The 57,671-nt window shown below is 38.8% G+C and carries 48 protein-coding genes (1 of these 48 running past the window's edge); 7 read left to right on the forward strand and 41 right to left on the reverse strand.

What is annotated here, in order from left to right; translation table 11 throughout:
* Together HX021_RS16585 and HX021_RS16590 are read left to right on the forward strand one after the other, a co-directional pair.
* The coding region (locus HX021_RS16585) for a DDE-type integrase/transposase/recombinase (RefSeq protein WP_286591612.1) at positions 1 to 414 on the forward strand (414 nt) is incomplete at its 5' end.
* Between the two features lie 319 nt (positions 415 to 733).
* A complete protein-coding gene (locus HX021_RS16590) occupies positions 734 to 2,212 on the forward strand; it encodes a TlpA family protein disulfide reductase (protein ID WP_286591613.1) in 1,479 nt (492 codons plus the stop codon).
* 273 nt (positions 2,213 to 2,485) lie between these two features.
* Here HX021_RS16590 and HX021_RS16595 read toward each other — a convergent pair whose 3' ends face one another.
* Entirely contained in the window at positions 2,486 to 3,274 is a 789-nt protein-coding gene (locus HX021_RS16595) for an HAEPLYID family protein (protein ID WP_286591614.1), read from the reverse strand.
* A gap of 183 nt (positions 3,275 to 3,457) precedes the next feature.
* Between HX021_RS16595 and HX021_RS16600 the strand changes: the two genes are divergently transcribed.
* Together HX021_RS16600 and HX021_RS16605 are read left to right on the forward strand one after the other, a co-directional pair.
* A complete protein-coding gene (locus HX021_RS16600) occupies positions 3,458 to 5,782 on the forward strand; it encodes a TonB-dependent receptor (protein ID WP_286591615.1) in 2,325 nt (774 codons plus the stop codon).
* 5 nt (positions 5,783 to 5,787) lie between these two features.
* On the forward strand, positions 5,788 to 6,573 hold the full coding sequence (locus tag HX021_RS16605; protein WP_286591617.1) for a DUF4249 domain-containing protein: 786 nt from the start codon (positions 5,788 to 5,790) through the stop codon (positions 6,571 to 6,573).
* A gap of 64 nt (positions 6,574 to 6,637) precedes the next feature.
* Here the strand turns inward: HX021_RS16605 and HX021_RS16610 are convergent, their stop codons facing one another.
* From HX021_RS16610 to HX021_RS16630, 5 genes are all read right to left on the reverse strand, one after another.
* Entirely contained in the window at positions 6,638 to 8,161 is a 1,524-nt protein-coding gene (locus HX021_RS16610) for a PKD domain-containing protein (RefSeq protein ID WP_286591619.1), read from the reverse strand.
* Between the two features lie 51 nt (positions 8,162 to 8,212).
* Positions 8,213 to 9,406, reverse strand: coding sequence for a sialidase family protein (locus tag HX021_RS16615; protein WP_286591620.1), 1,194 nt, complete (start codon positions 9,404 to 9,406; stop codon positions 8,213 to 8,215).
* A 10-nt stretch (positions 9,407 to 9,416) separates the two neighbouring features.
* The gene (locus HX021_RS16620) at positions 9,417 to 10,862 is read right to left on the reverse strand and encodes a RagB/SusD family nutrient uptake outer membrane protein (RefSeq protein ID WP_286591621.1); all 1,446 of its coding nucleotides are present in this window, start codon (positions 10,860 to 10,862) and stop codon (positions 9,417 to 9,419) included.
* 25 nt (positions 10,863 to 10,887) lie between these two features.
* The gene (locus tag HX021_RS16625) at positions 10,888 to 14,127 is read right to left on the reverse strand and encodes a SusC/RagA family TonB-linked outer membrane protein (RefSeq protein WP_286591622.1); all 3,240 of its coding nucleotides are present in this window, start codon (positions 14,125 to 14,127) and stop codon (positions 10,888 to 10,890) included.
* A gap of 199 nt (positions 14,128 to 14,326) precedes the next feature.
* Complete coding sequence (locus HX021_RS16630) at positions 14,327 to 15,397, reverse strand: endonuclease/exonuclease/phosphatase family protein (RefSeq protein WP_286591623.1); 1,071 nt, start codon at positions 15,395 to 15,397, stop codon at positions 14,327 to 14,329.
* A 272-nt stretch (positions 15,398 to 15,669) separates the two neighbouring features.
* Here HX021_RS16630 and porL point away from each other — a divergent pair, with 272 nt between their 5' ends.
* From porL to HX021_RS16645, 3 genes are all read left to right on the forward strand, one after another.
* Positions 15,670 to 16,482, forward strand: coding sequence for a type IX secretion system motor protein PorL/GldL (gene porL / locus HX021_RS16635; protein WP_286591624.1), 813 nt, complete (start codon positions 15,670 to 15,672; stop codon positions 16,480 to 16,482).
* A gap of 30 nt (positions 16,483 to 16,512) precedes the next feature.
* Positions 16,513 to 18,048 carry a type IX secretion system motor protein PorM/GldM gene (porM, locus tag HX021_RS16640; protein WP_286591625.1) on the forward strand — a complete coding sequence of 512 codons (1,536 nt, stop codon included), beginning with the start codon at positions 16,513 to 16,515 and terminating at the stop codon, positions 18,046 to 18,048.
* A gap of 147 nt (positions 18,049 to 18,195) precedes the next feature.
* Positions 18,196 to 19,296 (forward strand): nucleotidyltransferase domain-containing protein, encoded by a 1,101-nt coding sequence (locus HX021_RS16645; protein ID WP_286591627.1) that lies wholly within the window; start codon positions 18,196 to 18,198, stop codon positions 19,294 to 19,296.
* Positions 19,297 to 19,366: 70 nt separating this feature from the next.
* Here HX021_RS16645 and HX021_RS16650 read toward each other — a convergent pair whose 3' ends face one another.
* The 35 genes from HX021_RS16650 to HX021_RS16820 all read right to left on the reverse strand — a co-directional run.
* Complete coding sequence (locus HX021_RS16650; protein WP_286591628.1) at positions 19,367 to 20,326, reverse strand: nucleotidyltransferase family protein; 960 nt, start codon at positions 20,324 to 20,326, stop codon at positions 19,367 to 19,369.
* 229 nt (positions 20,327 to 20,555) lie between these two features.
* Positions 20,556 to 21,683, reverse strand: coding sequence for a type IX secretion system ring subunit PorN/GldN (gene porN / locus HX021_RS16655; protein WP_286591629.1), 1,128 nt, complete (start codon positions 21,681 to 21,683; stop codon positions 20,556 to 20,558).
* A gap of 30 nt (positions 21,684 to 21,713) precedes the next feature.
* Positions 21,714 to 23,009 (reverse strand): T9SS ring complex lipoprotein PorK/GldK, encoded by a 1,296-nt coding sequence (gene porK / locus HX021_RS16660; protein ID WP_286591630.1) that lies wholly within the window; start codon positions 23,007 to 23,009, stop codon positions 21,714 to 21,716.
* Between the two features lie 29 nt (positions 23,010 to 23,038).
* Positions 23,039 to 23,734, reverse strand: a complete 696-nt coding sequence (locus HX021_RS16665; RefSeq protein ID WP_286591631.1) for an outer membrane beta-barrel protein — start codon at positions 23,732 to 23,734, stop codon at positions 23,039 to 23,041.
* Between the two features lie 132 nt (positions 23,735 to 23,866).
* On the reverse strand, positions 23,867 to 26,269 hold the full coding sequence (locus HX021_RS16670; protein ID WP_286591632.1) for a GumC family protein: 2,403 nt from the start codon (positions 26,267 to 26,269) through the stop codon (positions 23,867 to 23,869).
* Between the two features lie 8 nt (positions 26,270 to 26,277).
* A complete protein-coding gene (locus tag HX021_RS16675; protein WP_286591633.1) occupies positions 26,278 to 27,063 on the reverse strand; it encodes a polysaccharide biosynthesis/export family protein in 786 nt (261 codons plus the stop codon).
* 183 nt (positions 27,064 to 27,246) lie between these two features.
* Complete coding sequence (locus HX021_RS16680) at positions 27,247 to 27,678, reverse strand: WxcM-like domain-containing protein (protein WP_286591634.1); 432 nt, start codon at positions 27,676 to 27,678, stop codon at positions 27,247 to 27,249.
* A gap of 5 nt (positions 27,679 to 27,683) precedes the next feature.
* Entirely contained in the window at positions 27,684 to 28,664 is a 981-nt protein-coding gene (locus HX021_RS16685; protein WP_286591636.1) for an MraY family glycosyltransferase, read from the reverse strand.
* Positions 28,665 to 28,672: 8 nt separating this feature from the next.
* Positions 28,673 to 29,575: an NAD-dependent epimerase/dehydratase family protein gene (locus tag HX021_RS16690; RefSeq protein ID WP_286591637.1), complete on the reverse strand. Its 903-nt coding sequence runs from the start codon at positions 29,573 to 29,575 to the stop codon at positions 28,673 to 28,675.
* Between the two features lie 289 nt (positions 29,576 to 29,864).
* Positions 29,865 to 30,791 carry a hypothetical protein gene (locus HX021_RS16695; RefSeq protein ID WP_286591638.1) on the reverse strand — a complete coding sequence of 309 codons (927 nt, stop codon included), beginning with the start codon at positions 30,789 to 30,791 and terminating at the stop codon, positions 29,865 to 29,867.
* A gap of 284 nt (positions 30,792 to 31,075) precedes the next feature.
* A complete protein-coding gene (locus tag HX021_RS16700) occupies positions 31,076 to 32,218 on the reverse strand; it encodes a glycosyltransferase family 4 protein (protein WP_286591639.1) in 1,143 nt (380 codons plus the stop codon).
* On the reverse strand, positions 32,215 to 33,585 hold the full coding sequence (locus tag HX021_RS16705) for a phenylacetate--CoA ligase family protein (protein WP_286591640.1): 1,371 nt from the start codon (positions 33,583 to 33,585) through the stop codon (positions 32,215 to 32,217). Before HX021_RS16705 ends, HX021_RS16700 begins: the two co-directional genes overlap by 4 nt.
* A gap of 9 nt (positions 33,586 to 33,594) precedes the next feature.
* Positions 33,595 to 34,776, reverse strand: coding sequence for a glycosyltransferase family 4 protein (locus tag HX021_RS16710; protein WP_286591641.1), 1,182 nt, complete (start codon positions 34,774 to 34,776; stop codon positions 33,595 to 33,597).
* Positions 34,777 to 34,820: 44 nt separating this feature from the next.
* Positions 34,821 to 35,924 (reverse strand): glycosyltransferase, encoded by a 1,104-nt coding sequence (locus tag HX021_RS16715; RefSeq protein ID WP_286591642.1) that lies wholly within the window; start codon positions 35,922 to 35,924, stop codon positions 34,821 to 34,823.
* Positions 35,914 to 37,266, reverse strand: a complete 1,353-nt coding sequence (locus tag HX021_RS16720) for a hypothetical protein (RefSeq protein WP_286591644.1) — start codon at positions 37,264 to 37,266, stop codon at positions 35,914 to 35,916. Before HX021_RS16720 ends, HX021_RS16715 begins: the two co-directional genes overlap by 11 nt.
* Positions 37,263 to 38,465, reverse strand: coding sequence for a hypothetical protein (locus HX021_RS16725; protein WP_286591645.1), 1,203 nt, complete (start codon positions 38,463 to 38,465; stop codon positions 37,263 to 37,265). The genes HX021_RS16720 and HX021_RS16725 overlap by 4 nt, the downstream gene beginning before the upstream one ends.
* A 77-nt stretch (positions 38,466 to 38,542) precedes the next feature.
* A complete protein-coding gene (locus tag HX021_RS16730; RefSeq protein WP_286591646.1) occupies positions 38,543 to 40,003 on the reverse strand; it encodes an asparagine synthase-related protein in 1,461 nt (486 codons plus the stop codon).
* Positions 40,000 to 41,262, reverse strand: a complete 1,263-nt coding sequence (locus HX021_RS16735) for an oligosaccharide flippase family protein (RefSeq protein WP_286591647.1) — start codon at positions 41,260 to 41,262, stop codon at positions 40,000 to 40,002. The genes HX021_RS16730 and HX021_RS16735 overlap by 4 nt, the downstream gene beginning before the upstream one ends.
* Before the next feature lie 8 nt (positions 41,263 to 41,270).
* A complete protein-coding gene (locus HX021_RS16740) occupies positions 41,271 to 42,554 on the reverse strand; it encodes a nucleotide sugar dehydrogenase (RefSeq protein ID WP_286591648.1) in 1,284 nt (427 codons plus the stop codon).
* Between the two features lie 31 nt (positions 42,555 to 42,585).
* Positions 42,586 to 43,554: an SDR family oxidoreductase gene (locus tag HX021_RS16745; protein ID WP_286591649.1), complete on the reverse strand. Its 969-nt coding sequence runs from the start codon at positions 43,552 to 43,554 to the stop codon at positions 42,586 to 42,588.
* Between the two features lie 14 nt (positions 43,555 to 43,568).
* Positions 43,569 to 44,087, reverse strand: a complete 519-nt coding sequence (locus HX021_RS16750) for a helix-turn-helix domain-containing protein (protein ID WP_286591650.1) — start codon at positions 44,085 to 44,087, stop codon at positions 43,569 to 43,571.
* Positions 44,088 to 44,389: 302 nt separating this feature from the next.
* Complete coding sequence (locus HX021_RS16755) at positions 44,390 to 45,388, reverse strand: mannose-1-phosphate guanylyltransferase (RefSeq protein ID WP_286591652.1); 999 nt, start codon at positions 45,386 to 45,388, stop codon at positions 44,390 to 44,392.
* Between the two features lie 6 nt (positions 45,389 to 45,394).
* Positions 45,395 to 45,817 (reverse strand): adenylyltransferase/cytidyltransferase family protein, encoded by a 423-nt coding sequence (locus tag HX021_RS16760; RefSeq protein ID WP_286591653.1) that lies wholly within the window; start codon positions 45,815 to 45,817, stop codon positions 45,395 to 45,397.
* 5 nt (positions 45,818 to 45,822) lie between these two features.
* Positions 45,823 to 46,290, reverse strand: coding sequence for an adenylyltransferase/cytidyltransferase family protein (locus tag HX021_RS16765; RefSeq protein WP_286591655.1), 468 nt, complete (start codon positions 46,288 to 46,290; stop codon positions 45,823 to 45,825).
* A gap of 108 nt (positions 46,291 to 46,398) precedes the next feature.
* Entirely contained in the window at positions 46,399 to 46,920 is a 522-nt protein-coding gene (locus HX021_RS16770) for a 3'-5' exonuclease (protein WP_286591656.1), read from the reverse strand.
* Positions 46,921 to 47,011: 91 nt separating this feature from the next.
* The gene (locus HX021_RS16775; protein WP_286591657.1) at positions 47,012 to 48,133 is read right to left on the reverse strand and encodes an MraY family glycosyltransferase; all 1,122 of its coding nucleotides are present in this window, start codon (positions 48,131 to 48,133) and stop codon (positions 47,012 to 47,014) included.
* 176 nt (positions 48,134 to 48,309) lie between these two features.
* The gene (locus HX021_RS16780) at positions 48,310 to 49,143 is read right to left on the reverse strand and encodes a glycosyltransferase family 2 protein (RefSeq protein WP_286591658.1); all 834 of its coding nucleotides are present in this window, start codon (positions 49,141 to 49,143) and stop codon (positions 48,310 to 48,312) included.
* On the reverse strand, positions 49,127 to 50,314 hold the full coding sequence (locus tag HX021_RS16785; protein ID WP_286591659.1) for a hypothetical protein: 1,188 nt from the start codon (positions 50,312 to 50,314) through the stop codon (positions 49,127 to 49,129). Before HX021_RS16785 ends, HX021_RS16780 begins: the two co-directional genes overlap by 17 nt.
* Positions 50,315 to 50,323: 9 nt before the next feature.
* The gene (locus HX021_RS16790) at positions 50,324 to 51,286 is read right to left on the reverse strand and encodes a WaaS/CpsH family glycosyltransferase (RefSeq protein ID WP_286591661.1); all 963 of its coding nucleotides are present in this window, start codon (positions 51,284 to 51,286) and stop codon (positions 50,324 to 50,326) included.
* Between the two features lie 12 nt (positions 51,287 to 51,298).
* On the reverse strand, positions 51,299 to 52,834 hold the full coding sequence (locus tag HX021_RS16795; RefSeq protein ID WP_286591662.1) for an MATE family efflux transporter: 1,536 nt from the start codon (positions 52,832 to 52,834) through the stop codon (positions 51,299 to 51,301).
* Entirely contained in the window at positions 52,824 to 53,996 is a 1,173-nt protein-coding gene (locus HX021_RS16800) for a hypothetical protein (protein WP_286591663.1), read from the reverse strand. Before HX021_RS16800 ends, HX021_RS16795 begins: the two co-directional genes overlap by 11 nt.
* 33 nt (positions 53,997 to 54,029) lie before the next feature.
* Positions 54,030 to 54,782, reverse strand: coding sequence for an SDR family oxidoreductase (locus HX021_RS16805; RefSeq protein ID WP_286591664.1), 753 nt, complete (start codon positions 54,780 to 54,782; stop codon positions 54,030 to 54,032).
* Positions 54,783 to 54,833: 51 nt separating this feature from the next.
* Positions 54,834 to 56,129, reverse strand: coding sequence for a glutamate-1-semialdehyde 2,1-aminomutase (locus HX021_RS16810; protein WP_286591665.1), 1,296 nt, complete (start codon positions 56,127 to 56,129; stop codon positions 54,834 to 54,836).
* Complete coding sequence (locus tag HX021_RS16815; RefSeq protein ID WP_286591666.1) at positions 56,116 to 56,829, reverse strand: acylneuraminate cytidylyltransferase family protein; 714 nt, start codon at positions 56,827 to 56,829, stop codon at positions 56,116 to 56,118. Before HX021_RS16815 ends, HX021_RS16810 begins: the two co-directional genes overlap by 14 nt.
* Positions 56,830 to 56,831: 2 nt before the next feature.
* On the reverse strand, positions 56,832 to 57,671 hold the 3' portion of the coding sequence (locus HX021_RS16820) for a nucleotidyltransferase family protein (RefSeq protein ID WP_286591668.1). It continues 210 nt past the right edge of the window; only the last 840 of its 1,050 coding nucleotides appear in the window; the start codon falls outside the window, past its right edge; it ends in the stop codon at positions 56,832 to 56,834.

Below are 57,671 nucleotides of genomic sequence, written 5' to 3' on the forward strand. Positions count from 1 at the left end.
TTATTGTGTCCCATTGGACCAAATATTACATGGAGTCTTGATTTTATGCACGATACGTTATCTACGGGGAAGAGCATACGGACATTGAATATTATAGATGATTTTAATCGGGAAGCATTGTCTATTACAGTTGACACCAGCCTTCCGGCAGCCAGGGTGGTCAAAGAATTAGAAAAGGTGGTAGAATGGCGGGGAAAGCCTGAATGCATACGGTCAGATAACGGCCCTGAGTTTTTAGCAGAGGTTTTACAGCAATGGTGTTCGCAAAGCGGCATTGAATGGTGTTATATCCAACCAGGTAAACCTACCCAAAATAGTCTTATCGAAAGGTTCAACAGAACGTTCAGGCAGGATGTGTTGGACAGTTATATGTTTGAAAACCTTACTGCGATCAGAAAATACGCTAATGCCTGAGCGTGGATGTATAATAATGTCAGACCACCTTCTTCGCTAGGGCAACTTACACCTGTGGAATTTTTACTGAAATATGGGAAACAGGAGAATTTCCCAACTTTCCAACGAGATAATAACAATAAATTCGATTGGAATTATTTAGTTTTGGATATAGCTAGTTAGGGTGAGATTACAATGGGATTCTTGTACACAATCTAACGGAAACACTGGGCAATGTCAATACTTACCTTTTAATTCTGGCTTAGTTTGTTTTAAAAGATAAATTAAACAAAAAAGTATAGCCAATAATGTATTATTGGCTATACAAATTAATAATTGAATGAAAAATATAATTCGTTTCCAAATACTTTTATGGGCCTTAATTTGCACCATTATTGTTAACGTGAATGCTCAAAATAAATTATCAAACAATAGTGAGAGTTTTGGCGATTCGTATTTTAAACTTGAAGTACAAGGCAACACAAGCAAAAAAGCGTTATTATTCAAATTAACATTAACAAGTAATTTGACTAGCTATTATGATATAAATTTCTCTATTTTGGGAAATGCAGATACACTTTTAAAAATACCATCATTTAAGCTGACCTCAGCGATTTTAAAAACTGATAATATTGAGCGGTATATATTTCTCCTACCAAATGATACTACTAAAGTAATTTTTAATTTCGATTCTAACATCTCTCCTTATATTCAATATTATGGACCTTACGAAGCGATATTTCGGGAAACCAAAACCTTACAAAGTTTATTCAGTAGTTTATTCAATGAAAATAGTTCTTCAAATAAGTATGTATTTGAACCCAACGCATATCGTGATCGCGCATTATCCTCGATGAGAGAAAAAATAGATAAAATTAACAATACACCATTATCAATGGATTCAAAAATAAGTCTGCATAGAACGTTTGCTGCCGTATACACCAGAATGTTCTTATTAGATCCGAATAATGGAATGTATATTGATAATGTGAATGCGGGTATGGATAAAGAAAAAGCTAAAATAAAAAATAAGATTAATTTAGATTATTATACATTCTTAAGAGAGCTTGACCTCAACAATAAAGATTACCTGCTATCAAACTATTATAATGAATTAACAAAATCTTTACTGGCGGACAGTGTGTTAAACTTACCTGTTACAGATAATATTTCATTAAAAGATTGGATGAAAAAGACTTCTGCTATACTCCATCCTTTATTAGGATATTCCAAAGGCTATTTTTATAATATTATGCTAGCAAATGCGTACTTGGATCAAATTGCTAGGAGCAAACTTCTTTCGGACGAACAATCTAAAGATATTATAGGATATTTTAAAGATAAATCATTTTCTGATTATTTATTATACCAAAATAGTATCAATGGACTTAGGATTGTTAATGATACAGGACGAGTTTATGATTGGTCTAACCTCAAAAAGGGCGATGTACTCTCCGAAATAATAAAAAAATACCCAGACAAAACTATAGTCATAGATTTTTGGGCCACTTGGTGTGCCCCTTGTCTAACCGCTATGGACAAAATTAAGCCAATAAAAGAGAAATATAATAATGTAGTCTTTGTCTATATAACCGATGTGTCATCTCCCAGAACTCTGTGGAACAATCAAGTCAAAGGTATAGCAGGAAATCATTTTTACCTTTCATCATTACAAATGGAAAAACTTCAAAAGAAAATAAACTTTTCATCGATTCCGACCTATTTAATTTACAATAAAAACGGAGAGTTAATAGATAAACTAACGGGCTTTCCTGGCTCGCAAAAATTCGAGGAAATCTTGAGAAATGCAGAAAAATAAATTGTTATAAAAAGTATGATTTTTATTTAGGTAAACATATACAACTACTAAAAATGATTACATAGAAAAATTATTTTTTTTACTAGATTTTCAATAGGATAAGAAAATAATCACATTTTTTGACCTTCTCCCCGTTGTTCAGACAGTCAAAAGTGGAGTTTCGGGGTATTATCGCGGTTCCACCAACGGGACTGTGGTGGGCAACGATTATCGAGCGCACTTATTTTGTTTGCGCTGTAGCATTCCGTGTTTCGTAGAATTTACGTCGGAAACTTACAACTGATAGATCAACCGGAAAAATGAACTGAGGGCCCTGTCCTTTCCACCCACGGGAAACCCAGCCGCCATACCGATGGCCAGCTTATCATTCACGCCCAACTTTACCTGGGGCCGCAAGGTTGTTTCTAGTTTACCATCTGCTACGACCTGATTCACTTCGACACCTATAAAATGGTCTGTCTCCGGTAATGTATAATGAAAGGAGGTATTGATCTGCCAGTTCATCTCTACCTTTGAAGTTTTATAGCGGTAGGCAATTTCCGGCCCGGTATAAATCAGCGTATGCCAATTGTGCTGCCAGCTTTTGGCCGCCACAAAAAAGGGGTTGAAAGCCGTACCTCCTTCCACAAAATTGAAAATCTGGGTATAACCGACGGCCATCGTCGTCGCATGCTGCTTAGACACATAAAAAGAATATTGTGAGGACAAACGCAGTCTTTCGAGCTCATTGCTTGAGCCCACACCGCTTAACTTACTCTTTGTATACGCAAAGTCGGTTTCAACTTCCAGCCCTAAACGGTCAATGGGCGCAAACTCATATTCCATTAAATAACCGTATTCGTCGGCAGCATTCATTTTCTTGATATCTGCCCCTACATTGAACTCCTTCTCTCCTTTTCTTGCGCCCAGGTCGCGTACAAGATCATTATACAAAGGTTCGGCATGATGTACCTTATCCGGCAATGGCCTGTTTTCCTGCGCAGTGATTGAACCGGCAAGGAACAGCAATCCGGCTGTCAGCACAGCTCCCAAAAATCGCAAACAGTATGTGTTGTTTTTCATACCACAAAACTCCCGCTGAACTATGGAAACAATTGGGAATTTTGAAAAGAAAAATTAACAGCAATATTTTGTTAGGACTTAACGTTAGATAATGGCGGGGTTAAACTATAGAAACAATTATTAATAATGGATTAATAGGTCATTCGAACATTATTGTACATCAAAAAATTCCAGCAATTCACAATGGCATTTAAACAGCAGCATTTTCTTTCTATTTCCCTTTTCCTGTGTCCGATTATTGTTTCTGCCCAAGAGGTTACTCTCCGTGGACTGGTCCGTGACTCCATCTCCAAAGAACCTTTGATCGGTACGCTAATCTCCACTGAAAATGGTCGAATAGGTGCCAATACCAATGCACAGGGCTATTATTCATTGACACTTCCATCAGGGCAACATCGGCTGAGCATCAGCCATGTGGGCTATCAACCACAGGTACAGCTTGTTGACCTCAAAGGCAACCAACAATTGAACGTTGACCTCCAGCCGGCGAGCAATCGGATCGACGAGGTTCAGGTGACGCAGAAACCCCTCCGAGATCATGTAAGCGACACCCAGATCGGCGCAGTTCACCTCGATATGCAGGAGATCAAAGATGTCCCCGTGCTCCTGGGTGAAAAAGATGTATTGAAAACCATTCAATTGCTTCCCGGTGTACACAGTGGCGGTGAAGGTTCTTCGCACTTTAACGTACGCGGTGGAGATGGCGGTCAAAATCTTATTTTATTGGATCAGGCCACCGTCTATAATGCCTCACATTTATTAGGCTTTTTCTCAACCTTTAATTCGGATGCGATCAAGGATATCCAACTCTATAAAGGTGGCATTCCGGCCCAATTTGGGGGGCGCATTGCCTCTGTTCTGGATATTTCCATGCTCGAAGGCAATAAAAAACAATTTTCAGGAGAAGGCGGCATCGGTCTGATTGCTTCCCGGCTGAAATTAGAGGGGCCGATTGAACGGGATAAAAGTTCCTTCATGTTCAGTGCACGCCGCTCCTATGCCGATTCATTTCTCAAGCTGGCGAAAGACAAGGATATTTCAAACAATACCCTTTACTTCTATGACCTCAACGCAAAATTCCATTTCCAGCTCAGTGAGAAGACCAATCTTTATGTATCGGGATATCATGGTAAGGATAAGCTGGACTATACCGACCTGTTTCATATTGGCTGGGGAAACAGCACCGGGACGGCGCGGTTGAGCCATCATTTTAATCATGAGATCTCGAGCAATACCGCTGTCGTCTACAGTGGATTTAACTACAATGCCGGCGTGTCCAGTGATCAGACTGATTTTCAGGTCTCTTCCAAGATCCGTAACCTTGATCTGAAACAGGATTTCACGTATCGCCCCAATGTCAACAACAGCTTTCGGATCGGTGCCAATATGCTGTTGCAGGAAATCCGCCCGGCAAATCTTTCCTCTGAAAAAAATCAGTCCGTCAACCCTACGTCCATCCAAAGGCAACGTGGTATCGATTTAGGCGGTTATGTGTCGCATGAGTGGAAACCATTGTCCTACCTATCCCTGAACTACGGTATACATCTACACGACTTTATGGTGCTGGGCCAACGGACATTTTATGGATTTAACAGCAGTGGTGCAGCCGTTTCGGAAAAGCGTGACAACAGCAGGATTGCCAAGCATTACATCAATATAGAACCCCGCTTTTCGGCGAGCTTACTGCTGAATGAACAAAGCAGCCTCAAGGCCTCATTTAACCGCATTGTCCAAAATCTGCATCAGCTGACCAATACCACATCGAGCCTGCCGACGGATCAATATGTCCTGAGCAGCCTCAACATTAAGCCGCAGGTTGTGGACCAGGCCTCCCTGGGGTACTTCCGGGATTTCGATCAGAAAAATTATGCATTTTCGGTGGAAGCTTATTATAAGCGCCTCGGTAATCAGATCGATATGCGCAATGGCGCAACATTGCAAGCCAATGAACACTTTGAGGGGGAATTGCTGTTTGGCCGAGGTCGCGCCTATGGATTGGAATGGTACCTACGCAAGAAAAAAGGCAAGCTCACTGGCTGGGTAAGCTATACGCTGTCAAAGAGCCAGCGTCAATTTGCTGGGATCAACAATGGCAGCTGGTTCAATGCCCGCCAGGATCAGACACATGATCTTTCCATCGTCGCGTTATATAACTTATCCCAAAGTTGGACCTTGGGGGCTACATTTGCATTCAATACAGGCAATGCGGTCACCTTTCCGAGCGGGAAATATATGGTCAATGGAAAATCGATATTTTATTATACGGAACGAAATGGATACCGTATGCCGGATTATCACCGCCTGGACCTCTCGGCAACCTATGACCCCAAGCCGAGCAACAAGCGTTTTCATTCGAGCTGGACTTTTGGTGTGTACAACGCCTATAACCGGAAAAACGCGTATACCATTGATTTTCGGGAAGATAAGTCCAATCCAAACCGAACGGAGGCCTATAAGGTTGTCCTTTTTGGCATAATCCCTTCAGTTACCTGGAATTTTAAATTTTAAACCTTATGATTGCTAGACCACTCCTCATCCTATTTGGCCTGTTCAGTTTACTGACTGCCTGTGAAGAAAAAATTGATCTCGATCTGAATGCGGCGGCTTCACGTGTGGTGATCGATGCCCAGCTATCCGATGCAAGTGCCGTGCAGCGGATCCGTATCTCTAAATCGGTCGCCTTTGATGCGGCGGTCGGCTCTTCCCCAATTACTGGGGCTTCGGTGATCGTCAAGGACAATCAGAACCACAGCTTTACTTTCCAATACGAGAAGGATGGTAATTATATACACCGCAATTTCAAGCCTGTCGTGGGCCGGACCTATTCCTTAAACGTAACGGTACAAAAGCAACAATACAGCGCCAGCAGCGTTATGCCAGCCTATGTGGCGGTGGATTCCACGCGTGTTCTTGAACGGAATATTGCCGGCAAAACTTATTTTTTTGCGGCCTTGTCCTTTAAAGACCCGATCAAAACAGCCAACTATTACCTATATACATTATCCCTCAACGGGAAGCCCTTTCGCTTTGCGAGTGCACAGAGCGACCAGTTTAACAATGGACTGCGCGTCATTCATTACGTTTCCGACCTGGAAACAGAGCTTTCACCTGGAGATGATATTATTGTACGGCGCTATTGTGTGGACGAAAAAACATATAATTACTGGAGCGAATATCAAAACACCAATTTGAGTAATGCCGTCCCCGGCAACCCAACGTCAAATATTTCCAACAATGCACTGGGTTATTTCTCGGTTGCCCCGGTCAAAGCCTATACATTAAAAGTAGCGCAGCAGTAGCATCTTAATTTTTCCAGCATAAAAATGGGGCTGTCCAAGAAAACGGATCAGCCCCATACCGTGATTAAAGCTTAAACAGTGCCGCCACCTCAGCTGCTGTCAGTGCCTTATTATAAATCACCAGATCGTCCATCATGCCATTGAAGTAATTTCCGAAGGTAAAGCTACCGTCAGCGGCATTTGTTCCCCGCTGCATTCCGATCTTAAAGTCACCGGCATTGGAAACCACCTTCACGCCGCTGCCCGAGCTCCCTTCCTTGGCCAGTGCACCATTGATATAAATTGATGTCTTCAGCCCAGTTCGTGTCGTGACCACATGGAACCATTCGCCGGGCTGCCAACGCCCTTTTTGAGCTTCATTTAAATTCACGAAAGCCCCCCCTTTGGCATCCTCTGTGGCGAATGTGACGAGCTGATCAGTGGTATTAGACAATAGGCGCAACCAGGTCTGGTTATCCTTAGATCCCTTATCACCACTCTCCTGCCATACCATCATCTTCGTGAGCTTACTTGCCTTCAGCCAGACAGCCACTGTATAATCCTGATCGCCAAAATTCAGTGCAGGGTGATCAGCGATAACCAGTCCGCTAGCTCCATTGAACACCGCAACATTGTTCTCCACGGCTTTTCGATCCGATCCATCACTTGTCACCGAGCCTCTAATCGTTGGTACAAACTGATAGGGTCCAACATCATTCAAACTGCCGCCAAAAGGGAAATAAGCCGCCAGCTTGTCTCCAGGTACAACAACGATATATCCTTCCCGCACTTTTTCTTTGGTCACCCCTCCCGCATTCGTTCCGCTCAGTTTCACCTTGTATCTGCCAGGCTGGTTATAGGTAACCGTTGGATTTTTCACTGTGCTCGTGGCAGGTGTGCCCCCTTCAAATTCCCAGAGCCAATTGTTCACCGTGCCTACCGATGATGGTGTGAATGCGATGCTGCCCCCTTCATAGGTACCTGTGACACTGGCTGAAAAATCGACACTCAAGTTACTGGCATCCAATACCTCAATAAATTTCTCTTTGACTTCTTCGTCCGAAAACTCCGGATTACTGATCGTCAATTTAGCCCGGTATATCCCCACCTTATCGAATTTTATTTTCGGGTGCTGTTCTTTTGATGTCAGCACCGTACCCCCGGCGGAGCGAAACTCCCAGTCCCAGCTTTCGACCAATCCGGCAGAACTATCTTTGAAGGCCACTTCATCGCCCTGAATCACGATACGCTTATCGGCTCTAAAGTCAGCCTGTACAGCCGTATAGCCTACGGTGACCTTCTTGCTTGCCGTGGCTGTGCCATGCGCATTGGATACCACCAATGTGATGGTATATTCGCCCGGCTGCTCGAACATTACGGTCGGATTCGACAGAATAGATTCCTTGATATCAGCGCCTTCAAATTTCCAATTCCATTTAGACACCGTTCCGGTAGAGGCGTCTGAAAGGACAACAGACTCCCCCGCTTGAATTACCTCCGAATCAAGCGTAAAATCAGCCTGTAGCTTGGTCATCTCTGCATCCTTTTTACAGGAAGAAAACAGTCCCAGCAAAGCGACATAGCAGATTAAAAAAAAGTTAATTTTCATCTGTTCATAATTAGTAATTAATCATCCGATCCACGCGGATGCAAATCCATTTTATTTAAAATCGTTCAATTCCAGCAGCTTAAAAGCAATTCCCTCATAAGGCCTGTTGATTCCACCTTCATAAACCAAGGAGACCTTTCCATCTTCGGTAAACGTCATGTCCGAATAGGCCGACGGCCCACTATATACGGGAACTTTTTTCATCCAAGTACTGCCATTATCGTTGCTGAGCTTCACGGTCATATTCTTCCGTTCGACACTTGCAGCATTCGCGAAGAACATGTGATGCTTGCCCGCTAAAGTACCCGAAAGTAAACTTCCCTGACATATCGCATCCACAAGCGTATAATCCGTTTTCATTTCACCCCAGCTTTCCCCACCATCCGTACTGATGCAATACTTTCTGACATTGCCGGTACTTATCCTGAAATTCATCATCAGCCGGCCATCAGCCAGCTCGGCGACCGTACATTCCCCTACAGCGCCTCCGTTTGCGGCAGCCCCCGCCTTCCAGGTCAGCCCATGATCATCCGAATAAATGGCATGCGAACGATCCTGCCGCTTTCCGTCCACGCGCTCTGTATAGTAGCTCGGTACAACCAGCCTTCCCTGATGCGGTCCATTTACCATCTGGATACCATGTACAGGACCTGTGCCATACCAGTCCCATGTCGCTGCTTTCACACTTGTGGTGATTTCCTTAGGCGTTGCCCAGCTCTTTCCTTCGTCTTCCGAAGCCGTATAATATACCCTTCGGGTATCCTTTCCCGTTCCACTCGTTAAGGCCCCCCAGTCATCGGCGCCATTGTTCCAGGTCAACAGTAAATGGATCTTTCCGGTCTTTCGATCCACAATGGGGACTGGGTTACCGCAGGTATTTGCCCCTTCATCCCAAATTGTAATCATCTCGCTCCATGTCTTACCATTGTCGTCTGAAAATTTGACCACCATGTCGATATCGCCACTATCACCGCCACTTCGCAGTTTTCTGGCCTCCGCGAAAGCCAAAAGCCGACCACTGTTTGCCGTCACGATGGCAGGGATACGGTAGACCTGAAACCCACCGGTATTTTCCTTATAAATGTAATTGAAGGGATCTTGCGGCTCTTCCGTATCGTCGTCATCTTCTCCGGGCTTGGTAACCGGTTTTGTGGGCGTATCCTTTGTACATCCTTCCAACGCAAAAGACGTTGTCAAGCAACACAACAAGACCATGCTTGCTATTATTTTATTTCTTAAAACCATCGCTATTCATTTATTTACTGTATCCTTCTGTTTGTTTTAAATTAGGATTCCGGTCGATTTCCGTCTTCGGAATCGGGGAATATAGCGGGACAGTGGTCCCGATCAGATTGGGCACCTCAGCATACACGTTTATCGTTGAGCCAAAATGAAAGCGCAATAAATCAGGCCAGCGCTTCAGTTCCAAGTAGAATTCCCTAAAACGTTCTTTCAGAATTGCTCTTTCCACCGCGATCTTATCTGTAGCCCCCGTGTAGTTCCCGATGTTGGCCCGCATCCTGACTTTATCCAGTTCAGTGATTGCTTCGGCCGTACGGTTCAGTGCCGCCAAAGCTTCGGCTTTGAACAGGATCATCTCCGCCAAGCGGTAAAGCACGATATCCGAATCATAATACCGATTGCCAGCATTTACACTACCTCTCATTTTATTGTCAAACCAGGCGATGGTCACGTTGCCGGGCGCAATCGCCTCTATAATAGATTTTGCCATACGGCTATCCGAAGCATATTCCTTAAAAGCATCCTGCAGCTTAGGGGAAGGCGCATACTGGCTTCTTGCCCCACTTCTCGCAAATGCAATATCATCTACGTTCAATGCATCTTTGACAAAAACATCCCGGGGTTTTAACTGGCTGCTGTACTGATCCCCTTTTTCATCGCGTTGCATATAAATCGAAAAGATAATTTCCTTCCCTTTTTTACTATCATCGCCAAATATTTTTCCAAAATCATCCTCCAGGCTCGTCCCTATGCTGGCTTTATCTGCGGCGTCGATCACTGCGGCCAGGTCGGCTTCTGTTCCGTTCAAGACCTTCGCCTTCCAGAGGAGCACATCGGCTTTCAGTGCATAGGCGGCAGGTTGGGAAACCCGGCTCTTATCCTTGATTCCCTCTTCGGGGAATAAATCAATCGATCTGGCCAGGTCGCTCAGGATCTGGGCCATGACCTCAGCCTTGGACGATCTCCCCAGTTGCGGTTTATCATCACTTTCGGTAGGTTCAAGCTCCAGAGGCACATCACCCCAGATGCGCAGTAAGCTAAAATACGTATGCGCACGCATAAAATAAGTTTCGGCCAAGATACGGTCCTTGTCGGCCTGCACCCCGAATGCGATGCGGTCGGCATATTTCAGCAATACATTACAATGTTGGATGACCGTGTAAAAGCCGTTCCAATTGGGTGCATTTTGATCCGTCAGGTTCTGGTTCCAGGCATTCGAGGCGCCCCCCTCCATTCCGGGGACGAAGGCATCCCCGCGATCCTCAAAATACATGGTGTTGTTATTCAGGTTTCTAAATTGATCATATATCCCAAAGAGATAACTTTCCATATCCCCCGGGCTCTGCCAATAGTCATCATTGGTAATATCAGAAACCGTATCGACATCCAATAGCTTTTCACAGCTTGTGAACAAGAAGAGGCCGAAAATAAGGCTGTATAGTTTCATATTTTGTCTCATGTTGATTCGATTAAATGATTTGAACTTAAAAAGTAGCGCGCATTCCGAAGTTAATCTGTCTAGGCCGAGGATATGTGCCATAGTCGGCCCCATCAAATATTTCGGGCATCATGCCCTCATAATTTGTCAAATAGCCCAGGTTGTACACTCCGCCAAATACTTCCAGTCCCTGCACTTTGGCCTTTCTCAAAAAATCAGCTTTAAAACGGTAGCTTAAGGATACTTCACGGAAGGCCAAATAATCCCCTTTTCCATAATACAGGCTATTGTTGCTCCCCCCACCGGTATTGCCCAGGCCATTGTCCCAGCGCATATGATTTCTAAAATTATAGTCAAAATCACTTTGCACGGTATATTTAGGATATTTAGCATCATGACCAGTCCCTTGCCAGCTATCGGTCAAGACCTCTTGAAAAGCATTATTATTATTCCGGCTACTTCCCATGATATTCGCTTTAAAGCCGTTGTCGATCACATGCCCCACCGACCAATCGATCACAAAACGCAGGGAAAGCCCTTTATAGGAGAAATTATTGACCAGTCCGCCCGTTTTGTCCGGACGGATGTATCCCATAAATACCATATCATTATTGTCCAGCACGCCATCCCCGTCCAGATCTTCAAAAATGGCATCGCCCGCAGTTTTCACCCGCCCAGAGGCATTGCGGTCCAATGGCGCAGCCTTAGCCTCCTCATCCGTCTGGTAAACCCCTTGGTAATGATAGGCCCATCGTCCACCAAAGCGTTCACCTTCGGCCAATCCACCAACCTTGATATAGTCACCCAATGCCGGATCGTATACGAAATTCCCATTGATGCGGTTTTTATCCTCCCCATTCATGGGAAGCTGAACAACTGTGGCCCGATTGAAGGAGAACGTTGCGCTCAGGTCCCATGTAAAGTTGTCGGTTCTGACCGGAGAAGCCTGCAGTTCAACCTCAAACCCGCGGTTGCGTATAGCACCATAATTACTCTTGATGGAGCCGAAGCCCAATTGCGATGAAAGAGGCTTATCAAACAATCTTTGATCCGTTAATTTGTTGTAATAATCCAGCAGGACTGTCAGTCTGTCGTTAAACAGGCCTAAATCCAATCCCGCATCAAAGGAAGTCGTGCGTTCCCATACCAGCGTATTGTTCATCAACACCGTGTTCAATATCCCCACCTTTCCCATATAGCCATATCCAGTGGCATAACGACCACGGGAATCCAGTGGATCAATGTTGTTGTTGCCCGTCCTGCCCCAGCTACCGCGCAGCTTCAGCTTAGAAAGGCCAGCGTTGGACAAAGGCTGGAAGAAGTCCTCCCGATGAACATTCCAGGCGGCCGACATGCCAGGGAAATAGCCCCATAGCTTGTCTTTTGCGAACTTGGAGGAACCATCCATCCGCATACTCGCCGATAAAATATACTTTTTGTCATAATCGTAATTGACACGCGTATAATAACTCAACATCGCCTCATACCCTTTGGTTGTGGAGGTCCGTTGGGTCAATTCAGAAGTTGCGTTTAATGTGGGAATATGATCTGTCAATGCTTCACGGCCACTTCCGCTCATCCGGTAACTATAGTCATGATAATAACTTCCCCCCAATATCGCGCTGAAATTATGTAAGCCCGCAAATTGTTTATCATAGCTCAACAGTCCATCCGTCTGTATATGCCGGTCCAAGTTATGCTTAGCCGAGGCAGGCCTATTTGTTACCGTTTCATTATAAGCTTCGAAGTAATTCTCTATACCTTCTGTGGTGAAATAATAGACCGAAGGCTTAAATGACAGGCCAGGCAAAATATCCCAATTCGCTCCAATCTGGAAGCTAGTCCGATAGACATCCACATCATTATATTTCGTTTTATAATATATTTCATGCAGGCGGTTTCTAAAAGATGAAATCCCTTCGCCGGGTGCAGGCAGTCCATTTTCATAGTATTTCCTATAAGTCGGCGGCGTCAGGACGCTTCTTGACAGGACCCATTCATAATTTTTGGGTGCATTGGACTTCCTTTGTTGAAAAGTAACTTTCGTATTTAAAGACCATGTATCGCTCAGTTTAAAATCACCATTAAACAAGGCACTATAGTTTTTATAATTGGTTCCCCGCACAATCCCATCTTGATTCAAATACCCCAGGCCGAAGTAATACTTTGCCTTTTCCGTACCGCCACTGATATCAAAGTCGACTTCCTGCTTGCTCCCCAATTGGAACGTCGCATCCTGAAAGTCATTGTTCTGAAAAATCAATTTCTTGCCCGTTACAGGGTCATCCATTGTTTCCCAGCCCTGATTGTCTATCAAATCAGCCACGTAATCCTGACCATAATTTTCCAGGTATACATCCAAGAATTCCAATGTATTTTTCGAATTCCGGGGATTGCCGGTCGACATCCCGTAGCGGCCGCCTGTGAGGTAGAAATCTGGATTTGATTTATTAAAATCCATTGTATTCTTGCGTGTCAGATAGACATAATCGCGGGCATTTAATAAAGGTAAGCGATCCCTTTGTTCCTCGATGCCATGCGTGTAGCGCAAGTTAATGGTCGGCTTACCGAGTTTACCCGACTTGGTGGTCACGATAATGATCCCATTGGCCGCACGGGCACCATAAATAGCTGTTGAGGCCGCGTCCTTTAATACCGTAATCGACTCAATATCGTCGGGATTCAGGTCATTGATACTACGGGTACCCTGGGAGACCATACCATCAATAACATATAAGGGAACATCACCTTCCGGGGATGTCGAGCTACCACCACGAATAAATACCTGGGGACTGGCTCCAGGCTGCCCATCAGAAACCTGCAAGGATAAACCAGCGACTTTACCCTGTAACTGGAGCATAGGGTTTTGTCCAGGAGCTTTATCGAACTCCTCTTTCCCTACCCGGCTAATCGATGCCGCAACAGTTTCCCGACTCTGCTTACCATAACCGACCACCACGACCTCCTCCAATGCTTCAGCATCGCCCTCCATCGATACATTTATGTTGCTATTATTTTCAATACGAACTTCCTGAGACTTAAAGCCTACAAAAGTAAAAACAAGTACTCCCTGCCCAGAGGGTACTGTAAGACTGTATTTCCCATCTTGATCTGTGGACGTCGCGATGGACGAGTTTTTCAATCGAATACTGACCCCAGACAGTGCCTTCCCATCTTGACTTGAGCTGACCCTACCATTAATCTCCCTATTGGGAGATTGGGCAAATACCATTGAAGAAAACACAAAAAACACGAGAAATAGCACGCAGGTAACGTTTCTTTCCATTTCAATTTAGATTTATAATTTATGTTTATATGTACTACATATCAAATGTAGAAAATAAAAATGAAAACAAAAATTATTTTCACGATAACTTTCTCCGCAGTTATTTATTCCCGTTCAAGAAAAGTCCTTAAGAACCAAGCTCATTCACGAGAATACACAGCAGCCGGAGCCTAGAAATTAGCAGGATATTGGCCCTTGATTAATCACGATTATCACTCTCCTCGTTACGGCCTTCGGCGATCAGCTCGTTCACTTCATCCATTTCGCCCCTTTCCAAATGTTCAATATCTTCTGCCTGTTCATCAGAATAACGATCGATAAAAAAAGTACAGCCCATCGGGAAATGGTCTGAGCCTATTGAAGGGTAAATAAACAATTGATCAATAAATACATTGGGACTATGGAACAGCAAATCCAGGGGAACACGGAAAAACCAATACTTGGCATGGAAGGTCGATAAGATCCCCCGCCCTATACGTGCATCAATCAATTTACTGGTTTTCTTAAACAGTACAGAGGATTTGGCCCAGGCCACATTGTTAAAGTCGCCGGTAACCACGACAGGTATTTTATAATCACGGACCCGTTTGGCCACGCTCAGCAAGTCACCGTCCCTTTCTTTGGAGTTTTCCTCTTCGGTAGGACTGGGTGGAGGTGGATGTACGGCAAAAAAGATAAAACGGTGCCCATCAGCTGTCTGCAATTCAATCTCCATACTCGGGATATCATCCGCCACAAAATAATGGACCTGACTTTTGTTGATCTTCAGCTTGGTATAAAAGTGCATGCCATAGGTATTGTCCAGGGTAACTTTCTCGGTATGGGGATAATCGGTCTCCAACACACGCAACGCCTCTTCCCAAGCAGCATCACTTTCCATTGTTAGAAAGATCTGCGGTTGTTCTTTTTGGATCAGGGCAATAAAACGCTGATGTTGTTTATTAAACTGCAGCACATTACAGGATATAATTTTGATACTATCCGAAGCATCCTTCCCTTTGTCATATTTTTCCTTGCGCCAAAATTTAGTATAGCGCACCAAGATAAATATATGATAGCCGATCAGTATGCTCTGGGCAATTTGTAGGGTCCATATCCAGGGCGATTCAGCAACTAAATAAAATCCCCAGGCCAGCACCGGCACCTGAAAAACCAACAACTGTAATTTAACAAACTCCGCCACCCGGAAGATCCAATGCTGACATTGAATAAAAGGCAACAGGCTCAGTGCAATCAGCAGTCCAGCTAAGACAAGAAAAAGAATGTACATATATCGCTCATTTTTTTACAAAGATATCATTTGATACGAACAGTTTAATATTACAAAAGACAGCAATAATTTATTTTAATAGCCATTATTCATTTCAAAAACAGGTTTGGTATATTTTTTGAAACAAGTTGGGCCGAACAGATGCAGCACTAAAATCAGCAGGTGATGAATAACACCGTATACTATTAAACATACAATTTCCGTTTATACCCTATATTCGGTATAAACAATACAACTAATCAAAGGCATAAAACCAAACACAAATACATACTATGAGCAAGAAAAAAGACAATTCAAGATGGCTGAATGTAGCTATATCCTGGGGAGCAAGTATCGTTATCATCGGGGTACTTTTCAAAATCCTCCATATTGGTGGCACCACTGCGAATTATATGATCGGGATAGGCTTGGGTGTAGAGGCGTTTCTCTTCTTCCTGATGGGTTTCAATCCCCCACCGGCAGAACCAGACTGGAGTCGTGTCTATCCTGAATTGGATGATAATTTTACGGGAGAACGACCTGTCAGGGGTCAAACTGTGGTCGCTCAGGCAGCCAGCCCATCGGCTACGGCAGCATTGGACAAAATGTTTGCCGATGCCAACATTGAACCGGCCAGTATCGAAACCTTAGGCCGCGGGCTCCGCGATTTCAATGAAAAGGTATCGGCCATCAATAAGCTGTCGGATGTTTCTTTAGCCACCGACGAATTTACACATAAACTACGGATGGCCACTTCGAAGTTTGACCATATGAGCGCAGCTTTTGAAAAAGCATCCGAAAACCTGGTAGCGATGTCCAATACCTCTGGGGACACGTCAAATTATCACGAGCAGGTGCGAAATTTGACCAACAACCTGGGCCAGCTCAATATGATGTACGAACGAGAGTTGCGCGATTCGGCTTCACATCTACAATCCATGAATAAGTTTTATGAGAACTTAAGCTATACCATGCAAAACTTCAATGAATCTTTGGATGACTCCAAAGCATTTAAAGAAGAAGTGGGTAAACTTGCGAAAAACCTAAATGCCTTAAATGCCATCTATGGCAATATGTTGAGCGCGATGAACCAACCCCGTGTATAATTCATTCTTGTATCACTTAAATCAGAAAAAATGGCATTAGGAAGAGAAACGCCAAGGCAGAGGATGATTGGCATCCTTTATCTGGTCTTGCTTGCTTTATTGGCACTCAATGTACCGGATTCGATCTTGGACGCATTCAAAAATATAAACAACAGTCTCGAGACCTCCAAGTCTAACGTAAACACAGCCGTGCAGCAGCTATTTGCAGCTTTTGAGAGTACCAAATTGAAAGAAGAACCCGCACGTGCCAAACCCATCTATGATAAAGCCAAAAAAGCGCAGGCGATCATTGGTGAGCTCAATCAGTATATCAGCTCATTGAAAGAAGAGTTTGTCAAGCAAGGAGGCGGGTACGATGAAGAGAAGGGAGACCTTGCCCAACGTGAAAATGAGGATATTTCCCCTAATCTGATGATCAATCAGAAAAAGGGAGCCATCTTAAAAGACAAAATCAATGCTACGCGCACAAAATTATTGGCCTTATTGACTCCTGAGGAGCAAAAGCTAGTCTCCTTTTCCTTGGAGGCCAAGAATCCGGAGAAATCCGTTAATGGCAAAAAAACCTGGGAAGAAATCAATTTCGGTAGTGGAACACCTTTGACGGCAGCCATGACGATCCTGACGAAGATTCAAGTCGATGCACAAAATGCTGAGTCAGATATGGTGAAGATCATTTTAGGTAAAATGGACCAGGCGGTGGTCAATCTAGATAAATTTGCTGCCGTGGCCGTTGCGCCCACCTCCTATTTGGTGCAGGGGCAACCCTACAAAGCAGAGGTCTTCCTGACCGCTTCAGATTCCAAATCTGCACCAGCGATTTCAGTCAACGGTTCGGCCCTACAAATTGTAGACGGCAAAGGTGTGTATTCCGTCCCAACCAATCGAGAGGGTATTTTCACCTGGACCGGTGTGATCAAAGTCAAACAGACCGACGGTTCGTACAAAGAATACCGGACACCACAACAAACCTATCAGGTGGCCCGTCCTTCGGCCGTGGTTTCACCAGATAAGATGAATGTCCTTTATATTGGCGTGAATAACCCGATCTCTGTTTCTGCGCCAGGCACCCCGACCGATAAGGTCCGGGTAAGCATGAGCGGGGGAAGCATCTCCAGTGCAGGAGGCGGAAAATACAATGTTAAAGTCAGTTCACCGGGAACAGCGCGTATTTCAGTATCGGCAGAGGTTGCCCCAGGCAAAGTACAGACCTTAAGCTCGACCGAGTTCCGTGTCAAACGTATCCCGGATCCGATCGCAAAATTTGCGGGCAAAACAGGGGGAAGCATGGCAACCGTAGCTTTAAAAGCACAACGGGCTTTATTTGCCAAGCTGGATAACTTTGATTTTGATGCGACGTTTAAAGTCACCAAATTCACGATGATCATCGCGAAACCACGGGCGGATGCGATCGTCTTATCCACATCAGGCGGACAACTCAGCTCCAGCATGTCCTCAGCCTTAAACGGCATTACACCGGGCACACGGGTTATCTTTGACAATATTGTCGCCGTGGGTCCCGATGGGACGCCAAGGCAATTGAATGCAGTGGCATTGACGGCGAACTAACAAGGCCCTCATCTACATACTAGCCCCTGCTCTTTATTGAGCAGGGGCTTTTTTTTCGGGATCAATTTGTTTTTTTAAACGCATAATTTTATTGCATATCAAAAGCAATTTATCTATGTTTGATAAAACATTCTGTGCAAAAGTTCCATGGACAATCAACTCAAGGATATTTTTTTTCAATTATTGCGCATTGGCCTCTGGGGACAAGGTTCCTTGTCATTAGTCCAGCCACTGACTGCAGCAGATTGGGACAAAATCCGAGTATATGCGATCAACCATACCGTTGAAGGGCCTATCTATGATAGTTTTGCCCATCTAGCAGATGAGCAACTTCCGCCACAGTCCATCCGATTCAAATGGGCGGTACGCATCGAGCAGATTGAACGGCATAATGCCAAAATGAATCGTGTGATCGCAGAACAATTCACGGCCTTCACAAACCAAGGTATCCGGCCGATCCTCCAAAAGGGACAAGGAGTCGCCTCTTATTATCGCATCCCCGAGCATCGCATCAGTGGGGACATTGACTGGTGTTTTGAAGCTGATGGTTATGCCAAAGCCCGAAACTTTCTAAAAGAAAAACAAGTAAACTTTCAGGATACAGCAGGTTTCAGTCTTGATTATGACTGGAATAATATCCACATTGAACATCACAAAAGGACCTTTGATTTTCGAAGCCCACTAAGGAAAGGCTATCTCAAAAGACTATTGGCGGATTATCAGCACAAACAACAATCCATTTTGATCGATGAGATTCCCATCCAGCTATTGGCACCCGAATTACAATTACTCCAAGTCAATATCCATATCCTGAAGCATCTGATCACATATGGTATCGGCTTACGTCAATTCTGTGATTCCGCCCGGCTTTATTATAGTGTTTCATCGCAGCTAGACGCTCCCGCTCTTGAGGAGATTTATCGAAAAACAGGTATCTTAAACTGGATCCATCTGCTACATAAACTTTTGGTAGATTATCTTGGGCTTCCCAAAAGCAGTCTCCCATTCCCTTATCCCGAAAATACAGCTATGGAATGGATGGTCGATGAGGTCTGGTATTCCGGTAATTTTGGCTTTAAGGATGAGCGTTTTGAAAACGGGAAGAGCTCGGCACATTTTGCCCGCCCGGATTCTCCGAAACGTTTATGGCAAAATTTCAAACGTTATGTAAAATATGCCCCTGAAGAAGCTATTGCTTTTCCATTAATGCATACCTATTCAAAATTTTGGGGGAAGGATAGTGATTAGGCTACGGTTCATAAAGAAAAAGGATATCTTCCCTACAGGAAAATACCCCTTTAAATGTAATGATATTATTTTAAAAATCTAAATAAATACTCTCATCCACCACTTTCTTCACCGGCCAGAGTCGACTAGGGTAATGACCATTTTTGATCAATTGCTGAATACAATGCTGCACCTGTTCTTTATCTTCTTTATAGGTCACACCAAACCATTTTGCGTCCGTAGGCAATACAGAAAAATTAGCCAGCCCGGCCTTTACCATATAATCCGGTAAATCCGGAATAAAAAACTCCGCTTTGGGGTTGGTATGATTTTTCTCCACAAAATCCGGAAATAAAGCCCTGGCCACTTCAAATATTTTCGGTGTAAATCCCCAAAAGTTCATGGAAACCCGTGTTTGCTTAGGCAAAGTCGTTTCAGTTTCCTGTTCGGCATATACAATACCTTCGTCCTTCCGATAGATATTGGTCCGTTCGGTCACACTTTGCAGGTGATCCTTCTCGTTCACTTCACATACACCACGCGAAACATAACCAAAATCAGAAAGTGTGTTTCCGACTTCAAAACCGACCAAAGCCATCTCTTTATCGTTGGCGCTATGCTTCAGGAAATCAGCCATTTTCTGAAAAGCATCGGCTCCATAAAAATCATCGGCATTGATCACACAGAATGGACGGTCTACTTCATGTTCGGCACTCATGACAGCATGGCCTGTACCCCAAGGTTTTTGGCGATCGACGATCCGATCAACGCCAAATTTCCGGAGGTCGAAATCTTGATAAGCATAAGCCACCTCTATCGAAGCTGGTAGTTTGTCCCCAACATTTGATTTCATGACTTCTAAGAATTCTTCCCGGATAACAAAGACCACTTTGCCAAAACCGGCACGAATAGCGTCATAAATGGAATAATCTATTATTTTCTCGCCAAAAGGGCCAAAGCTTTCAACCTGTTTAGCCGACCCATAGCGGCTTGCCATCCCGGCAGCCAAAATAACCAAAATCGGACGATGGGTTTCCGTTGTGTTATTCATCTGTTTAATTGTTTTTAATGGTGATTGAAGTATCCCTGCCGATCCCTTTCTTTAAGACGAGCCGATGATACTGTTTACTGTTTATGATTAAGATCAAGAGTTGACTGTAAGACGTAAACAAAAGCTATACCAGTCTTTTGTTTACTCTATTAACAAATGATGAAGTTAGTGCAAATAAAAAAGATCTTCGTCTATAAAAAAAGGCGAAGATCTCTTCTTAGATATCCCACTATAACTTTTCCTCAGTCTGTGAGTTATTTTCAGTCTGTTCTTCCGTTTGGGACTGATTCATTTCAGTCTCTTCTCCATTAGACTGATTTTCCTCTTGAATTTCAGTCTTGTTCTCTTTGGTTTGCTCTGTTTTAGGTGGATTTCCTTCCTGCATTTCAGATTTGGATTGATGTCCTTCCAGCTCCTCCGCTTTTACTCCCTTCGGATTGCTCCATAATTTTTTCTTATAAGCATCAAGTTTTTCTTCTACTTTACGGCCGTCCAAGAATTGGCCACCATTTTCAGATTCCTTCACATTCTGCAACATACCTGGTGATGATTCACGCACAATTGAGCTCGCAAATTTGTTTTGCACGAAGAAATCATCCATGGTCATCTCATAAAGCCCTTTATCCGGATCCGAAATATCTACCTGCACTAAGCTATAGCGCAACTGCGGAAAATAAAGCCAGAAAGCCGGTGTGGATCCGACAGACTCCGCCAGTTCAGCTGAGGTTGTAATATTCATCAGCGGTGCCACACCAATGATCCGTGTTTCCAATCTTCCCCGTTGTTTATCGAAGAAAATATCCTCTTTGACCCGAAATTTAGTTACCCGTGCCGGGTCAAACTCATTGAGCGCCATCTTGGAATCGATCTGATTACCCTCATCATCAAAGATAGGAACCAGTACGCTATCCGCAAAACGAGCCATTCCTTCCTGCGCGCTCAATCGGCCTTTGAAAGAATCATCATCCGGGCTATAGAGCGAAAGCTTTCCTTTCTCAATAGCTTTCATAATCACCTCGATCAGCGAATTGCCCGGAATAGCCAAAATGTAATTTTTCTCATCTTTCAGATCAATATCACGCCATACCCGTTTATAAAAGCGGATATTTTTCCTATTAACCTCCGGATAGGCAAAAGGTACAGCATCTTCCATGCTATTTGCCTGGTAGAATCCATCTGTGGTCGGTATGGTATCCGGGTTTACCTCACCTTGCGGAACGATATCCGTAGTCGGTATCCCCGTATTCAGTGTATCCGGCTGTTCAGCGATTAGGGTATCCGGCTTGACCACTTCTTGTGCCATTGCCAGCCCAAAGCCTAAAGCCATTACTATCGTTGTTACTATTTTCATGTTCATCACTCTAGCGTTTAATTTTACAAGCAAAGATTAATACTTCCGTGTTTTACTTTGTACCGTTGGCATTTCAAAGGCCGACATCACACAACGGAAACCGATATACGAATGCGGTTCATAATCCACCGAATAATTACGTGTCTCACTATTGAGCTGCTCACCATTATCCTTCCAGGATCCACCACGTACCACTTTACGTTTAAGCGCATCGCCGTCCTTCTCATCCGCATCATACAAGAGTGCGGGGTTCAAGTCATTGACAAAGACCACCGCTGACGGACTATAAGCATCCAGCGTCCACTCAGACACATTTCCGGCCATGTTATACACACCAAAGGCATTCGGCATATAGGATTTCACGGGCAGTGTAAATGTGGCGCCATCACGTGAATAAGTTCCTTCCCCCTGTTTAAAGTTAACCGCCAATTTCTTTTTCCCTTCAGATCCATCAATCGTCATCCGAGAACCAGCAATGGTATCCTGGGGATCCAATTTGCCCGAAGCAGCATATTGCCATTGGGCTTCTGTAGGTAAGCTCAAACTTAATTGGTAGCCATTCAGATACGAATTTTTTAGGACTGTTGCCGCCATTTCACTCGCACGCCAATCGGTAAAGGCACGCGCTTGACGCCATGTCACCCCTACCACCGGGTAATAATCAAACGATGGATGGGTAAAATAATTGGCATCTAAAGAAGCCATTTGTGCGTTTGGAAAGTCCTTCGTCCAAATATCTTCCACAGGCATCACCGCAACTGAATCTGTTACGTAGCTCTTTTTTAGATTACCTTTCGACTGTAAGTAAGAGAAACGATATTTGATAACTTCCGGATTGAGTGCCCGTCTGTTACCCCGCATCTCCAACATAGGCGCCAAGCGCTCCTGGATGCTGGGGTCATTGCTCTTCCACAGTGGAGATACCTTTTTAACTTTTGCCCAATTGATACGTCTCTGTCCAACTTCTTCACCCGCAATATCTAAAAAATACTGATCATCCTGCAAATAATCCGTCACAGCCACCGAATCTGCCACCCAATTGACAAATTCACGGTATTGCTTATTCGTCACCTCTGCTTCATCGATAAAGAAAGCACTCACACTGACGTTTTTCCCCACATTAGCACTATCTAAAGATCCTTTGAACAGAATCGTACCTGAAGGGATATAGACCATTCCCGGAGGCGCAGGCAGTTTACCACCGCGGAAGGCATTTACTTTAGGGGCCTTATATATTGCTGATTTAGACTTACAGGCAGCAAAGCCGACCAAAATGGCCAAAGCAAGGATTCCAAGCAAGCTTTTATTATAATGTCTTTTTCCTCTATTCATTATCATACTATTTAAGAATACGCATTCGATTATTTCCGGTTAAACAGGGCATATTTCACGCCAAGAGAGACAAAACCGTATTGATCATTATTGTTATTAACAACACCATCCAGATTATCATTGAATGTTAAGGTATGTTGATAATTTACGTTGATTGCCCATTGGGGTCCATAGAGCGTACGTCCAAAAGGGATATCTACCCCCACATTTAATGGAAGAACAAAATGGATTTCGCCCAAATCCTCGGCTAGTTCACCGCCTTTATTTATAATGCCATTCGCATAATCGGGATCAATGCTTCTGGCAATTCGGTTTTTTACCAATCCAGCCCCAGCTCCAACATAAACATTAGAGAGAACACGCGACAACATATTTGTTTGTAAGGTATAATTACTGTAGTTCGCGGCATGATTTAGAAATTGTCCTAAGCGAACCTTTCCATTCACATTTCCGGCAAAATAGCGATTTTTAAAATCACTATTATATCCATGACCACTTAATGTTCCCTTTTCACCATGCAATCCAACTGAGATAAAAGGCGTAATTAGGTAATCCGCTTCGCCATAGAAAGCAAAGTTGGCTTCTACATTTGCCAAATCTGTTAAGTTGTAAGATACCCCAGCACCAGCGCCAACACTAACAGGCCGTGAAAATTGTGCAGAAACAGTCCCTATCGTGAGACAAAATATTCCAAGAAATGTAAATAATAGTTGTTGTTTACTCATAGTGTGTTGATTAGTATTTTATATAAACCCAAAACGATCTATATGGAGAATTATTATAAAAATAAAACCCCAAATCGACTCTTCGACTTGGGGTTTTACAATAATGAGGCCAAACTCCATTTTGGCTATGACCTATTTTATATTTAATCGGTCTTTAATATCTTGCCAGACTTTTGGTAAGCCAGTCTTCTTCTTCCCTTTATCACCGTAACCGTAACCGTAACCATAGCCATAGCCATAGCCACGTGCAAAGTCGACATCATTCACAACAGAGGCCAGATTTTTCAACTTGCCATCGACATAAAGTTCCCGAGGTACCTGAAGTAAGCGTTTATCAAGATAATTAACACGGGAAACATATAAGGTCAGGTCAGCATTATGGGCGATCAATAAGGTATCCGTCACTAAACTTACGGGAGCTGTATCCACCAAGATATAATCGTAATGTTCACGAGCGTATTTAATCACATCATCAAAATGACCATTCATTAATAACTCTGCTGGATTTGGCGCAATGTAACCTGAATAGATGACATCAAAATCATAGCTTCCTGGTTTTTTTATAATGATATTATCCACGTCCATTTCCGGATTGATCAAGAACTGTGTAATCCCTACATTGGTATGCTGTAGATGTGATAGGCCCAGATAATCCAATACTTTTGGACTACGAATATCCGCACCAATTAACACGACCTTTTTACCGGACATCGACAATATTTGGGCAAGATTCGTAGTTACAAAAGATTTACCTTCACCCGAGATCGTTGACGTCACAAACACCACTTTAGAAGCTTCTTTCTGCTCTGCACCAAACATAAAATTCATATTGGTCCGCAAGATCCGAAAAGCCTCTGCCAAGGAAGAACGGTCATTAAGATGAACAATTGTATCTTCAGCCGTTGGAATTTCTCCAAGAACAGGTATCTTAACAAGATCTTCAATATCTTTACGGGAATGGATTTTATTATCCAATAAAAATTTCAAATAAAGAGCCCCAAAAGGCAATAAAAATCCCGTAATCAATGCTCCTAAGAGAACTATTGATTTCTTAGGAGACACAGGTTTACCTGTACCATATGCAGCATCTATAATCTTTAAGTTATCTGGTGTTGCCGCTGCTTTTACTTCACTTTCTTCACGCTTCTGTAGCAACAACAAATAAAGAGATTCTACTATTTGTTGTTGTCGAGATATCTTTTTAAATCCTTGTTCCTGATTAGGAATTGCATTGATTCTACTCCGTATTTCATTCGATTTTTGTTGAAGACTATTTAAAGATAGTTGAGTAACTTTTCTATAGTTTTGGAGTGACTGACGAATATTTTTATCACTTTCTGCAATACTTTCATTAAGCGCTATTATGGCCGGGTTTTGTTCAGAAGCCGATCTCAGTAAATCGTCACGTTCCAGTACCAGTTTATTATATGCTTCAATGGCTGAACCAATGGAAGCATCCTGCAGCCCAATATTTGATGGCAATAGCTTACCTACTGGCTGATTTTTGATATGATTATTCATATAATCGACCAATTGCAGTTGCATCCGATATTCCAATACTTTCTTATCGTTATCAGTCGCTGTATTTAGAAACGCACTTGCTTCGGCAGCCATATCCACCATAGAATTTGAGGATTTAAAGTCCGCGGCTTGTTCATCTGCACCAGAAAGATCTTTAGAAATTAACATTAAACGTTTATTGATAAAATCTGATGTAGCCCTTGTCATCCGCATTTTATCCTCCGTTAAATCCTTATTATAGATATCTATTAGGCTATTTAAAATTAATTCTGCTTTCTTACTTAATGCTGATGCCATAGCAAAATCGACGATATAGGATTGTGCTTCTTTTCCTGCCGAGATATTAATTGAAGCTAAATTTGCATCTATAGCCCAATCTTTTGGAATAACATTGACTACGTAATCGGCATCAGAATCTATTGAGTTTTGGCCATTACGCTTAATTATAATATTGTTATTCCCAATTTTCGCCACCTTATCAAACCCAACATCATACTTTTCATTTGAAGCTAAGTCGATCACATGTAGTAAATTCGCCTTTTTAAATCGTATACGCATACTAATTAAAGTGGTATCTTGATTTCCTTGTGGTAGTACTACAAAAGGCATATCCCTTTCGATCATTTCTGATGAGCGCAACTTTCCTTTAATTGAATAGCTAATATTCAGGCGATTTTGATCCACAACCTTACGCATTAATCTCCTTGAAGAAAGCACTTGAATCTGATCTGTCACAAAGGCTGACCGGGTTCCACCAAACCCCATGCTACTACTCAGTTCTGCAATGCCGGCTAATTCACCTGCCGAAGCACTTTTCTCATCTTTCAATAGGATTTTTGCTCTAGTACTATAGGTTCTTTGTGCATAGCGCAGGTAGACTAGGGCAATGCCTATTGTTAAAACTAAAGAAAGAACAAACCATTTCCAATAATAGGCATATTGCTCAAATAGTTGTCTTAAATTAATCTCTTGTTCTTGATGATTATCTTTAACTTTTATCGATTGTTGTTCCATGTATATTCTTAACGTGTTAGCACTGAAATTACTGTAATCAATAAACTGGCAATTGAAATAATAATATTTGAATTAGCTCCCAGTTTTGAGTTGTTGATTTGTGCCTTATTTGGCTCAACATAAACCACATCATTCTGCGCTAGATAATAATATGGCGAATTTAATGTATTCTGTTGTGTCAGATCCAAACGATGAATAGTTTTCTTCCCATCAATCTCACGGATAACCATTATATTTTCTCGTTTACCACGAATGGTCAAATCACCTGCCATTCCGAGAGCTTCTAATACTGTTGCTCTTTCAGTAGGCAATATGAAAGATCCGGGTTTAGACACTTCACCTAAAACGGAAATACGGAAATTATTAAAATTCATATTTACACCAGGATCCTTAATATATTGGCTCAATTCAGTTCTTATCTTCTCTATGGCCTGCAGACGTGTTAACCCAAGAACATAAACCTTTCCTAACATTGGTAAAGTTATATTACCTTCACCATCTACAGTATATGTTGGGCGAAGAGCCATATCCACAGATTGTGTCATATTGGATGTTGTCATCGAGCTTACCGGATTAAATGGAGCAGTTACTTTAGGATCTGCAGCTGTCACAACAATAGTTAGAATATCATTAACTTGGATCTTTGGGATGTACTGTTCATACAAAGTATTAATCTGAGTAGAATCATTTTGTAAATAGACCATGTCCTTACGTGAACCACAAGAACTGAAGAGCATCAACACTAATATATATAAAAACCCTAGTGCTAAGCCATACTTTGAAAATAATCGCATGTTTTATTTAAATTATAAAAATTGATTTCAGTAATTAAATCACAAAAATATATTATTTTATTCAAAAAGCCCGTAAGATACGATAACTTAATCCAGGGCTTAATGAATGCTCTCTGTGCTTAGCAAGTTTTGTGCCTAAAAATTTCAATAGCCTATATTTATAACACATATCAATACTAAATATCATAATTTTCTATGTTCAAAATAATCAGATTCCCATGTATAGTCATCCATTGGAGTGTGTGTGACGGGATAATCAGCGTATACCAATAACTCACTATTAGCATCTAATGCTCGAAAAGCAGTTCCATAGCCGGGAGGCACATGAAATATTTGCATATCAGCGGCACGCAGTATCACATTTTTAATATACAGTGATGGATCTGGGCTGTCCCAATTATCAATCTTCACTAAATCCACATTAAAACTACCCGACAAAACATAAAACCAACGCTGCTCTATACGATGCGCTCTCCAACCCCTGACAAGTTTCGTATCTGCATTTCTAATGATATAAAATCGCTTGACCAAACTCATATCAAATTCATTAACAAAACGAATCTGCCCACGCTCGTCCTTAGCTATGCCACCTTGTATAATACTTAATTCATTCATAACCTTTATATTTTAACATATTTTTTAATTATATAAGTTTTTAATATCAGATAAACAACACTCAATACGCTTATCAAAGCAACTGAGAAAATCAATTGTATCTGTAAAGTTTGATCTGAGAACAGAAATACTACATAGCCTATTCCAAACTGAATGGCTCCATAAAGAAAAGAGATCAATAACTTATTTACCCCTGCTTCATTTCCCAAATACTGGTACAAATGCGAGCGGTGCGCTTCAAAAATATTTTCTTTCCTTGCTATACGTCTAATAATTGTCCAGACAGCATCTACACCATAAACGGCCAAAAATAAAATATAGATCAGATTACTTGTTTTTAGGATCAGCAAACCTAAGGCAAAAAGAAGGATATAAGCTATAGCAACTGATCCCACATCACCCGCAAAACACTTGGCATTCTTTCGAAAATTAAAAAAACCAAATACTAACACGCCTAAAAGTGAAAATATCAGCAAATCTTGTGATACAAAATTCAATTGACGATTGACTATCATCAATAAAGAACCAACAGCAAGGCTATAACAAGCAGTAATGCCATTAATCCCATCCATAAAATTGTAAGCATTAATAACGCCAACAACTACAATAAAACCTATTAATAGATAATACCAAGGCATATCAAACAAGTCAAGCTGATAAGCCATTAACAAAACTGAAGAGAAATGAATAAATAGTCTAATCTTATTTGAAAGAGTAAAGATATCATCCAAAAAAGAAATTATCGTCATTAAGGTTAAGCCAATAAAAAACCATGGATATTGGAAACCTGAATATATAAAATAAATTAGTACCCCAAAGTAAAAAATAACACCACCGCCTCTCAAAGTGACTGTCGTATGTGAAGAACGTTCATTGGGTTTATCAATAATGTTTAGGCGATCTGCAATACGAAAATAAAGCAGTTCTAAAACAAATAAAATAATGAATATAATAATGTGTATCATTTGTCGATCTGTTATCTGCATATAAAAACTTATTTCCTAAAAGATTTAATCGTTTTTGCCAATCCTTCCTTAGCAGTCATTGGCAATTTATCTATCTTTAACGCTTTTTTTATTTTCTTATTTGACACCACATATGATTCTGTTAATTTTTTTAAACGCTCCGAATTTAAAGGTAGAGGCAAAATATCACCAATTCTCACAACTCTTCTGATCATATTCTCAGGGATGTACCACAATTTTGGTCTTTTATCTAAAGTTTCAGCAATTATTGAAACCAATTCATTTGTAGACAAAGCATTATCATCTGCAAAGTTGTAGACACCTGAAGGTAATTCCTTATTTACCAACATCTCCTTGATCAGAAAGGATAAATTATCAATACTCAAAAAAGATCTTTGATTATGAAAGGAGGCTAAAGGCCATGGGATCCCTTTTTCGATAACTTTATACAATAGGTTTAGGTTCCCTTTATTTCCAGGTCCATGGATCATACAAGGACGGATAATAAATAAACGTTTTCCTTCCGATAAGGACTGACTTAGTAAATACTGTTCAGCTTCTAATTTGGATTTACCATATGGAGTAAATGGAGAACCCTCAGCCTCTTCATCTAAGATATTATCTACAGTATCAGCAACAGCTTTAACAGAAGAAAAGTAAAAAAAATCACGTGCATCTGATTTTATAAACTTATTGAATAGCGCAATAGTTAGGTCTCGATTAACTTTAAAATATTCCTCTGAATCTGAAGTATTGCTTGTATCGTGGGCTTTTCCTGCTAAGTGGATGATGGCAATCGAATTCTGATCGATATAATTTTGCCAGTTTTCATTACGCAATGATAATGTTTTTACTTCATATTGCTTTTCTTGTAGATATTTTTGTAAATTTTTTCCTACAAAACCGGAAGCGCCAGTGATGGTAATATTCATCTTTATTATTTATGGTTGTTGTTTCTCAATAAATATATATATATATATTTTGTAATACTCCAGACCGAATAATTTGATGTCGGTAGAAATATCAATTACATGTCTCTGCAATTATTATTCGCCTATTTTACGGAAACCTCCAATCTGTCTCGCTTATACCTCATATCTGATGTTTTCAATAAAAGGGACGAATATTGGGTTACAAAAAACGTTTGGGAGTCGTTCCCAAACGTTTTTTACATATACATTAGAACTTAACGCATTACTGAATAACACAACTAAATTAAACTTAATATTCGACAGGTATATTTCCATCGTAATCTTCGAGAAGAGTAGTTCCAATTCCTATGCTTTCATCTCCGAATAAGACTCCTGATGCCTTTGTTATGAAATTAGGCTTAAATTCAACATCAGAGATTGTCACATACCTTATCCTTTGTCTGGGCACTGCATTGTTATATACACTAATATTAATGGTTGCTGTGGATCCCAATTTTAGTTCTGGAAAAACTATAACAGGAAATTTACTCCCTTCCTGTCCTCTATAACTAGAAAGGTCAAAATAATTCTCAAGCACCTCAGACGCTGGCGACAGATATTCCTCATTAAACAATGTCATGCTTGTTCCTTGATTTATATCTATTATCATTTCAGCAGCATCGTTTGGGATCTCATCAAGTATTTCTAACTCGAATAATGCATTTAGTCTTTTCAATTCAAAAGGTGAATATGTTGAATCATTTGCTACAACAAATTCCTGATATCCATATGAAAATAATTCCTCATTCAAATTCCCCAAATACACGTAAGGACTATCATAGTCGGGTGTATATAAAAGTGAATGATAAATACCATTTGATGATACATCAAGATATGGGTAATTTGAATATGCAACTATCCCGATTTTGTATTTTCCTTCGGACAGTTTAACATTCAGAGTACCAAAATCTGGATCAGCAGATGTTTGTGCATAGTTTCCCACCAATGTATTGTCTAATTTATAAACGAAAAAATTCATCTTTGAAATTGAATCTTCGACAGAATTTAGTCCTGCAGCTTTCGTTTTACTAGCAAATGGCTTTATTGAAGTTTTAAATCCTTTAGTAGAAAATTTTACTTTAAATTCCTTTTTATCCTTTGTAGAGGAATCGATTACATCTTGTTTGTTACATGCTATCAGCATAACACAAACTACAACGAAAATTATCTTTTTCATAGCTTAATAGTTTATATTGATAATGACATTTATTATTACAACATAAAACCACACTTTTTGTTTTCACATAAACAACAACAATAATATTGAATCATGCTCTTAGGCTTAACTCTGTTCTCTTGGGGCAATACACTGTAAGCACTATTTCATTATAAAGGACAAAAGGATTGTGTATTTAGTACAGTAAAATAACTGAACTACCAAAAAGACAAAGATACGATATTTCTCCTAATAACCTCTTTCTAGAAAAAAACGCTTTCCCATACATATAGCACCACTTAATTTTATATTAAAATTTTTTCATAAAGCTCTAGTTGCTTAGACCAAACGACTTCGTTTGAAAAATATTTCACTACTCGCTTCCTACCGTTTTCACCATATTTTTTTACTGTTGTCTTGTCATTATAGAGTCTTAATATTGCATTACTTAAATCTATTGCACTTCGCGGCATGACAAGAAGACCGGTATTCTCATCCTCGGTCGTATCCTTCAGACCGGGAATATCTGCCACAACAGTTGGAAGCCCCATACTTGCCGCTTCTATAACAACATTACCAAACCCCTCTCGATACGAATAAAGTACCAGAGCGTCTCCTAAAGCATAAACTGGACGGACATCTATCTGTTTTCCCAGATAATGGATCCTTGGGTGCTCTTCTATCATCCTATAATATTCCTCAGGAATTGGGTCTTGGCGCTCTATTGGACCTGCTATAATTAAATTGATGTGAGCATTAGCTGACAAACAGAACTTAAAAGCCTCCAATAATTCTACAAGCCCTTTATCTTTAGTTACCCTACCTACAAAAACCAAGTTAAAGGAATCTTTCGGAATTTTATACTCTTCCCGTAATACCCTCGCTTTCTGCTCAATTTCATCTGACGTTGTATAGTGCTGCACATTAATACCATTGCTACTCCCTTTACTCAATACGATACACTTTTTTTCAGAGGCAATTCCGATCTCAACTGCATGTGCTTTTAGACTAGGACTGATTGCGACGATTCTATTTGCAAGCGCACCTGTTATCCACTCTGTAGATCTAACAATCATTTTTTTGAATCCTCTTAGTGTATCGGATCGAACTCCTCGCAATGTAAAAATCAAAGGGATCTTCCAAAAGAAAATATGAGCCAGGCTAAATAGGAATCCCGTCTTGGGATTACCAGCATTAATGATATCTGGTTTCTCTTGTTTCACTAATTTGATTACTCTAATCAAATCTCTTATGTCTTTTAAGGGTGCAATTTCTCTTGCAAACGGGATTCGTATTACCCTAACTTGTTCGTTTTTTTCTAGTTCATCGATCTCTACTCCAGAACCTGAAACAATAACAACTTCATGTCCATGCCCCGATAGGTAGTTCCCCTGACCTTTAATGAAATTTGCGCAGAAAGAATCAGATATTGCTATTAGAATTTTCATTTTACTTTTGAAATCAAACTGGGCTTTTTTCCACCTATTGTTTTGGGAATTGCCTCTACATACTCAAATTCTATTACAACCTTACTCCCAATCAAATCCCTAAATCTGTCACCTATAAAAACTTCATCATCAACAGTAAATTGATCCGATTTCACTATCAGGACTTTAAAAACGTCGTATCCTTCTTGAATTATTTGACTTTCGATTACATTGGAAACCATTTTAAAAACCTGGTGACTAAATTGTGATATGCGCCGACCATCCTTTAATGTAATCCATTCAGATAAACGTCCGGTTAACTCCTGAATTACCGGCCAATGGAGACCGCATGTACAATTATCTGGTGAAAGAATCGCTGTGTCTCCGATCTTATATCTTAAAATGGGCCTAGATAGCTGTCTTAAACTTGTCATAATCATCTCAGCTTGCTCCCCCACCACTGCAGGTTCTCCTTGTTCATTTAAGAATTCAACAATACCAGACTCAGGAACCACATGATAGTTTCCCATTTTACATTCAGTAATTAATGGAATTCCTTCGGTTGAGCCATAATGATCTAAAACTTTACAAGAAAAAGCCAATTCCATTTCGCTCCTCATTTCATCGGTCAGCTTTTCTGAGCTAGGAAAAATAGCTTGTAACTTCAACTGCCCGGATTTGTTATTTTGGTTAACATGCCTCGCCAAATCATAGATAAACGAGGTATATCCAAAGATATACTTTGGGCGAAAGGAAATTATCTTATTCCAATACAAATGGAAAGTCTTGGGTCCTAGATGATGTACAGAAAGGTACAATGACTTCCCTAAAAAATCTGTACGCCAAAATTTCTTTTTCTCGTTAAGCGGAACCACCTGCTGCCCAGTCATATGTAAATTCCGATCACCATACTGAACACCATTCTGCTCAAAAAAACGAGCTAAAAAAGCAAAAGCCCATTGTGTAGATTCTCCATCAAATGGTGTTATTAAAGGTGCTCCAGTAGTCCCTCCAGTTTTTGCTGTATATACAATCTTTCGCTCTTTATTGATAAAACGACTGGGGTGTTGTCTAAGAATATCTTTTGTTAATACAGGAAGTTGCTTTAGAAAATCAAAATCGCGAACACTTTTAGGGTCAATATTATAATTATCAAAAAGCTGCTTATAATAACTCGTATTATCGTACGCCTCCCCAAATACTTTTTTAAATTGTTCCAGTTGCCAATTAAAAAGCTCTTCTTTAGAAAAATGTTGAGATTTTCGCAGAAAAGACAAGAACTCGTTATAGCGCCCTCCTTGCCTAAATTTTCTATATTTAAAAGCCTGTAACGTCAAAAATAAATCTTGAAGAACAGTGGGAGAATTATCATAAATTTTTTTTAACATAAATCAAAACTAATGTTGGGATAACGATCTATAAAACAAATGCCTTCTTTCTTTTAGAATTTCTTCAGAAAACTCTCTCGCCCTCTCTATGTTTTCGTGAGCTGCAGCATTAGCTAACTCTGGCATCTCTATCAATTCCTTAATTTTTGAAGCCAAATCGTAGGGACTATCCTTTATCACTAAATATTCGCTCTTTATTAATTCAGGGATCCCCCCAACATTCGTCCCAATTACAGGAAGGCTCCTTGCCATTGCCTCAACAATCACTCTCGGAAGACCTTCTGTTCTGGATGCAAGAATAAAAACATCCGCTTTATCTAGTTCCTCAATAACCTTTTCCTTATCACCTATATATCCTAAAAAGTCAACATATTCATTTATACCTAATTCTTTGGCTAGCCTTATCATTTCTCCCATATACTTACCGGCACCTATCCAAGTGAGCTTAACCCTATATTTTTCTTGGCACGAATTAACGAGCTGCAAACTCTTCAAAACAACATCTGGGGCCTTATACATTTGCTCCAAAGAGCCAATCGAAATTAAATTTATAACATTATTAAATGATTTTACTTCCCTTACCTCTTTCTTAAAATACTCTGCTTTTAAAATTACATTGGAGGCGAAAGTAGTAAACATTCCATTTCTAGGAGGATAGCGTTTTTGTAATGTTTTTTCCGTGACATATAAAGTAGAAGATGCATTTGAGACAACTCTCTTTAAATCGTAATAATATTTATATTTAAAAAATAACCGCAAAGGATGATTTACCGCTCCTTTTGAGAAAACATCATATGGATCTCCAACCACTTCAACACCATATTCCTTTCCATTATTTTTCAAATATTTCGACGCAAGTGTTCCAATCTGCCCTGGAACTCTCATTAAAAAAGCCCCTTTTAACCTTGTACTTTCCTTTATTTTCTTCAAAATATTCCTTCTGTTCTTTAGGAAATCTAGTGGTCCTAAAAAATAGGGTAATTCAAAAAATGAGACTTTCTCTCCATTAGCAAGATTTCCATCATGACCAATATAGCCAGGCACATGCTTCACTCTAGCTACTATTATTATACTATCAAACACTTCTAAGTATCTCTCCCATAACGAAAGTTTCATAACTCCTTCTAAATTATAGACATTACCGCTATCATCACGGATATATCTAGCTTCTACATAGAAAATTAAGTTCATATCTATTTTTCTCAATTTGGACTTTGGCTATTAAACTAATCTTTCTACGAAATTAACATTAAATAAAAGTCCTCAAATCTTTTTTCGGCATCGAACGCCTGTCCAGCCCAATTACTCAAAGCATTTCTTCTCTCCATATTAAATCCTCCATGGATAATTCCTGTCAGTCGATCAACAAACCCATCCACATCGGTTGGACTTATTAAATAATCTTTAAAATCCAATGGTGTAATCTCACGAATTGGAGGTATATCCGATGCAACAAATGGAATTCCTTTAGACCATGCCTCAATCAGTGAATTAGGCTGGCCTTCTGTAACAGATGGGAAGCAATAAGCATCACAAGTATTTAGAAATTTAGAAATATCCTCACGATTTTCAAATAAAAGGATATTATCATAAAGCCCTAATTCTGAAACCCGGTGTTCTAGATTATCCTTGACTCCTTTTCCACACAGTATGAACTTGACGTTTGGAAATTTATAGATTAAAACCCTTGCAACATCAATAATCAATTGATGATTTTTTGCGGGATTAAACCTTCCGGTATGACCAATTACAAATGTTTCTTGCGAAATTTTAAGCTCTTCCCGGAGATCATCTTTAACACCCAAAAAGCTACAGACATCCAAACCATTGTAGATTACTCTAAAACGAGAATCAAGAATGGTCTTAGAGAAAAAGAAATCAAAAGCAAACTTAGAGTTTGCTAAAATATGTGTGGCATTTTTCGAGACAAGTTTATTATAATAGTTATTAATCTGAAGACGCCAGAAAGTTTCTCTAAAACGATTTGATGATGATCTATAAAATGCTATCCTATTTTTGACTCCTATATCTCTAGCTACTTTCAGAACGGGAGCGGAGAAATTCCCTGTAAAATCACAAACTGTATATTCTTTATACTGTTTAAGCCAAAACCTAAGATTGATATAATGATGTAGATGAAAGTTGCCAATATGTTTCTTTACAACATCAACATTCTGGAATTCTTCAAAATATCTCTCCAATACACCTCCCCTTCCTCCTTTACAAAACACAATGATGTGTTCAAAAGCACAAGCATATTTCCTCAAAAATCGTAGTAGATAGTTCTCTAATCCTCCACTATCTAAATTAGTAACAAAAAACACAACTTTATTTGACATCACTTTGTAATCCTATAATGCTCCTACTTAAAATTATTCGTTTATTATTGTTGGATTTTGTTATATTATTTTTAACTGTTAGCTTGGAAAACTTCCCTTGTTTTGCAGTTAAAACCATCATGGGCTCTGCTCTAGACGAAACATTATTATTTTCTATTGTGATATTATTTATATTTTTAGTATTAGGTGTTACAATAATACCTCGATAAACTTCATCAATATAGTTCTCATTTATAAATACATCATAAACAGACTGATCCAAGCAAATAGCTCCTCCATAGTTCTTTCCCACAAACGCCTTTGTTATTCTATTTCCTTTAATCCTCACATTTCTTGCATGCAGAACGCCTATGCCAGAAGAATACAAAAACCTAGAGTTTTCAATATTTGGATTTGTTATTTTTTCAATTTTATTATCTAATATTTGAACATTTTCACATTCATAACCAAGAGTATTACCGTGTACCATAATTGGGCTAACTCTAACATTTTTATTTTCTTTATGTCTCGAAGGAAGCCCTAGATTGGTTAGTATATTACCCTTAATAATGATATCACTTGCTCCTTTATCAACATCAATATTATTAATCGATTTTCCGGAAATATAATTACGTTCAACAGTAATACCTACAGTTGCAGGGCCAGCCATTTCCAAGGTGTTCCAATCATATTCGCCATAGAATTTATTATCGGCGATGACAGCATTACTTATTTTATTATTAAGTGTACTCTTCTGTCTATCTTTTGTCCATAAAGTAACCAATCGTATCGCAAATGAATTAACAAACTCGTTGTTTGTAAACGTGTTTTTTAGTATACGAAGTCCGTTTACAGATCCTCTTTTATTCCTATATTTTTTCGGAATATAACTAAAATCCCCAGGTACCTCCTGAGCAGCGGCAAGAATAAAAGGAGAGCCGTGTCTCACTTTACTTTCCTTTCGCAATCCTAAATCTCTAAATATATTATTCTCTATCACAATTGACGATGAATTCAAAACTAATATAGAATAAGATGGCATCCCCTGAATACCTCTTTTTGCTTTATTGTCCACTATTAATCCAGAAAGGTATACATTAGAGACATCGACTATCTCAATTAATGGGAAATATTGATCATTATCTTTTTTCCATGTGGCACTGGGTTCCAATGTGGCACCATTCCCAAAAAGCTTAAACCCACTAGGAAGTTTTAAAGGCCTTCGTAATACATAAGTTTTTTTCTCTAACCGCAGCTCCCCTTTCGTTACAGCTCCATCAACAAGCTTCTGTAAATCAACATTACAGTAGCTAACAATGGGAGTTATAAAAAATAAGATAAAATAAAATAACCTCTTCATCATTTAAATATTATTCGTTTTTCTCCTTTAACCAAAAAAACAATATATAGCAATATCAATACCATAAATGCTACGGGATGCAACACAATCAGCAAAATTGCAATTAATATTGATAAAAGCTTAAAAAATGGATTGACACTTCTATTTTCATACCGAAAGATAATATAAAGTAACAGAGGTGCAGTAAATAGACCTAACCATCCAATATTAGAGATATGTTCCCCAAATATAGAGGTAGTAAACCCCCATCCATATGAATCATTCCCCCCATAATTCCCGAAAACACTGTTCGTAAAATAAACAGCATAGGGTTGTGGTTTATCAAACCATAATTCACGAGGAATATAAAAAGTCACGTTAAATAAAAAGGACGCCCAATCATACGGAAGTATATGCCGTTCTAATAATAGATCATTATAAATAGCAAATTTCACACCGTAATCTCTTGTAAAATCTAGTCTAAAACCATAATAATTATCAATCGCATTATCAGCAATATTCTTTCCATAACCAACTAAAAATAAAACAAACGAAACTAGAACAACTAATAACTGTCGAAGAATCGTCTTACTGGAAACTGCCTGAGAAATCAATAGAAAAACGAACTGTATAACAATGTAATTAGCGACAATACTTCTTTTTCCATGCAGCCAAAAACAACCTAGTAACACAAGGAACAAGAAAGGGAAAACAAATTGACGATCCCGATGGAATAATTTCTTATCCAACAAGATTCCTGTTATTAGAAAACTAATAAGAATAACATCAAATAAAACTAACTTGGAAATAAGTGAATGAGAATCAGGCACGGATTCCTCTTGTCCAATTCTGTTATACACACTATAGTATGACAAATCACCATATATTAATGTTACTATAAAAGGAAAAATTAAAAGAAGAAATAGTAAAGTAAAATATTTTTTATATATGTTCAAAAATGACATCGCTATCTTTTCTACATTGTCTTTATAAAATTTTATAGAATTTGACCTAAGCCTCTTACTATGCCAAACAAAAAAAACTAGCAGAAGTGATATATAAAAATTATAGATTATAGAGGTAGCATTATCCTGAATAGCTTCATTAATATGACGATAAAACAGTCTAAACCCTAGCCCGGTAATCAAATCGGTAAATACAGGAGCAACATAGAACAATATAAACACAGGTATAAAAAAACTATACCCATTGGTGCTATTCATTATAAAAGACCTAATCACATACCCCACACAGTAGACAGTGGTTAGTAAAAGAAAGAAAAAAGATATAACATTTAACATCACCTAATCTTACTGTATAAATAACGTCCTTTATATTTAAAATCCTCCTTCATACTCACAAAAGAACTACTGTGATAATCGGGGAGCTCAATCTTTACGTCGAATTTATTAATAAATTCTAAGATCTGCTTAACATATAATAGTTTTTCTTCGAAAACTAATTTTCCAGAAATAGGCAAGCTTCTGATATTGTGAATTAATTTTTGTATGGATCGAACATCAAATAATAAGGAAGCACTAGACTTATTTCGTTCTATCGTTTCTGTAATAGAATCTAAAAAATGTTCTCGAATCATTCGCCCATAATCATGATGACTTTTTCTGTAAAGGTCGGGAGCACCTTCCTTTTCTGGATATCTTAACCCTGTTCTGGCCCATGGTATATCTAAAAGTTCAGGTGCAATACCCTCTAAAAGAACCTTATAAACTTCATCCGTTCTATTTTCTGGCACTAAGGACCACATATAACCAAAAACATTGGGAGATGAAAACATCTGATATAACGGAACCTTTTTATCAATTATGCTCATACACGCATTCAACATCCTCCTCATATAATGAATCTGCTGATCCTGTTCATATTGTTGATACATATATTTTTGAGGAAAAAGTGTATGGTAATCCTTTATATCTTGTTTAACTTCATTCATTACAAGTTCTCGAAAATCATCCCTTAATATTCCGCCAAAATTCTTTATTTTATTATCTACTCCACTTATATCTCTTACCTTTTTACCTGAAAATTCGGCCCTTCCTACACTATCACCAAAGCTTCCTGCTAACACACAATCCAAGTGTTGTTCTTTTGTAATTTCCGACATAGCGTGGAGATGAATAGGTGTAAATTCGCATCCATTTTGAATCGCAATTTGACAATTCTCAAGCATTTGCTTTTCGTCAACAACCACATGTTTCCATTCCCATCCGAACATTTTTGCGATAGAAGAAGAATAGATTACATCTCTACTTTTTTCATGCCCCCATGTATATGCATAAATTGATTTATCAGAAATTTCACCTTCATTAAGCAGGTTTTTCATAACCGCAGCCACGATTCTACTATCCATACCTCCAGTTAGTAAAATCCCGATATTTTGATAGGATTGTACATAACTTAAAAGCTCCTCTCTTAACAAAGTATAGAATTCTTTAACAATACTCTTTACATCTTGAGCCTTTTCTCCATGGTCCGGGACTTCAAAATAGTCCCAACCGTCAGAATTCTCATTTGGCCTTGCCATCCATGGGGATTTTCGCACCCCTCTAATAAGGGTTCTATCACCAAAACAATAACCTGTTGAAAAGACTTCAACCAAGGCACTAAAATCCAGCACTCGTTCTTCAATAGGTATATGGTTAATAACATCTTCAAAGGATGGTTCAATAATCATCCTTTTATCTTTAAAAAGATAGTATGGGTTATGAAATCCTAGATGGTTATAATGTTTAAATGAAATCATAAAAGTTTATTTTTTTTATCATTAAACTTGATGTATTTTACTAAAAGTCCACCCCCCATCATCCACCTTGATAAAGACAAATTTAATGCAGCCCCCAATATCCCGAAAGAATGAATCAAAGGGAATGCCAATAAAAATCCTAATATAGAAGCTCTAAGCGTATTGTTCATTACAAGTTTATCCTGTCTATGTATAATAAAATAATTAAGTCCAAAAATATTAGATAAGGCATATCCTAACAAACCAAAAACTAATGTTAATAAAACAACAAAAGCATTGTCGAACGAGATATGTAAATAAGTAAAAATTAATGAATGAAATAATAAAAGCACCATACTCATTAATATTACAATAGTCAACATCAATCTCTTATACTTAGAGAAAGCATCACTTCTCCTATTTAGAAAAGGGAAGAATACCCGAGATAAGATTTCGATAGCAGTAACAGCCAAGTTTACGACGGTTAAAATAGCTTGATAAATACCAACCATCGTTTTGCTTCCCATTAACCCCAAAAGAAAGACACTTGTGTTATTATATAAAGTGGGAACAAACTGATTTATAAATAAAGGGAAATTATTTTTGATTGTTCCCCAAATAATTCTAACCGACAATAATTTAAACTTTAGCTTATATTTATAAGTTAACATATATTGTCCCACAACACCAGCTCCTATTAGCCCAGAAGCCTGTAAAAGAGGATATTTCCAATAATCTTCTTCAGAACGAATAAATATGAAAATACATAATGCAAAAAAAATCTTAATACCCAAGTTTAAGTAGGTAATATATCTCATTTTTTCAATTCCCTGAAAAAACCATTCAGGAAAAATAGTATACCCAATTAACATCAAACTACTGAAAAAATACACCAATTTCTGATCGAAAAATGGTGGATATGCAAAAACAATTATTGATATTAAAAGTAATGACAGTAAAAGAAAAATCCCTTTTATTGTCATTACTTTACTGTATATAAGATCTAATTTTTTAGGACTATTCTTGAAAATTGCAACATCCCTAACTGCCGTCACCCTGAAACTAAAATCAGTCAGTGATTGAAAATATGCAATTAAAGAAGTTGCAAACACTACTATTCCATATTTTTCAAATCCTATAACTCTTAAAACATATGGCAATGTAATCAATGGCAAAACCATTCCGATTAATTGTAAAGCAGAAAGAGAAATAAAATTTTCCAATAAAGTCTTAAAATCTTTATTTCGTATTTTTTGCTTTAATTTTTGAAAAATACTCACAATATTAATTATAATCTATTATCAGACTTATCAGATAATATCCCTTTCACGTCATAAACCACTGCAGATTCTTTCTTAAGATCGTCAAGATGTATATCTAAAAATTCATTATGTGAAACTCCTAATACAACAGCATCAAACTTCGTCTTTGGTAATTCAACAACATTTTCGATTCCATACTCGTGCTTTACCTCTGCGGGATTAGCCCAAGGATCAAAAGTGGTTACATTAATGCCATAATCTTCTAATGCCGCTATGACATCAACAATCTTAGTATTACGTACATCTGGACAATTTTCCTTAAATGTTACACCTAACATTAATACCTCTGCGCCATTTACATTAATCCCCTTTTTGATCATAGTCTTAACAACCTGCGATGCCACATATTCTCCCATAGAATCATTCAAACGACGGCCTGCTAAAATAATCTCTGGATGATATCCATGCTCTTGTGCCTTCTGTGCTAAATAATAAGGATCTACACCAATACAATGACCGCCTACCAAACCTGGTTTGAATGGTAAGAAGTTCCATTTGGTACCAGCGGCTTCTAATACCGCATGCGTATCGATATCTAGAATATTAAAGATTTTTGCTAATTCATTGACAAAGGCAATATTGATATCACGTTGTGAATTTTCAATTACCTTAGCCGCTTCAGCTACTTTAATACAAGGAGCCAAATGTGTACCTGCTGTGATTACTTCTTTATAAACTGAATCAACCTCTTCTCCAATAGCAGGGGTAGAACCTGAAGTTACCTTTAATATTTTTTCTACAGTATGTTGTTTATCTCCTGGATTAATACGCTCTGGAGAATAACCTGCATAAAAATCTACATTGAACTTGAGCCCAGATATTTTTTCCAATACAGGAATACACTCTTCTTCAGTAACACCCGGATAAACTGTGGATTCATAAACAACAATATCTCCCTTTTTCAATACTTTACCAACTGTCTCGGAAGCTTTATACAATGGTGTTAGATCCGGTCGGTTATTTTTATCAACAGGAGTTGGAACAGTAACCACATAAAAATTTGCATCTTCAATATCAACCAATTGATTTGAACAATACAATCCATTCACACTTGTTTTAATTGGATTATCTTTAACAAGTACGGCTTGAAGAACATCGTCTTCAACTTCCAATGTTAAATCTTTACCTAAGCGCAATTCATCAATCCGCTTTTGATTAATATCAAAACCAACTACAGGAAACTTGGTCGCAAACAATCTTGCCAGTGGCAAACCTACATATCCCAATCCAATGACAGCTATTTTTTTCATTCTTAATTACTATTTTAAATTGATTAATTCTTTATTTTAAATTTTCCCAATACCATTTAACAGCTTCTTGCAATCCTTCTCGGATCACATGCGTAGGCTCATATCCAAGCAATCGACGTGCTTTGTCAACAGACGCCAAAGAGTGTGGTATATCACCCTGTCTATTTGGGCCATGAATAACATTTACTTTAGCAATCTCAGCATCGTACTCTGTTAAAAATTCTTTAAGATAACCTACCAGTTGATTTAAGGTTGTACGATCACCCACAGCAGTATTATAAACAGTATTAATGGCCTCGTTATTATCCGTGGTCATGGCCCGTTCATTCATCTGAATGACATTGTCGATATATGTAAAATCACGCGAATAGTCTCCTGTTCCATTAATCACAGGACTTTCATAATTCATAAATTTCTTTACAAACAATGGGATAACAGCTGCATAAGCTCCATTTGGATCTTGCCGGCGACCAAATACATTGAAATAGCGAAGTCCAATAGTTTCTAAACCGTATGTTTTTGAAAAAATATCCGCATACAACTCATTAACATATTTGGTAATTGCATAAGGCGATAGGGGTTTACCAATGATATCTTCCACTTTAGGAAGGTTCTCAGAATCTCCATAGGTGGAAGATGAAGCTGCATAGATAAAACGTTTCACCCCTGCATCACGTGCGGCAACCAACATATTTAAAAACCCCGTCACATTTACTTCATTGGACGTTTGTGGATCTTTAATCGAACGCGGGACAGATCCTAACGCTGCCTGATGTAAAACATAATCAATCCCTACAACGGCCTTTTGACAGTCTTCGTTGTTACGAATATCACCCTCGATTAGCATAAAATTAGGATTATTACTATGCTGTTCGAGGTTATGGCGATGCCCTGTCGCAAAGTTGTCCAACACGACAACTTGGTGTCCTTGCCCCAAAAAGTGTTCTGTTAAATTGGAACCTATAAATCCGGCTCCGCCTGTAATTAATATTTTACTCATCTTATTGAAAGTAATTATATATTGGAATTATTTGTATATAAACTTATGTAATGTTGTTCTTCAGCAGGTTTTTCAAAAGAAAGAGTTACTTGCTTTCCCAATTTTTTTCCAACCTTGTCCGCTAACTGCAATAAATATGCCTGATTTAATTTTTCTCCTAAAATTAACACATCAATTTCTCCAGAATCAATTCCCTCCGCGTAATCACCAATTAGGCTAACTTCCTGAATATCTCCTGCTTTTTGTAAAACTTTATCTAAAATATCGTCAATTCCTAAGTATGCATGAATTAATTGCTGAAGTGGTTTAAATAGAGAATGATTTGTATTGGCTCGGTACAGGATTTTATTTTTTGCTGTACGCTTTTCTAAATACCCAGCCTCGGAGAGTTGGTTGAGTTCTTTCCGGATGGAATTAGTTGATTCCCGAAACTCATCGGCCAAGCCCCGCAGATGCCCTTGGTTGCTAGCAGACACAAAAAACTTAATCAACAGCTTGAGTCTAGTCTTGGAAGTAATCAATGAGTCCAGCATCGGTTTAGTATTTTAACGAGTAACAAAAGTACTCAAGCTGTCCTACATATGCAAATTAAGAAATTGTTATGATAACACTATAAATTTCCTCATAAAAGGAAAACCCATTAAAACACTCATTTACACGATAAAAAAGTTAAAAATTCACGTGGAACATCAAAAAATATAATACCATAAAAAGAATGTATTGTAACATCTACTTAAGATAGCTCTAATAGCAAATGTATTTTTTATAAGGAAAAGATTGAAAGTTGGTTTGAATAATGGAAGGAGCACAGCAACGCCGTGCTCCTAAAAACGCTTTAATCAATCAATTTGGATTGATGACGTTCGAGCGTATTGTATATTTTTTTGACGTCCTGCGATTTTTCTTTCTGCAGTACCAAAATCGCATCCTTGGTATAAACCAAAATACTATCCTTCAGCCCAACAAAGGCGGTATAGATATCCGTACCGATCACCATATTTCCATTTTCATCCACAGGGTGACCAGTTTGCTGCAAATAATCATACATAGATTCAAAAGAACCAAGATCAGACCATTGAAAGCTGGTTGCGACAACTCGGATTTTCTTGGAGCGTTCCATCACAGCATAATCAATAGAAATAGAAGGAATTTCTTTGGATAAAGCAAGATCTAACTCCCCCTCTTGACGGTGCTGCCAAGCCGCTAAAGCTGTTGCATAAACTTTGGGCTCAAAGGTCTGCAACTCGGCCAGGAATGTATCGGCACGAAAACAGAACATGCCCGAATTCCAAAGAAAATTTCCCCGTTCAATAAAGTCTTCTGCGGTATCCTGGTTTGGTTTCTCCCGAAATGAAAGCACTTTATCCTCCTTATATTCGATATAACCATAACCGGTCTCCGGGCGAGTGGGCTGAATACCAAAAGTAACGATATAACCCTTATTGGCTTTCTCAATACCCGCCTGAATAGCCTCAGCATAAGCTTGCTCGCCAACAATAACATGATCGGATGGTGTCACAATCAAAATATCATCAGATTGGGCAGCAAAAGCGGCAAAAGCTATTGCCGCAGCAGTATTGCGCGGTGTTGCTTCCACAATATCAATATATTCAATTGAATTGTTTTCCATCACTTCGCGACTCAAACTATGATTATCGCGATTTCCAACTACAATAACCTGACCACACAAAGACTGATTGCGTTTAATCGTCATCTCAAACAACGATCCTTCTTTAAATAGAGAAAGATATTGTTTTGGGTAACTTTTGCGTGAAAGGGGCCACAAACGGCTTCCAACTCCCCCTGTCAATACAACATGGATAATATGACTCATAATGTTTTATTTTTTCCCGGCCTCCTTATCAGCGACAACCTTGCGTAAACCAGCACTTGAAAAACGATGCGTCCGTTTATTATAATAGATTTCAATATTTTCTTCCACACAATACGATCGACCTGTAAAATCAGTATCGCGATATTCTTCACCAATAATCCGCATCTGGATCGGTAAAGCCTTAATCATATCGATAAGATCCTGTTCAGTTTCGTAGGGAATAATCTCATCGACGTATCGACAGCCCTCTAACTGAATATAACGTTCAACTATCGTCTGTGTGGGTTTTGCCTTTTCCGGAAACACTTCAGAGGGATCTGTATTTAATCCAACAATAAGATAATCACAGTGCCTTTTTGCCTCCTCCAACATCATAATATGCCCAGCATGCAATAGATCAAATACACCAAAAGTAATTGCTATTTTCATATCTTCTATTTCTGATATTTTAAACTAGTCTCCTCATCTAAGTTCGCTTGTGCAACAATCTTACGCAAACCTGAACTCGAAAAGCGATGATCCCGATTATTAAAATAAAGGTCTATGCCATTCTCTTCGCAATAAACTCTACCCGTAAAATTTTTCTCTCGATATTCATCGCCCACAATACGCACATCGATTTTAAAGGAGCGAAGTATATCTTCTAGGTCCTGCTCGGTTGCATAGGGAACAATCTGATCGACATATTTACATCCTTTAAGTTGAATATAACGCTCGACAACTGTTTGTGTTGGTTTGTTTTTTTCGGGCCGATCCAATGTAGGATCGGTCTGCAAACCACAGATTAAGAAATCGCATTGACGCTTCGCATCCTCAAGCATTTTAATATGTCCTGCATGCAAGAGATCAAATGCACTAAACGTGATACCGATACGCATATGTTTTGCTGGAATATTTACCATAATCGCATTCTTAAACAATAAAAGAGACACTATTTAATAATTCAAAGATAATTTATAATGAGAACAATAAAAAACAATGTTTGGTTCAACAACAATTGAAGGTTGATGTCACGCCAAAGAAGCGACGTCAGCATGTCGAAGGTACAAATTGGCGCAGGCCCGTGCATCAGAGAGTGCCTCATGGTGATTCAATTCAATCCCCAGGACTTCACAACAGGCATTTAGCCGAGCAGGCTTAAAGCCTTTTGCCTGGTAAATACGAAAGGTACATTCCCATTTTTCATTTAACCCCAGACTATCGTAAGGCAGATGATAATAGTTCATGGTCTTGCGTAAGACCCCTCTGTCAAACAATTCATTATGCGCAACCATAGTCCGGTTCTGAATAAGGGGATGGATCTGTGGGAATAATTCTTTAAATGTAGGCGCATTAGCAGTATCCTTAGGTCGGATCCCATGGACACGCGTCGTCTGCCACATATACTGGTTTTGTGGAGGTTGGATCAGCGAGTAAAATTCATCGACAATAATCCCCTGCTCCACGACAACCAGGCCAATTGCACAGGCCGAGTTCTGATTGGCTGTTGCAGTTTCAAAATCTATTGCGGTAAAACTTAATCCTGACGGCATCTTAATTCTCCTAAAGTTGCGGTAAAATTAATACTTTTTTTAATTATCACCTATTCATGGGAAAACAAACATGCAAGTCCTCATTCACGGATTATACGCCAGTATGCAATAAATCTTCTCTTTTCTCTTTCTTAGGCATGTGGATAATTTTGACTTCTGGGACTAGATTTGTCTCTGAGATAAACTCTACTTTTCCGTCAAGTTCTACCATGGACATTTGGGCAAGCTCTCGGTGAATTGCATACTTTTCTGCTCCTTTAATGTCATAATTATGGAAGATATGTTGTTTTATTATCAAATAAAATCCACTCAACACCGATAATGTGGCTATAGCAAACCACCACTGCACGGAGGCATCAAATTGTACAATGTAAATAACTGATGCCCCAAGCACTAATTGGATCAAACCATATACAGTAGAAACGAACAGGCTGCTGTAGCCAACTTCATTGCTCAACATATGTAGCAGAAAGGTACGATGTGGCTCAAAAATATGATAACCTTGGTAAATACGACGCATGACAGACCAGCCGATTTCAATTCCGTACACCCCAAGGAAAAGGATATAGGTAAAATCGCCTGTTTTCAGAATCAATTTGCCCAACGCGAACAACAGCATAAACGACAGGACTGCTGGCCCCACATCGCCTGCGAAACAAGCGGCTTTTTTACGAAAATTAAAAAAACCAAAGACTAATACCCCAAGCATAGTATAAATTAAAAAGTCCTGTTCAATATAATTTATCTTCGTATTGACATAAGCTAAAAGTCCCGCCATAACTAATGTACAAAAAGCCGTCATCCCGTTGATCCCATCCATAAAATTGTATGCATTAATCACACCAACCGAAAATACAAGGGTTAAAGCCAAGTAGTACCAGGGGAAATTAAAAATACCAAACTCATAGCCCATTAACAAAACAGCCATCAGATGAATAATTAGCCTTGCAGATGGATTTACACCTCGAATATCATCCAGAAAAGAAACACAGGTCAATAAGCTAAGTCCAAAGAAAAACCATGGATACTCAAACCCGGAATAAACAAAATATATAATCGCTGCGATATAAAAAATAATTCCCGCTCCGCGGATAGTAATCTTAGTATGCGAAGATCGTTCATTAGGTTTATCAATTATATTAAACCTATTTGCAATTTTTAAGTAGAATACCTCTATAACAAAAAGGAATATAAGCGTAAAAATATAAATCATAAAATATAATTAGCTGGTCAAATAAAAGCTGGACAAATATAATAATATTAAGTTCTATTTAACAAACGTGAATCGTATTTTAAACGCTACAATTTAAAAAAAAATCTTTCGGGTGAATCTATACAAAGATAATTAATACTTCAAAAGTAAAATCACTCCTGAATTTTAAGCTAAGATTATTGGGAAAGCCCAAAGAAACCTCTGAATCGCCCATTTATGGCATTCAGAAATTTAGTTCGATTTTCAGTAAAAAAATATAAAACAAAACGTATGATCTGATACCCCATGGAACTTATAAAAATAATCAACAGGGTCAAATTTAAATTTTTTCGCATAATAGCCCCATAACCATATGCATATCCAAAAGCTTTCTTTTTGTCCATAGTCATCACATTCAGTTCAGGGTGCCATACCTGCGTATCTGGTGAATATACCACATTATTCTTCTGTTGAATGGCACGAATAGCATAATCTAACTCTTCTCCGCATGAAATTTTTGATCCCACGCCAAAATCTTCATTAAACTTCAACCGGATTTTGGTAAAGCAACTGATAGCTGAATAATTCAAGCTAAAATTAAACAAATTTAATTTCAGCTCAGATTTTGACCAGTTCCGCATAATGCCTTTATTTCTGTTTCGATCATATACACTGCCATACATCACATCCACATCTGGATTCTTTTCAAAAAAACGTAGCGCACTAGAAATCGTATCCGGATAAAACTTGCAATCATCGTCAGGAAAAGTTATTATTGTTCCTTGGGCCAATTCTATCCCTTTATTCTTTGCTTTGGAAAGCCCTTTCTCTGTGGTTTTATAATATACCAATTGTAATTTCCCCTCATATGCTATAATAAGAGGAGAAAGGTCAATTTTATCATTTTGATCAACGATAATAACCTCGAAAACAGCCCTATTGCAGTCTTGCAAAATGAGGCTTTCTAATAATAACTCAACCTCTTCATATCTTCCATATGTAGATACAACCAAACTAATCTGTAACTTCATTATCTTTTATTCTCTTCCAATCAATTTTATATGCTTCCACAACTAATAAATAGCCTTTCAATGTGATAATTGTCAGTAAACTTGTATAAAACTGCATAAATACCATAACCCAATCAAAGAAATAGATTAGATTGTAAAAAACTCCCAGCAATACAATAATAAATAATGGATATTTTTTAAACACTAAAATTAACCAATAGAATCCCAATAAATATAATATTGTTAACGGGATTGCAAAATACTGGTACTTCATGTACAAGTAAACTGGGAGTGTCAGATTAATAGACATGTAATTTTCCACAACAAATTCCTTTTCATACCCTAAGAAAAGATGTCGATAATAATTATTTGGCATGACATCAAACTCGAAAATTTGTCCGGGTAAAATTGCATCTATACTTAATTTCAATTGGTGCCACACGCTAAACTTGTCATAAAAAGTTTCCAACTCCAAATTATTATCAAAATAGTGAATTGGAAGCATAGATGATTCTAAAGTAGACATCCGGCCAAAAATCTGGTCCAGCAAAAAATCTATACTTATATCATATTCGGCATCCCGCATGCGAGTAGCAAGCACGAAAATGATCGGTGTGACAAGAATTCCGTACTTTAAGAAAACAAACAATTTTTTCTTATAGTCTTTAAATATCACAAAAGAAAAACCAATGAAAAAGACGAAAAATATACTTATAATTCCGCTTCGACTTCCAGATAATGTAACAGAAAGAACATAAAACACAACTGCCAATATAATGTTGGACTTTTTTTTCTGTGTAAAGAGCATCGCCAATAACAACGTAAACGGGTTAAAGAAAATGGAAAGGTAATTGACAAAGGTTCCATTTAACTCCCCGGTAACGGCAGCAGCAAATCCCCCTGTCGCATACACTATCCCTAGCTTAAGTAAAACAGAAAAATAGAATATGAATGTAACGGGCCTTCCTTCAATATTAGGTGCTATTATTTCATCTCGTTTGGGTAAGAACCATAAAATGAGAATGGAAATCACCAAGGGGGCAACAATGATCCATACAGCCTTTATCAAGGCATCCAGATCCTCAAAATCTGAATATATTGGCCTAAATCCATTATATAAATAATAGCCCCCAGGTAAAATAACGTGAAGTATTAAAAAATATGCAATAATGGCAATAATTGAATTTCTCACAGTTGAATATTACCCAAATAATTTATTAATCCACATCTCAATCGAATATCCTGTTGGTTTCACTTCAAATGGACTATTCATAAAATCCAAAATTTCTTCGGAAAACTCCCCCGAAGTTACAAAAATTTGATCTTTATTAAATATAATGTCCTGTTTGACATAGTAGTTATTAGTAAGCAATTTCTTACCGCTTTCAATGGTCTCAATAGTTCTTTGGGACATACCCGTCTGCGACGAGCTTCCCATGTCAAATATAATTTTTGACCTCCAAAACAATGCTAAGTAGTCCGCTCGACTCAGTGGAGAAAATTTAATTATACTTCTATCATAACGCTTTCCCTTAAACCAGTCTTTTACATAAGTGGTAAAAGGCATAATGAGGATAGCCTTTAGTTTGAGCTGATGTTTGTCTGCAAACGATTGTAGTTTACTCATAATATGATATCGCTCCGGTAAATAAGACACCAGAAAAAGGATATCATACTGATATTCATATTTATCATTTAAATAAATATCGCTTAAGTAAAAATTTGGTAGATAAACCAAATTCGGATATTTCGCAATATCTTCATAATCAAAAGAGAACACACGATCAAATTTATCAATCAAATGTGAAAATGGATTATTCTTTTCAGAATCCCATTGATGCATAATTTTAATTGCAGCAGGATACCGCTCCTTGAATAAATCTAGAAATTCCAACGACATCTTAAAGCCTTTTATTACAAACAAATAATCAAATTCAATATGATCAAATTTTCTACATATGGCCCGATAATGATTTGCTTGAAGTTTTTCGAGTTTATTGGGAAAGAAATTATTAACGATAGTAAATTTAAACGAGTAGTCACGCTCAGGTACAAAATACACGTTTGCTCCGAGGCGCTCCAATTCAGCTTTTATAATTTCATGATAATTATAAAAAATGGGTGCTATAAAAAGAATATTTTTGTTGTTTAAATCTATCTGCATAACATCTATAAATTAAGTACGCACCTGCTTAATAATCTGTTTCGCCCGGTTTCGTATAGTCTTCGATGTTGCATATTGCAAAATAAACGCAAGTGCGATCAATCCTCCTATCATTGCAGCAACAGTTAAAAGATTCGTCTTAGATTTCTCCATTGTCTGCAAGTACGGCAGCAAAGATAGTGAAGACACTAGAATGAAACTTACAGGAATCAACATAGGCTTAAAAATTGCCTTCAATGAAGTCGAAAAAGAGATTTTAAGGTATTTAAGCATGAAATAATAATAAGTTACCCCGGCGATAAGAAAAGCAACCAGCTTAAATACAGCAAATGATACAAGTCCCAAATAGTGAATCGACACACCTATTCCGATCCAAAAAACAAAGGGTAATAATGTGTTCACGAGGTACATTTTCTTTATCTGTTCAGTAGCCATTAGCAGAATTCCCGTGGGATAAGAAATAAAAGCAAGAAGATTACAAAGTACGAGATATTGAGCTATATGGATAGATTCTTCATATGCTGATCCCACCCAGGAAATAACCAAGGGGCCGGTCATCATGCATACAGCTAAAATCGGTAGTATAACAAGTGGAGCAAACAATGACGTTACCTGAAGGTAAAAAGTCCGTAACCCCTCTTCATCGTTTTTACCAATAAAGTAGTTAAATCTAGCATTAAATGGGGAAAAAAGAATGCCAAATATACTCCTACTAAAGCTAAGCAATGTTAGTCCAATTGCATAAATTGCAACGTCCTTGGCTCCAAAAATCTTACCAATAGCCACCGAGTCAAGCTCATAATACAATATCCAAGAAACCGTCATAAAAAGGCTCGTGAATGCCAAATTTTTGGTTTTTATGAATACGTTCCGATTAAATTTAAATGATTTAAATACGGCTATAAAATCATAGTTAAATTGTTTTTTTACAATATACATTGTAGTTAGAAGCGACAAGAAGGTAATAATCTGTGTAAATAGAAAATAACCAACAATATCATAATGTTCAACCCTAAAAAACCAAAATACTGCACAAATTTTAATGATACTAGCGAGCGTATTGGTACGTTGAACAATGTAATCCGCAAGGCGTATACCACAGATCATCTGCAACATACGCTGCAATAAGGTCAAAGGTGTCGATAGGGCCAATACCAGCAAAAGGGATGAAGCGGTCTTATAACTCGTCACATCATCCAAACCACTAATCAACAAATCAGGCTTTAAACTCAATAGTGCGAAACCAACGATAAATAAGAGCAGAAATAGAAACAATATGAAACCCGAAAACCCGATGACTTTAATTTCCTCAGATCTGTTATTTTGAGAAAAATATTCAGCTGCGTATTTCTGTCCCGCGTTAATAAAGCCCAGGTCTGCATAAGCCAAAAAAATTGAAGTGGAAATACAAATTGTATATACCCCGTATAGCTGTGGATTCGATGAAAGAAAGGGGACCACGACAAACATGGAAAGGAAGTTTAACACCATAGATATACTCTGCCATAGGTATATTTTAATGTAATTTATGGTATAGTTACTCCCCATAATATGCAGTTAATGTTTTTAAAAAAATCTCACTGGATCTGGTTTTCTCACTTTCAGTCGAAGTCAAATAATCATATAGGTATGCATCGTATATCAGCTCATCAACTTTATTGATCTTGATATCAGAAGCGGTGTAATTATCGATGTTGATCAAGGCACTTCCCAATTTGACTGAAAAATGTGAAATAAAATAGTCATACTGTGGCATTACCTTTTTAATTGCTTCAGTAGTCAAGGTAAGCACAGGTTTTTTATTTAAAACAGCAAAACTTTGGGATGTCGAAATATGAGCCAAAACAAACTCACAATCACGTGTTAATTGGCTTGTTTTACCAAACACAATTTTGCGACCATTAAACGGATTCTTTGATCTATACATCTCTGCCTTTGGATGCGCTGCAATAACAATAGAAAGCTGGAATTTTTCTTCAATAACATCGAAAAATCTATTTATTGATTCATAATATGGATCTGCATCAACGCTTTTTATTCCCAATAGTTTAAAATCGGGATGAAGAGGCAGATATTCGTCTAAAAATAAACAAAACTTTCCTTCGACCACTGACGCTCCAGTAAGATTTTCTAATGCCGTATCATAATCATGTGAGTTTATTGGTACATTCCTGGACTGCTGTTTCTCCACATCAGCAGCTATTCCAACAGTTAGATAACCAAAGTTGCCGGCAGAGAATACAATATCATAAGGTTTTATATAACCTATCTTCTTTAGCAATCCTGCGTATTTATTCTTTACAAATCCAGCGAGGGTAACTGGGTTCAAACTCCTTAAAATTTTTTCTTTTAATGTACTCTCTCGATTCGAGACAGGCAACGCTCCACGTGCAAAAAAAGAGATCATACAATCATATTTGGTCAACAGCCGGAATAGATCAATGACACGGTATTCATAGGTAATATGCAGCACAAAAAAACATTCTTTGACTTTGCAACCTGCTAATTTATGACCTAACTCCCTTCTATTTTCAATTTTTACCACTCTTCCATCAACCAGACGGTCCGGAAGTATATTCGGAAAATAGATTCCACTAAGATCCCAGTACTCCACCTCAAAACCATGATGATTGAGTGTCGCAAAATAAAAATCTTTCACGACTTTCTCTGTCAATGGTTGATATCCAATTACAATTACTTTTTTAATCATCCCCATCAAAAATCTACATCGTATTACTTAAGATTAGATAGCAGTCCATCCACCATCCACCATCAAGTTATGCCCCGTGATAAAAGAAGCATCATCGGACAATAGGAAGCTAATGGCAGGGGCGATCTCCTCAGGCCGTCCCATCCTGCCCAATGGAGATTTTTCGCTATATCTCTTAATGAACGTAGGGTGCTGATTTTTTTCATCAATAATTCCCCCAGGAGAAACGCAGTTTACACGTATGTTATACTTTCCATAATATGAGGCCAAATACCTAGAAAAATTGATCACCCCTCCCTTGATTGCTGCATAAGCAGCAGGTGAAGTTCCTCCATATTCTTCATAAAGCGAAAAATCATTCCCAACAACACCATAAATAGACGCTATATTTACGATTGCGCCTGACTGCTGTCGCTTCATAAGCTCTAATACTTGTTGGCAGATATAAAATACAGAATTGAGTTGCATGTCGACATTGTCTTGCCAGGACTCGAAAGGAATATGCTCAAATCTTGTCCCCCAATCGGAAGTTCGTGGATAGGCCAAATTGACTAATCCATCAATCTTACCATATTTATTTACCGCAAAGTCCACCAAGCGGTCTATCTCTTGCTTTTGCGCCACATTGCATTGAAAAAAGTCAAACGTACTTTCCTCATTAGCTCGTTGAACAATATCAACGCCTAGGACAACGGCACCTTTTTGAACCAAATCAGCAACTGTCAACGAACCAATTAAACCTGAAGCGCCAGTCACAATAACGACTTTATCCTTTAATGCACTCATGAATAACTATTATATTTTAAAAAACTATATTTATCAAGGTCATGGATACTATTAATTGTATTTCCTAAAAACAGGTTTAATGACTTTTGATTTTAAAAAATCACTAATATCACTTTCTAAAGCTTTTTTAACCACTTCCAAAGAAGCTTGTACCGCCTCTAAAGTTAGCTCCAATTCTCTATCTTGATGGGCATATGATAGAGCCAGATATGGCATCATTACTCCATTTTTAATCATTTCCTGTGCGAACAAAGTTCTTAATGGCAAAGAAACATTATGTTCAGCATCCTTTACGACATAATTTGGTGAACAAGCAAATCCTTCCACATAAAAATTATCTGCCAAACCTAGATTTCTGGAAATATCATTCATTCCTGCCGTCAATTTCGTTCCAAAATCCCAAAAATGTTGTACGACATTGTCACGTTGCAACAGCTCTACCGTTTTGATAAAAGCACCTAATGCGCTCATTTCTGCCCCATGAGTCGTTGAAGTTAGAAAAACCCGTTCGGCCCCCTCTTCCAGAATACCACCAATCTGCATAATTTCCTTCTTTCCGCCGAGCGCTGCCACGGCAAAACCATTGGCCATAGCCTTTCCAAAAGTACAGAGGTCCGGTTCTATATTGAAATAAGACTGTGCTCCCCTCAGATCCCATCGAAATCCAGTGATCATTTCATCAAGAATAAATACGGCTCCATTACGATGACACAAATCTTTTACCTGATGCAAAAAATTATCAACTGGGCCTACTGTTGTCGTAGGCTCCATGATGATACCCGCAATTTGATTGGGGTATTGATCAAACAATATATTCAAGGAATGGACATCATTATAATGGAACTTGAGTGTATATTGACCAAATTCGCTTGGGATTCCACGTTCGAGCACTGTAGAACCAATAAACCAGTCATCATAAGAAAAGAAAGGTTGCTCAAATGGAACAGCAATATATTTTCTACCTGTATAAGCTCTGGCTAGCTTTACCGCTGCACTAGTTACAGCTGACCCATGTTTGGCAAACTTTACCATCTCAACGGAAGGTAATAAGTTCACCATTAACTCTGCAGCAGCCAGCTCCGTCATGGAAGCACGGGTAAGATTATTACCCTTTAAAATTTCAGCATAACATGCGTCCGCGATTTCTTTATTACCATATCCAATATTCACAGACCGTAAACCCATCCCAAAATCTAAGTATTTACGTCCTTGTTCATCGAAGACATAGCAGCCTTCCCCTCTTTCTAATATGGATGGTGCATTTTCGGGAAACTGATCGTCGCCACGGGAATAAGTGTGTGCTCCCCCGGGTATTAGTTCATGTAATCTCTCTTTATAACTCATCATAACGTGTCTTTCGTTCCATAATAAATTCTGCAAATTCCCAGTCCAATGGTTCATCTATCTCCAAGCCTGAGATTTCATCCACTTCATACGCAATTGTCTTATTGGCATAAAAAGTATGTTTTTTCAAAAAATTTTCCCATCTACAGATATAAAATCCTCCTGAGGGAGTTATCTCTTTAACAAAGTTCTGTCGACCTACTTTTTGGAGGTCATTGATATTAGAACAAAACTCGTCTAGATATTTGGCTTCTGTCTGCACAAAGACCCTAGCGGGTCTCTGTTCTTTAACAGCAACAACACCATGTGCTTCCAGATCTTTATCTAACTCCTCTATCGCGGCATCTATATCAGTTACTTTAATGAATGGAGAGGTTGGCTCTAATAAACCGACATAATCGTATTGCAAATTTCTTTCCTGAGCAAATTGCATTGCATGCAATACTACATCATTGGAGCTGGCATTATCTGCAGAAAGTACTTCTGGCCTTAAGAAGGGGACTTCTAATCCATACACCGTCGCGATATCTCTATACGCTTGTGAATCTGTGCTTAGCCAGATGTCGTGTGTAAAAGAACTATCTTTAGTGGCTAAGAATCTATGAATCAATAAAGGATATCCTCCAAGATCTTTAATATTCTTATCTACAATAGATTTAGAGCCAGATCTCGCAGGAATGATCCACAAAATTTTTTTTCTCATTTTCAAAATTTAATATGCTTAATATCTTCCTGTGCCTTCTTAAAATCTTCGTGCTTCCCAATATCCAACCAGTAGCCATTGATCGGGTAGGTCACCAGTTTTAGATCCATCTCTATAATACGATCCATTAAATCCGTGATATCGAAAAATTGATTTTCCGGAATCATGGCAAGCAAGTTTTTCTTTAAAATATAAATACCCGCATTTGAATAATAGGTATATCTAGGTTTCTCCTTTAGGGATTTGACCGCGTTACTTTCATTCACTTCCAACACTGCATAAGGCACGTCCACATGATAGGACGTTGTAGCAACAATCATATCCGCATTGGTCTCTTGATATGTTTTGAAAAAATCATTGAAATCGATATTTGTTAACAGATCAGAGTTCATGATAATGATATCCTCATGGTCAAAATCTTCAACAAGTAAAACCGACCCTATGGTCCCCAAAGGCTTGGTCTCCCGCACATAGTTGATTCGGATTTCCTTTTGGCTACCATCACCAAAATACTGCTCAAGTTGCTCTCCTAAATAATTTATACTGATATTAATGGTACGAACACCCACCTCTTTTAGTCTATCAATATTATATTCAATAATCGGCTTTTCACCAACAAACAGTAATGGTTTAGGTGTCTTCTCAGTCAAGGGACGTAAGCGTTTTCCTTCCCCCCCAGCCATCAACACTGCATCAGCAGGGATGAGAGTCTTCCGTTGACTAAAATCAAGGATATCAGTAATTTGCTTCTCCCCATTAACAATTGGAATAATCTTTAAGTGATTTTTCCGAAACCGTTCCAACTTGTTAAGATCGTATTCTCGTTCACGAATAAAAACCGG

Source organism: Sphingobacterium sp. N143 (assembly GCF_030325625.1).
In the GTDB taxonomy this organism is placed as follows: domain Bacteria; phylum Bacteroidota; class Bacteroidia; order Sphingobacteriales; family Sphingobacteriaceae; genus Sphingobacterium.

Coding starts and splice junctions, on each gene's coding strand:
- HX021_RS16650 (WP_286591628.1), bottom strand. CDS start 20,326: ATGAATAACACAACGGAAACCCATCGTCCGATTTTGGTTATTTTGGCT.
- HX021_RS16675 (WP_286591633.1), bottom strand. CDS start 27,063: ATGCGATTATTTTCAAAGTATGGCTTAGCACTAGGGTTTTTATATATA.
- HX021_RS16600 (WP_286591615.1), top strand. CDS start 3,458: ATGGCATTTAAACAGCAGCATTTTCTTTCTATTTCCCTTTTCCTGTGT.
- HX021_RS16715 (WP_286591642.1), bottom strand. CDS start 35,924: ATGTCAAATAAAGTTGTGTTTTTTGTTACTAATTTAGATAGTGGAGGA.
- HX021_RS16685 (WP_286591636.1), bottom strand. CDS start 28,664: ATGCAGATAACAGATCGACAAATGATACACATTATTATATTCATTATT.
- HX021_RS16775 (WP_286591657.1), bottom strand. CDS start 48,133: ATGATTTATATTTTTACGCTTATATTCCTTTTTGTTATAGAGGTATTC.
- HX021_RS16810 (WP_286591665.1), bottom strand. CDS start 56,129: ATGATGAGTTATAAAGAGAGATTACATGAACTAATACCCGGGGGAGCA.
- HX021_RS16645 (WP_286591627.1), top strand. CDS start 18,196: ATGGACAATCAACTCAAGGATATTTTTTTTCAATTATTGCGCATTGGC.
- HX021_RS16700 (WP_286591639.1), bottom strand. CDS start 32,218: ATGAAAATTCTAATAGCAATATCTGATTCTTTCTGCGCAAATTTCATT.
- HX021_RS16725 (WP_286591645.1), bottom strand. CDS start 38,465: ATGAATAGCACCAATGGGTATAGTTTTTTTATACCTGTGTTTATATTG.
- HX021_RS16780 (WP_286591658.1), bottom strand. CDS start 49,143: ATGAAGTTACAGATTAGTTTGGTTGTATCTACATATGGAAGATATGAA.
- HX021_RS16770 (WP_286591656.1), bottom strand. CDS start 46,920: ATGCCGTCAGGATTAAGTTTTACCGCAATAGATTTTGAAACTGCAACA.
- HX021_RS16765 (WP_286591655.1), bottom strand. CDS start 46,290: ATGGTAAATATTCCAGCAAAACATATGCGTATCGGTATCACGTTTAGT.
- HX021_RS16710 (WP_286591641.1), bottom strand. CDS start 34,776: ATGAACTTAATTTTCTATGTAGAAGCTAGATATATCCGTGATGATAGC.
- HX021_RS16720 (WP_286591644.1), bottom strand. CDS start 37,266: ATGATGAAGAGGTTATTTTATTTTATCTTATTTTTTATAACTCCCATT.
- HX021_RS16680 (WP_286591634.1), bottom strand. CDS start 27,678: ATGAATGAATTAAGTATTATACAAGGTGGCATAGCTAAGGACGAGCGT.
- HX021_RS16800 (WP_286591663.1), bottom strand. CDS start 53,996: ATGATTAAAAAAGTAATTGTAATTGGATATCAACCATTGACAGAGAAA.
- porM (WP_286591625.1), top strand. CDS start 16,513: ATGGCATTAGGAAGAGAAACGCCAAGGCAGAGGATGATTGGCATCCTT.
- HX021_RS16690 (WP_286591637.1), bottom strand. CDS start 29,575: ATGAATATTACCATCACTGGCGCTTCCGGTTTTGTAGGAAAAAATTTA.
- HX021_RS16790 (WP_286591661.1), bottom strand. CDS start 51,286: ATGCAGATAGATTTAAACAACAAAAATATTCTTTTTATAGCACCCATT.
- HX021_RS16695 (WP_286591638.1), bottom strand. CDS start 30,791: ATGAAAAAGATAATTTTCGTTGTAGTTTGTGTTATGCTGATAGCATGT.
- HX021_RS16730 (WP_286591646.1), bottom strand. CDS start 40,003: ATGATTTCATTTAAACATTATAACCATCTAGGATTTCATAACCCATAC.
- HX021_RS16670 (WP_286591632.1), bottom strand. CDS start 26,269: ATGGAACAACAATCGATAAAAGTTAAAGATAATCATCAAGAACAAGAG.
- porK (WP_286591630.1), bottom strand. CDS start 23,009: ATGAATAGAGGAAAAAGACATTATAATAAAAGCTTGCTTGGAATCCTT.
- porN (WP_286591629.1), bottom strand. CDS start 21,683: ATGAACATGAAAATAGTAACAACGATAGTAATGGCTTTAGGCTTTGGG.
- HX021_RS16595 (WP_286591614.1), bottom strand. CDS start 3,274: ATGAAAAACAACACATACTGTTTGCGATTTTTGGGAGCTGTGCTGACA.
- HX021_RS16740 (WP_286591648.1), bottom strand. CDS start 42,554: ATGAAAAAAATAGCTGTCATTGGATTGGGATATGTAGGTTTGCCACTG.
- HX021_RS16605 (WP_286591617.1), top strand. CDS start 5,788: ATGATTGCTAGACCACTCCTCATCCTATTTGGCCTGTTCAGTTTACTG.
- HX021_RS16615 (WP_286591620.1), bottom strand. CDS start 9,406: ATGGTTTTAAGAAATAAAATAATAGCAAGCATGGTCTTGTTGTGTTGC.
- HX021_RS16805 (WP_286591664.1), bottom strand. CDS start 54,782: ATGAGTGCATTAAAGGATAAAGTCGTTATTGTGACTGGCGCTTCAGGT.
- HX021_RS16590 (WP_286591613.1), top strand. CDS start 734: ATGAAAAATATAATTCGTTTCCAAATACTTTTATGGGCCTTAATTTGC.
- HX021_RS16795 (WP_286591662.1), bottom strand. CDS start 52,834: ATGGGGAGTAACTATACCATAAATTACATTAAAATATACCTATGGCAG.
- HX021_RS16750 (WP_286591650.1), bottom strand. CDS start 44,087: ATGCTGGACTCATTGATTACTTCCAAGACTAGACTCAAGCTGTTGATT.
- HX021_RS16665 (WP_286591631.1), bottom strand. CDS start 23,734: ATGAGTAAACAACAACTATTATTTACATTTCTTGGAATATTTTGTCTC.
- HX021_RS16745 (WP_286591649.1), bottom strand. CDS start 43,554: ATGAGTAAAATATTAATTACAGGCGGAGCCGGATTTATAGGTTCCAAT.
- HX021_RS16760 (WP_286591653.1), bottom strand. CDS start 45,817: ATGAAAATAGCAATTACTTTTGGTGTATTTGATCTATTGCATGCTGGG.
- porL (WP_286591624.1), top strand. CDS start 15,670: ATGAGCAAGAAAAAAGACAATTCAAGATGGCTGAATGTAGCTATATCC.
- HX021_RS16630 (WP_286591623.1), bottom strand. CDS start 15,397: ATGTACATTCTTTTTCTTGTCTTAGCTGGACTGCTGATTGCACTGAGC.
- HX021_RS16755 (WP_286591652.1), bottom strand. CDS start 45,388: ATGAGTCATATTATCCATGTTGTATTGACAGGGGGAGTTGGAAGCCGT.
- HX021_RS16625 (WP_286591622.1), bottom strand. CDS start 14,127: ATGGAAAGAAACGTTACCTGCGTGCTATTTCTCGTGTTTTTTGTGTTT.
- HX021_RS16705 (WP_286591640.1), bottom strand. CDS start 33,585: ATGTTAAAAAAAATTTATGATAATTCTCCCACTGTTCTTCAAGATTTA.
- HX021_RS16815 (WP_286591666.1), bottom strand. CDS start 56,829: ATGAGAAAAAAAATTTTGTGGATCATTCCTGCGAGATCTGGCTCTAAA.
- HX021_RS16610 (WP_286591619.1), bottom strand. CDS start 8,161: ATGAAAATTAACTTTTTTTTAATCTGCTATGTCGCTTTGCTGGGACTG.
- HX021_RS16620 (WP_286591621.1), bottom strand. CDS start 10,862: ATGAGACAAAATATGAAACTATACAGCCTTATTTTCGGCCTCTTCTTG.